We start from the raw sequence: 55,915 nt of genomic DNA on the forward strand, positions 1-55,915 counted from the left end.
CTGCCTGACCATGGAGCTTCCGGAGGCGCCTGCGGAAGCGTCGGCTAGGCGCGCTTCGCCCGACGCTTGAAGGCGCGGATCTGCTGCAGGTCGTGGCGCAGCAGCAGGCGCTGATCTTCGCCCAGGCGTGACAGGTCCACCCAGCCATCGGCGGCCCGCCCCGCCTTGAGGCCGTGGCACTGCTCCTCCAGCAGCAGGGCCTGCAGCCGCTCCAGCGCGGCGGTCAGGCCGCGGCAGGTCTCCGCCCCCAGCGCCCCCACGACCACCAGCGCCGCCAGCCGCTCCCGGGTACCGACCTCCCGCACGCCGTGGCGCAGGGAGAGCAGGCGAGTCGCCGCCACCAGCGGCAGCACCGCCTGATGCTTGAGGTTGACCGCCCGCTCGTGGGGCGCCCCCTCCACCGACCCCGACAGCCGCCCGAAGCGGTCCAGGGCCACCGGCTGCTCATCGAGCAGCGCCCCCATCTCATCGAGAAAGAGGCCGGCCCTGGGCATCAGCCGCGCCACCTGGTCGGCCAGCGCCTCGGCCAGATCCGCCTCGCCGTGGACCGTCTGGAAATCGAGCAGGATATTGGCCTGCTGCACGCGCTTCACGCGGCGGTCGGCGGTCCACAGCGCTAGCTGCTCTCCCCACTCAGAGAGGCGCTTGCGCCACATCGGCCAGCGCGCCATCACATGGCCGCTGCAGAGGGGAATCCCGGCCTGGTCGAGCCGCTCGGTAAAGCGCTCCCCCAGCGCCTGGAAATAGCCGTCGATCTCGCCGTGCCGGCTATCCGGATAGTCGGCAATGATCATGCCGTTGTCCTGGTCCGGCCCCAGCAGGCTCTCCTGGCGGGCGCCGGAGCCCATCACGATCACGCAGTAGGCCACCGGCGGCTCCCCCCACCCCTGCCCCTGCATCTCGTTCTGAGCCAGCTGGATGGCTCGCCGATAGAGCCAGGCGTTGTGGTCGCTGATCAGCTGACTGATGCGCCAGGCCGGCAGGTCCAGGCGCATCAGCGCCTCCACCAGCCGCGGTTGCCAGGCGTGAGCATCGGCAAGCCCGGGGGCAGGCCCCAGCTCCTTCAGGGCATCTCGCAGGGGCGCCAGCAGCGGCGGCAGCCGCGCCGGGTCGGGAAGCGGGTCGGCAGCGAAGAGAGTGCGCCAGGGGGAAGCACGGTGCAGCAGGCGCATGGTGACTCCGGTCAGGAAGGACCCGGCCAGTGTAGCGAGGCGCCGCCCGCGACACACTTGGGCGAAAGGGGAATGGCGCGCCAGTGCTGCACGGCGGGTCAGCGCGGCGGAAACATCTCCTCACCCACCTCGTCGATGAAGCGCCGGGCCTTGCTGACCATCAGCTGGTCGCAGGCCTCGCGGCCGGGGACCATGTCGGAGCGTTCGAAGCGATGCTCCTGGGGCTCGCCCTCGGGGCTCACCCGGCGGATCCAGCCGCTGACGCGGTACTGGCCGCCCTGCTCGTCCGGCTCGGAGATGATCTGGTACCCCTGGTACTCCACCGGGTCGGCGGCCCGAGCCCCGGAGGGGCGCTTCTCGCCGCCGCCCAGCAGGCCGGAAAACAGTTTCTTGAACATGGTCGCGTCTCCTCTTCGCTGCGCACGCCCGTGCAGACGACGACGCCGGCACGGGGCCGGCGTCGACGGAAGGCATCAGCGGGGCCGATCAGGCCTGCTGACGGCCCTTGCCGGCGGCGATGCGCAGGCGCAGGGCGTTGAGCTTGATGAAGCCCTCGGCATCCTTCTGGTCGTAGGCGCCGGCGTCATCTTCGAAGGTGGCGATGGACTCGTCGAAGAGGGACTGCTCGGACTTGCGCCCCGCCACGATCACATTGCCCTTGTAGAGCTTGATGCGCACCACGCCCGAGACGTTCTTCTGGGTCTCGTCGATGGCGGCCTGCAGCATGCGCCGCTCCGGGCTCCACCAGTAGCCGTTGTAGATCACCTCGGCGTACTTGGGCATCAGCTGGTCCTTGAGATGGGCCTCCTCGCGGTCCAGGGTCAGGGACTCGATGGCACGATGCGCCTTGAGCATCACGGTGCCGCCGGGGGTCTCGTAGCAGCCGCGGGACTTCATGCCCACGTAGCGGTTCTCGACGATATCCAGGCGGCCGATGCCGTTGGCGCCCGCCACCTTGTTGAGGGTCTCGAGCACCTCGTGGGGCTTCATCGGCTGGCCGTCGAGGGCCACGATGTCGCCCTGCTCATAGGTCAGCTCCACGTAGGTGGGCTCGTCCGGGGCCGCCTCGGGCGACACGCTCCAGCGCCACATCTCCTCCTCGGCCTCGGCCCAGGGGTCCTCCAGGATGCCGCCCTCGTAGGAGATATGCAGCAGGTTGGCGTCCATGGAGTAGGGGGACTTCTTCTTGCTCTTGGAGAAGTCCACCGGGATGCTGTGCTCGTCGCAGTAGGCCATCAGCTTCTCGCGGGAGGTCAGGTCCCACTCGCGCCAGGGGGCGATCACCTTGACGCCGGGCTTGAGCGCGTAGGCGCCCAGCTCGAAGCGCACCTGGTCGTTGCCCTTGCCGGTGGCGCCGTGGGAGATGGCGTCGGCGCCGGTCTCGTTGGCGATCTCGATCAGACGCTTGGCGATCAGCGGGCGCGCGATGGAAGTGCCGAGCAGGTACTCCCCTTCGTAGATGGTGTTGGCGCGGAACATCGGGTAGACGTAGTCGCGCACGAACTCCTCGCGCAGGTCCTCGATGTAGATCTCCTTGACGCCGAGTGCCTGGGCCTTGGCGCGCGCCGGCTCGACTTCCTCGCCCTGGCCGATGTCGGCGGTAAAGGTCACCACCTCGCAGTTGTAGGTCTCCTGCAACCACTTGACGATAACGGAGGTGTCCAGGCCACCGGAGTAGGCGAGCACGACCTTCTTGACATCGGACATTCGGGGCTCCTCGATAAACGGATAGGGATGTTGCGTCAGAACGCCCAGTATAGCGCGCCAGGGTCAAGACGAATACCAGCCCCGGGACGTCCCGGGGGCCGACCTGCTAGACTGCGCAAATTCACCCCGGGGCGGGGTGATCGAGACCGAAAGACGCAAGGAGAGGTGCATGAGCGAGGCGATCGCCCGCGGCCTGCTGGCACAGCGATTCCGCAGTTTTTTGCCGGTGGTGGTGGATATGGAGACCGGCGGCTTCAACGCCGAACGCGATGCGATCCTCGAGATCGCCGCCGTGACCCTGACCATGGACGCCGAGGGCAACCTCCTGCCCGAGTCCACCTATGCCTTTCATGTGACGCCCTTCGAGGGAGCCAACGTGGAGCAGTCGGCGCTGGACTTCACCGGCATCAGGCTCGATGACCCGCTGCGCCAGCGCGTCGCCCTCTCCGAGGCCGAGGCACTCGGCGAGATCTTTCGTCCGGTGCGCAAGGCGATCAAGGCCCACGGCTGCACCCGAGCGGTGCTGGTGGGCCACAACTCCGCCTTCGACCACGGCTTTCTCAACGCCGCGGTAGCCCGCTGCGGCATCAAGCGCAACCCCTTCCACCCCTTCTCGAGCTTCGACACCGCCTCCCTGGCCGGCCTGGTCTATGGCCAGACGGTGCTGGCCCGGGCCTGTCGCGCCGCGGGGATCGAGTTCGACAACAGCGAGGCCCACTCCGCCCGCTACGACACCGAACGCACCGCGGAGCTCTTCTGCGCCATGGTCAACCGCTACAGGGACCTCGGCGGCTGGGCCCAGGCCCAGCGCGAACAGGGGATCGAAGAACAGCCGTAAGCCGTAAGCTGGAAAGCAGCATCGTCTTGCTGTCCGTATAGCAAACACCCCCGCAGCACGGCTACGGGGGTGTTTTTTCTTAAAGCTTCAGGCTTACGGCTTCAAGCTCCAGACGAAGTCTGGTTGTGCTTGGCGGCGGTTTCCTTGATCAGCTTCTCGAGCTCGCCGCTCTGGTGCATCTCCATAACGATATCGCAGCCGCCGACCAGCTCGCCCTCGACCCACAGCTGCGGGAAGGTGGGCCAGTTGGCAAACTTGGGCAGCTCGGCGCGGATATCTGGGTTATCCAGGATATTAACGAAGGCGAAGCGTTCGCCGCAGGACATCAGGGCCTGGACAGTCTGGGCGGAGAAGCCGCACTGGGGCAGCTGCGGGGTGCCCTTCATGTAGATCAGGATCGGGTTCTCGCCGATCTGGCGCTGGATGTTCTCGAGGGTGGTGCTCATGGCATCTCCGTTTCTGGTATGGCTAGGCCGGGAAAATCATCGCTGCCGGCTGTCAGGCCTGGCAAGACAACAATACCCGAGTTCAGCGGTAGGTCTTGGTGCGGACCATTCTACTGGCAGAGGTCGCGTTGCGCATCCCCCGACAGCTGGCTAGGATGAGCGTTTTTTCCCGTGGAGCACGCCCTATGGCCACCCGCCATTTCCTGACCCTGCTGGACCTGAGCCAGGATGAGCTGCACTACCTCATCCAGCGCGCCATCACCATCAAGAACGAGCTGAAGGCCCAGGGCCCGGTCTATGCCCCCTTCCGCAACCGCACCCTGGCGATGATCTTCGAGAAGTCCTCGACCCGCACCCGGGTCTCCTTCGAGACCGCCATGGCGCACTTCGGCGGCCATGCGCTCTTCCTGTCGCCGCGGGATACCCAGCTCGGTCGCGGTGAGCCCATCGGCGATACCGCCCGGGTGCTCTCGGAGATGGTCGACGCGGTGATGATTCGCACCTTCTCCCACGCGGGCCTGGAGGAGTATGCCGCCGCCAGCAGCGTGCCGGTGATCAACGCCCTCACCGACGACTACCACCCCTGCCAGCTGCTCGCCGACGTGATGACCTGGACCGAGCTGCGCGGCAGCGTCAAGGGCAAGACCGCGGTGTGGATCGGCGACGGCAACAACATGTGCCACTCCTGGATCAACGCCGCCCGCCAGTTCGATTTCCAGCTGCGCATCTGCTGCCCGGAGGGCTACGAGCCGCGCCGGGACATCCTCGAGGCCGCCGGCGATCGCATCAGCATCCACCGCGACCCGGCCGAGGCGGTCCTCGATGCCGACCTGGTCACCACCGACGTCTGGGCCTCCATGGGCCAGGAGGAGGAGCAGGCCAAGCGGGAGGCGGACTTCGCCGGCTTCCAGGTCACCGAGGCACTGCTCGACCGCGCCAGGGACGATGCCCTCTTCCTGCACTGCCTGCCCGCCCACCGCGGCGAGGAGATCAGCGAGACCCTGCTCGAGGATCCACGGGCCGTGGTCTGGCAGGAGGCCGGCAACCGCCTGCACGCCCAGAAGGCACTGATCGAGTTTCTGCTGCTGGGCCGCGTCCAGAGCTGACCCCAGGGCAGAGCTCCCAACGAAGCCCCGGCGCGCTCCACCGCCGGGGCTTCGTCATTCCAGCCGGCTAGACCTTTGTATAATGTCGACCTTGGTAGTATAATGCGCCGCAGCACATTCAGCGTGTAAGGAATTGCGGCACATGATGATCGACACTTCCCCCATCGCCTCCATGCAGCGCAGCCTGCGCCAGTGCCTATCCCACATGGCGGCCATGCTCTACCACCACGGGCATGTCCTGGAAACCGTCTCCGTGCCCCACCGCGGCCTGGATCGACGCGAAGCGGAAAGCATCGCCAGCAGCACCAGCGAGTGGCAGACCTGCGAGAAGGTGCTGGTCAACAGCGAAGCAGCCTCCTGGAACGAGCATAACCGCCTGGTGCTGACGCCCCTGGGTCGCGAACTGCTGTTCGACATGTTCGGAGAAGGCGCCGCCGACTGCGCCTGAGCCCCAGACTGACAGCCAAAGCGCGCTCAAGCCCCGCCCGGCCATGCCGAGGCGGGGCTTGCTGCTTTGCGGCCCTCGCCCCCCCGCGCCACCGGGTGCGACCAAGGCCACCGGAAGCGACCAGACCAAACGCCCCGGGCAGCGAATACAAAGCATGTAAAACAGCGCATGCAAAAAAACCCCGGGTAGCGCGCTGCGCTACCCGGGGTTTCGGTATTCGGTTGGTGGAGCCTAGCGGGATCGAACCGCTGACCTCAACACTGCCAGTGTTGCGCTCTCCCAGCTGAGCTAAGGCCCCACGCTGTTCCCGCTCCGCGAGAACGAGGCAAATAGTACGCAAGAGAGCTACCGCCGTCAACCCCCGCGGCGAAAGTGAGAAAAAGCGAACAAGGTATACTTTCCCCCTTCGTCCGAGTTGTGCCACCCTTTCCTCCAGTGGAGTGCATCCCACTGCCGCGCTACCCCTTGACCGCCAACTAGCTCAGGAGCCGCTGCCTTGATCCGGGTACTGATAGCCGATGACCATCACCTGGTAAGGACCAGCATCGCCCACCTTCTCAATGCGGAAAAAGACATCCGCGTGATGGGAGAAGCCTGCAACGGCGAAGAGGCCATCGCCGAGACACGCCGCCTCGCGCCCGACGTGGTCCTGATGGATGTCCGCATGCCGGGCATCGGCGGGTTGGAAGCCACCCGCAAGATTCATCGCACCCAGCCCGACACGCGGGTGCTGATCCTGACCGCCTGGCTGGAGGAAGCCTTCGCCCAGCGGCTGCTGGATGCCGGCGCCTTCGGCATCCTGAGCAAGGACTGCCAGCACGAGGAGATGGTGTCGGCCATCCGCGGCGTGTTCGGCGGCCAGCGCTACGTCAGCCCCGACGTGGCGCAGCGCCTGGTGCTCTCGCGCATCGACGCCTCGGAGAACCCCTTCGATCAGCTCTCCCAGCGCGAAATGCAGGTCGCGATGATGATCGTCAACTGCCAGAAGGTCGCCGACATCTCCGACCGCCTCTTCCTCAGCCCCAAGACGGTGAACACCTACCGCTACCGGATCTTCGACAAGCTGGGGGTGCAGACCGACGTGGAGCTCACCCACCTCGGGCTTCGCCACGGCCTGGTCGAGGGGTTCGCCAGCGTGGAGTGAGCGTGCCGGGGCAAGCCCCCGGGACGATCTGCTAGGATAGCGCTCCCGTCACGTCGCCAGGCGCGCGCCCATGAGCTTCGATCACCGCCGCTTCCTCGCTACCGTCAGCGAGTCCCCGGGCATCTACAGGATGCTCGACGCCCAGGGAGACACCCTCTATGTCGGCAAGGCCCGGCGCCTCAAGGCGCGCCTGGCCAGCTACTTTCGGGGCGCCCTGAACGCCAAGACCCAGGCGCTGGTGAGCCGCATCGCCGACATCCAGGTCACGGTCACCAACAGCGAGACCGAAGCACTGCTCCTGGAGCAGACGCTGATCAAGGAGCTGCGGCCGCCCTATAACATCCTGCTGCGCGACGACAAGTCCTACCCCTTCATCTTCGTCACCGACCGCCACCCCTACCCGGCCCTGGAGTACAAGCGCGCCCGGAGCCGCCGCGACGATGGCCGCTACCTTGGCCCCTACCCCAGCAGCCATGCGGTGCGCGAGAGCCTGTCGCTGATGCAGAAGATCTTCCGCATCCGCAACTGCGAGGATAGCGTCTTCGCCCATCGCACTCGCCCCTGCCTGCAGTACCAGATCGAGCGCTGCAGCGCCCCCTGCGTCGGCCATATCAGCGAGGAGGACTACCGCCGCGACCTGGAGCACGCCGTCCAGTGCCTGGAGGGCAAGAGCGAGCAGGTGACCCGGGAGCTGACCGAGGCCATGGAAGCCGCCAGCCGCGAGCTCGCCTTCGAGGAGGCCGCACGCCTGCGCGACCAGATCCAGCAGCTGCGTCAGCTGCAGCAGCGCCAGTTCGTGGATACCGCCGACGGCGATGCCGACGTCTTCGCCCTGGCCAGCCGCCCCGGTGCGCTCTGCATCTCGGTGCTCAGCGTGCGCCACGGCCGCCTGCTGGGGGCCCGCCACCATGCGCCGACCAACGGCCTGGACCTCTCACCCGACGCCCTGCTGGCCGAGTTCGTGAGCCAGTACTACCTGGGCCAGGCCCGAGAGATTCCCCGCGAGGTGATCACCAGCCACCCCCTGGAAGAGCGGGCGCTGATCGCGGCGGCGCTCGGCGAGAGGGCCGGCCGGCAGGTCCGCATCGTCGACCAGGTGCGCGGCCACCGCGCCCAGTGGAAGTCACTGGCGATCACCAACGCCGAACAGCAGCTGGCCGGCCAGCTGGCCAGCCAGAGCCAGCTGGCCAGGCGCTTTGCCGCGCTCCGCGAGGCCCTGGGGCTGGAGACGACCCCGGCTCGGCTGGAGTGCTTCGATATCAGCCATAGCCACGGCGAGGCCACCGTCGCCTCCTGCGTGGTCTTCGATGAGAACGGCCCGCGCAAGTCCGACTACCGCCGCTTCAATATCGAGGGGGTCGCGGCCGGCGACGACTACGCCGCCATGCGCCAGGCCCTGACCCGACGCTTTCGGCGCCTCCAGGAGGGCGAGGGCCAGCGTCCCGACATCCTGATCGTCGACGGCGGAAAGGGCCAGCTCAACATGGCCCGGGAGGTGCTCGGCGAGCTGGGCGCCAGCGGCGTGATCCTGCTCGGCGTCGCCAAGGGCACCACCCGCAAGGCCGGCCTCGAGACTCTCTTCCTGGAAACCGTGGAGCGCACCCTGGACCTGGACGGCGCCTCCCCGGCCCTGCACCTGATCCAGCACATCCGCGACGAGGCCCACCGCTTCGCCATCACCGGCCACCGCACCCGGCGCGACAAGGTGCGGCGCACCTCCACCCTGGAGGGCATTCCCGGCGTGGGCCCCAAGCGCCGCCGGGAGCTGCTGCGCTTCTTCGGCGGCCTGCAGGGCGTGCGCCAGGCCAGCCGCGAGGAGCTGGCCCGGGTGCCCGGCATCAGCGCCGCCCTGGCCGAGACGATTCATCGCGCCCTGCATGGATGATCCTGCCCAAGGGGGATAGAATGAGCGGGCGCCTCGGCACCACTTCACCGGCAAGGACACGCAGCATCCGATGAACATCCCGAATATCCTCACCCTGGCCCGTATCGCCTTCATTCCGCTGCTGGTGGTGCTCTTCTATCTCCCCTTCGCCTGGAGCATGCCGCTGGCCGCCGCCCTCTTCGCCCTGGCCTCGGCCACCGACTGGCTGGACGGCTACCTGGCGCGGCGCTGGAACCAGTCGACGCCCTTCGGGGCCTTTCTCGACCCGGTGGCCGACAAGCTGATGGTGGCCGTGGCCCTGGCGCTGATGATCGAGCGCTACGAGGCGATCTGGCTCACTCTGCCGGCCCTGGTGATCATCGGCCGCGAGATCGTCATCTCGGCGCTGCGGGAGTGGATGGCCGAGATGGGCAAGCGGGGCCAGGTCGCCGTCTCCTGGGTCGGCAAGGTCAAGACCACCTTGCAGATGGTCGCCATCTTCCTGCTGCTCGCCTTCGCCCCCGGCACCCCGATGGCCCTGCTGGCGCTCGTGACTCTCTACGCGGCCGCGGTGCTGACGCTGTGGTCCATGGTGCTCTACCTGCGCGCCGCCTGGCCCCACCTCAGCCGCTCGATGTAGATAATCGGCCAGCGCAATATAAAAGCGTTTGACAGTCACCAACTTATCCGTATAATTCGCTCTCGAGTCAGGCGGGAATAGCTCAGTGGTAGAGCACAACCTTGCCAAGGTTGGGGTCGCGAGTTCGAATCTCGTTTCCCGCTCCATCTTTCCAACGAAAGATACCCATGACTCCATGAGGCTGGATGGCAGAGTGGTTATGCAGCGGACTGCAACTCCGTGTACGCCGGTTCGATTCCGACTCCAGCCTCCACTCCCCTTTTCAAAGCTCGACACCGTGCCGCCCGGATGGCGAAATTGGTAGACGCAAGGGACTTAAAATCCCTCGGTGGCGACACCGTGCCGGTTCGAGCCCGGCTCCGGGCACCAGTCTCCTAACTCCTCGCCTGGACCGACACCGTCGCGGCGCTTAGCCTGGCACTGCATCATGACACTGCCGCCCCTGCGCGACCCCTTCTTTACCTATCGTTTTCGTCGCCCCCTGCACGTGGTGCGCGTCCTCGTTGCACTGGCCGTCACCTATCTGATCATACGCCTGTTCGAGATTCCCCATTCCAGTTGGGCGCTGGTCAGCACCGTAATGGTGATGGGCAATCTTCCCCATATCGGCGGCGTGCTCGACAAGGGCCGTCAGCGCCTGCTGGGCACCCTGCTCGGCGCCGGCACCGGCCTGGCACTCATCCTGCTGCCGCTGACCGGCAGCACCCTGATCCCCCTCGGCAGCCTGCTGGCCATCGGCGTCGCCACCTGGCTCACCTTCGGCAACCGCCACGGCTACAGCGGCCTGATGTTCGCCATCAGCCTGCTGCTGGTCATCGGCGACGGCAGCCACGATCTCAGCATCGCCCTGTGGCGCGCCTTCGATGTGCTGCTGGGCACCCTGGTCGGCATCCTGGTGACCCTGCTGGTGCTCCCCCAGAAGGCCACCGACATGATGCGCTTCATGCTGGCCGAGAACCTGGAGCGAATGGCCCGCCTCTTCCACGCCCACACCACCGCCTCGACCTCCATGGACCTGGATACCCAGGCCCTGCTCAAGGCGACCAGCTCGGCGCTGGTCAAGCAGCGCGGCCTGGTGGACGCCATCCACCGCGAGGGCCGCCTGCGGCGCAACGAGCTCGACGACATCATCTCCCTGCAGCGCCGCATGCTCTCCACCATCGAGCTGCTGCTGGAGACCCGCTGGACCAACCGGGACGGCCACGACCGCATCCAAGCCATGACGGGCCTCAGCGGGGAGCAGCACCGACTTGCCCGGGAGCTGGACGCCCTCGCCTTTCAGGTCCGCACCGGCCAGGACATCGCCGTCACGGTCAGCCAGTTCGACCTGCAACAGCACGCCGAGCTTGCCACCACGGCCCGCAGCAGCGAAGGCCGCGTGCTGTTCAGCCCCAGCGGCTACCTGTGGCTCAATCGGGAGCTGGCCCGCCTGACCGGCAAGCTGGTGCTGCGCCTGGGCAGCCTGAGCCGCCTCCCCAGCCGGCGGCTGCACCGGGCCTCCGGCCGCAAGTGGGGACAGCGCGCCAGCGCCAGGAACACGACAGGAGCAGAAGATGCATCACGCAAACCCTGAGGTGCTGATCATCGGCGGCGGCGTCGCCGGCCTGGTGCTCGCCCTGGAGATCGCCGACCATCGCCCCGTGACCCTGCTGCGTCCAGCCAGCGACGACCGAGGCGCCAGCCGCTGGGCCCAGGGCGGCATCGCCGCCGTGCTCTCCCCCAGCGACGATTTCGACGCCCACGTGGCCGACACCCTGGTCGCCGGCGATGGCCTCTGCGACGAGGCCGCGGTGCGCTTCACCGTGGAGCAGGGCCCGGCGGCCATCGAATGGCTGCTCTCCCTGGGGGTCCCCTTCACGCGCGACACCAGTCCAGACGCCGGCTACCCCTATCACCTGACCCGTGAAGGGGGCCACGGCGCCCGGCGCATCATTCACGCCGCCGACGCCACCGGCCTGGCGGTGATGGAGACCCTCAAGCGCCACGTGGCTGATCATCCGGCCATCCGCGTGAGGGACGACCTGACCGCCATCGGCCTGATTGCCGACGCCGAGGGCCGCTGCCGGGGGGCGCGCTGTCTGGACGGCGACGGCCGCCTGCACGCGCTGCTGGCGGCCGATACGGTGCTGGCCACGGGCGGCGCCAGCGGCCTCTACCGGCATACCACCAGCCCCCAGCCGGCCCGCGGCGAGGGCATGATGATGGCGGCGGAGCTGGGCGCCGAGCTGAGCAACCTGGAGTTCCAGCAGTTCCACCCCACCTGCCTCTACGACCCGGATGGCGCCCCCTTCCTGATCAGCGAAGCGGTACGCGGCGAGGGCGGCCGGCTGCTCAACGTCCATGGCGAGCGCTTCATGCCGGCCCTGGACCCCCGGTCAGAGCTGGCGCCTCGGGACATCGTGGCCCGGGCCATCGATGCCGAGATGCAGCGCACCGGCAGCGACCACGTGCTGCTGGATATCCGCCATCTGGGCGAGGCGGCCATTCGCCACCACTTCCCCAGCATCCACGCCCACTGCGCCAGCCGCGGCCTGGACATTGCCCGCCACCCCATTCCCGTGGTGCCCGCCGCCCACTACAGCTGCGGCGGACTGACCACCGACCTGAACGGCGCCACCACCGTCGCCAACCTCTACGCCATCGGCGAGGTGGCCTGCACCGGGCTGCACGGCGCCAACCGCATGGCCAGTAACTCCCTGCTGGAGTGCCTGGTCTATGCGCGCAGCTGTGCCGCCGCCCTGAACCGGCAAACCGCACCTAGCGAGGGAACGGCCCCGCTGCTGGAGAACCAGGGAGGAGAGGACGAGGCCGATGAGGGCGTGCTGGCCGAGCTTCGCGAGCGGATGCGGCGCATCATGAGCGCCCGAGTCGCCATCGTGCGCCGCGATGCCGGCCTGGAGGAGGCCACCGCCGAACTGGCCGAGCTGCACGCCGCCCTGGCACCGCTGGTGGCGCGCTGCCGCCCCACCCTGGCGCTCGCCAGCCTCTGGCATGCGCTGCGCCTGGCGCGCCTGACCGTCGCCTGTGCGGCGCGACGCCGGGAGTCCCGGGGCCTGCACTTCAACCCCGACTGCCCGGGGCACGCCCCCGGCACCCCGCAGCCGTCGCGCCTCCACCTGGGCGACCTGGCCCACCCCTGAGCGACCCGGCGCCCGGTGCTCTCAGGGCGTCGACAGGAGGTTCACGCCGACCGCTGCTGCACCAGCAGGCGCCGCAGCTGCCAGAGCGAGGCGGCGCTGCTGCTGTCCGGCCAGAGCCAGAGCCGACGCGCGTCCAGGCGCAGCCCGATCAGCCAGGGTCCCAGGTAGTCGCAGCGCAGGGTGACGGATCGCCAGGCCGTGTCGCCGGGGTCGCACCACTCCCAGCGCAGGCCGTCATCGGCAAGCGGCAGCGCCCGCAGCGCGCCGCTTGGGCGCCCGCGCAGGACGCGCAGGGTCACGGCCAAGATGGCCACAAGAAGAGGTACGCCCAGCCAGAGGGGCGCCAGCAGAAGCGCCATGCCGGCCACCAGGGCAGCCAGCACGACATGCAGCAGAAGAGAGAGTCTAGACGGGACGATGCCCAAGGCTATCGGCGCTTTCGGCATGTTCGATGATCAGCTGCACGATGCGCCGGCGCCGCGGCTCCTCGGGCCACTCGCGGCGCATCAGCCATACGAACAGATCCTGATCCTCCTCGTCGATCAGCTCACGAAATGCCGCCTGATCCTCCTCGCCCAGACCGTCGTAGCACCGCTCGAGGAAGGGCACCAGCAGCAGGTCCAGCTCCCACATGCCGCGACGGGAGTGCCAGTAGAGCCGCTTGCGCAGTGCTGCATCCTGGGATGATTGCTCGTTCAAGATCGACCTCGCCTGTCCGATGAAGTATGACGTCAGTATACCCGACCCCTCCCGTCACGGCAGCCGTTGCTTACCTCCGCGGCCGATAGTCGTAGTGCGTTGTTTTATCGAGACTTGCCGAGTATGCTGTGGAAAATAACAGCGCAGGCATGCCGATTCCGGTTGCGCACCGCACACGGAGAATGTCGATGACCAAGTCCGAGTTGATCGAGCAGATTGCCATGCGACAGCCGGAGCTGTCGATCAAGGAGGTGGAGGCCGCCGTGCGGCTGATTCTTGATGACATTACCGACACCCTGGCCGAAGGGGGGCGCGTCGAGATTCGAGGCTTCGGCAGCTTCTCGCTGCACTATCGGGAGCCGCGCATCGGACGCAACCCGAAGACCGGCGAACCGGTCGCGCTCGACGGCAAGTTCGTGCCACACTTCAAACCCGGCAAGGAGCTTCGCGAGCAGGTGGATGCCAGCCGCGCTCTGGGCTACTGACGCCGCTCCGGCCACTACTCTCTTCCATTCACAGGGGACACAAGCGCATGCGTTGGCTCAAAGGCTTTATCCTGGCCATCATTCTGCTGGTCGTTCTGCTGGTCGGCATCCTCTTTGCCGTCAACAACCAGCAGGCCATTCCGCTCAACCTGATCTGGCTGGAGCTGCCGGCAATATCGCTGTCCGTCTGGCTGCTGGCCTCCCTGGCCGTGGGCGTCCTGCTCGGCATGCTGGCCATGAGCGGCGTCTACCTGCGCCTGCGCACCCTGCTGACCCGTGCCCAGCGCCACAACCAGCAGCAGCGCAAGGAGCTGGACCGCCTGCGCGTGCAGGAGCTGAAGGAACTCCCCTAGAATGCCCGATGCCCTGCTGCTGACCCTGCTGTTGGCAGCGGTCGCCATCGGCTGGTGGCTCGGCCGCCGCGAACGCAGCAAAGGGAGCGATCCCGTGCCATCCACCGAGCTGGCGCGGGATTATTTCGTGGGGCTGAATTACCTGCTCAACGACCAGCAGGACCGCGCCCTCGAGACCTTCGTGGCCGCCCTGGAGGTCAACAGCGAGACCATCGATACCCATATCACCCTGGGTAACCTGTTCCGGGCTCGCGGCGAAGGTGACCGGGCAGTGAAGATTCACCAGAACCTGCTGGCCCGCCCCACCCTGTCGAGCCTCCAGAGCGAGAAGGTCCAGCTTGAGCTGGCCCGGGACTTTCTCGCCCTAGGCCTGCTCGACCGCGCCGAGCGACTGCTCAAGGGGCTGATCCGCGATGCTCACGACGGCGAGAGCCGCCTGGCGGCCAAGCGACTGCTGGTAGACCTGCTGGAGCGCGAGGGAGAGTGGCAGGCGGCGCTGGAGGTCGCCCAGCCCCAGCTGACCCGCGACAGCGAGGAGATGCGTCGCGCCGCTGCCCACTGGCTCTGCCAGCTGGCCGAGCAGGAGCGCTTCGAGGCAAGCCCGGGCCTCGCCCGCAAGCACCTGCGCCGGGCGCTCTCCGTCGACCCGCGCTGCGTGCGCGCCAACCTCTTGCTGGCGGCACTGGAGCACGACACCGGCCACTACCGCCAGGAGATTCGCCTGCTGGAGCGCATTCCCAACCAGGACCCGGCCTTCACGCCTACCCTGCTGCCGCCCCTGGCCGCTGCCTACCGCCTGCTCGACGACGAGGAGGGCCTGGTGCGCCATCTCGAGCAGCTGGTGGAGCGCACCCCCTATACCAGCGTGATCATCCTCCTGGCCGAGACGGTGCGCCACCGGGAAGGCCTGCAGGCTGCCATCGACCTGGTCAGCGAGCAGCTCAACCGCGAATCGAGCCTGGGCGCGCTGGACTACCTGATCGACCTCTATCGGCAGCATAGCGTGGGGGAACCTCTCGAGCAGCTTCAGCTGCTGCAGCGTCACACCTCGACCCTGCTCAAGGCGCTGCCCCGCCACCGCTGCCGGCGCTGCGGCTTTGCCGGTGAAACGCTCCACTGGCAGTGCCCCCGCTGCCGCAGCTGGGGCACCACCAAGCCGATCACCGGCATCGAGGGCGAATAGCCACGCCTCAGCCCGCCGCCAGCTCTGCCTCGATGGAGGCGAGCGCCGCCATGGGGTCCTCGGCCTGGGTCACCGGGCGCCCCACCACCAGGTGGGTGCTGCCCGCGGCCATGGCCTGGGCCGGCGTCATCACACGACGCTGATCGCCGGCCGCCGCGAAGCTCGGGCGGATACCCGGCGTCACCTTGAGGAAGTCGTCACCGCACAGCTCTCGCAGCCGGGTCGACTCCTGGGCCGAGCAGACCACGCCGTCCAGGCCGCTCTCCCGAGCCAGCAGCGCCAGGCGCTCCACCTGCTCGCCCGGCGTCACGCTTACGCCCACCTCTGCCAGGTCGGCGGCCTCCATGCTGGTCAGCACCGTCACCGCGATCAGATGGGTCGAAAGGCCGTGTCGCTGCAGCCGCTCCCGCGCCGCCTCCATCATCCGCCGGCCACCGCCGGCATGCACGTTGACCATCCACACCCCCTGCTCCGCAGCGGCATGAACGGCGCCCGCCACGGTATTGGGAATATCGTGGAACTTGAGGTCCAGGAAGACCTCGAAGCCACGGCCGTGCAGGGCATCCATCACATCGGGCCCGCTGCGGGTAAAGAGCTCCTTGCCGACCTTGAGCCGGCAGCGCGACGGGTCGAGCTGGTCGGCCATGCAGAGGGCGGCGTCCAGGGAGGCATAGTCGAGGGCGATGATCAGGGGGGAATCGGTAGACAAGGGCCACACTCCAGGCAAGGGGAATCTGCGCCACATTATATCAGCCCAGGCCGACACGCCGCGTAAGAGATCAGCGGGGTATACCCGAGGAGAAAACCACGGCCAGCGATGACATCTGCTACACGAGGTGCCCGTCGAGGCTGACGAAATCTGAGGGCACGGACTGACACTGGTCGTCGCCGCTTGCCGCTAGCTTGAAGGAAGCCCCGGTGGGGCTGCATCCATCAGACCAAGAACAAGAGGATCGCCACCATGAAGGGAGTGACGCGCAGCACGCTGGCTGCTGCCCTGCTGGTCCTGGTGCTGGGCATGGCACCCATGGGCGCAGTGGCTCAAGACGTAGCCCCCATCAACGTCAACACCGCCGACGCGGAACTGCTGACCGAACTGCCGGGCATCGGCCCGGCGCGCGCTGAGGCTATCATAGAGGAGCGAGAAACCAACGGTCCCTTCGAAAGCGCAGAGGACCTGACCCGGGTCAGCGGCATCGGCGAGGCCACCGCTGCCAGCCTGGAGGATCAGATCACCTTCTGACCGCCCCGGGTTCCCAGGATCCGGTCGCAGGCCATCGCGGCACCCGTGCCGCGATGGCCATGGCACCCCGCCTAGAGACGCAGGCCACCGTCACACTCGATGACCCGCCCGGTGAAGTAGGCATTCTCGAAGATGAAGGCCACGCTCTGGGCGATATCCTCGGGCTGCCCCAGGCGGCGCAGCGGCACGCCGGCGGTCAGCTTGTCGAGCATGTCCTGACGCATGGAGGCGGTCATGTCGGTCTCGATGAAACCGGGCGCCACCGCGCCGACGCGGATACCGTAGCGGGCCAGCTCCTTGCCCCAGGTGGAGGTCAGGGCCACCACGCCGGCCTTGCAGGCCGCATAGTTGCTCTGCCCCATGTTGCCGGCCCGGGAGATGCTGGAGATATTGACGATCACCCCCTCGTTGCCGGCCTCGATCATCTGGCTGGCCGCCTCCCGCCCGCAGAGGAAGACGCCGGTCAGGTTGACGTCGATGACCGCCTGCCAGTTTTCCAGGGACATCACCTTCTCGACCCGGCCCTCCTTCGCCTTGACCAGCAGGGCATCGCGCAGGATACCGGCATTGTTGACCAGGCCGCTCACCGGCCCCAGGGTAGCGGCGATATCGCCGAAGGCCTGCTTGACCGAGACCTCATCGGCCACGTTGGCCACGAAGCCGCGGGCCTCGATACCGGCCTGATGGAGGGCAGAGACGGCTTCGTCCAGGGTAGCCCCATCGGTGTCGATCAGTGCCAGTCTGGCACCGCGGTTACCCAGCAGCTCGGCCATGGCCAGCCCCAGGCCGCGGGCGCCACCGGTTATGGCAATCACGCTATTATCGAGTTTCATCATCGCTCCTTATGGGAAGGCGGAGCCCCGAGCTGCCGCTAAGGCAAGGTTCTGGACGCCTGGTTTATTGCGTACAGGTATGGTAGCAGAATTTGTGCAACGCACCATACTGCTATGACTGCGCCACTCTACTGGCGGCGCCTGCCGCCTGACGAGATGTCAGCCTCAACGCTTGAGTTTCCCTCCGCCGCCCCCATAACACGGAGAATTGTCATCTGCGGAGTTCCCATGCCCTTTCTGCTTGCCTTTACCCTCTTCGCCCTGCTCGACTTCGTTATCCTCTTCTCGGTGGGCAGCCAGATCGGCCTGCTCACCACCCTGTTGCTGGTGCTGGCCACCGGCTTCATCGGCCTGCACCTGATCCGCCGCGAGGGCGCGGCCACCTTCGCCCGGGCCCGGGAGCGCCTGGAGCGCGGCGAGGTACCCTCCGGAGAGCTGCTCACCGGCGCGGCACTGATCTTCGGCGGCGCCCTGCTGATGGCCCCCGGCTTCGTCTCCGATGCCCTGGGCTTCCTCTGCCTGATTCCCGACGCCCGGCGCCTGCTCGGCAAGCTGCTGGCGGCGCTGGGGCTGCGCATGGGCAGCGTCCACGTTCACACCGGCGGCACCTCCTCGGGACCCCGCCAGAGCCCCGGCACCGACTGGCAACAGGCCTCCGGCGCTCAGCACGCCCAGGGGGCCCGTGACGAGCGCGCGCCTGGCGATGAGCACGAGGGCCCGCTGGAGGGAGACTTCATCTCCCGCAATGAGCGGGGGCGGTGAAAAAATTTTGCGGCGGGGCCTTGAAAGCCTTTCGGGCAGCCCCACTTATCGCTCAGCAACAGGTTTCGGCGCGAAGCTCGCGCCATTGACAAGGAAGGCGTTCAGCGCCTCCCCCTCGCAGGCGGAGCCTGCGAGGCGATGACCAGAACCGCCGGGAGAACCCGGCCATGTGAACCATCAGGAGAACGTGAGCAATGAACATCCGTCCCTTGCACGATCGCGTCATTATCCGTCGCGTTGAAGAAGAACAGAAAACCGCTGGCGGCATCGTGCTTCCGGGCAGTGCCCAGGAAAAGCCGACTCGCGGCGAAGTGCTTGCCGTCGGTAACGGCCGGATTCTCGAGAACGGCGATGTGCGCCCGCTGGACGTGAAGGTCGGCGACACCGTCATCTTCAAGGATGGCTTCGGCGTCGAGAAGCAGAAGATCGACGGCGAGGAAGTCCTGATCATGAGCGAGTCCGACATCCTGGCCGTCGTCGAGGGCTGAGCCCCGGCAACGCACGCATTCCCTCAGACGTTCACGCACTCATAGGAAGACATCGAAAATGGCAGCGAAACAAGTCAAGTTCTCCGACGACGCTCGCAAGCGCATGGCCCGCGGCGTAGACATCCTGGCCAACGCCGTCAAGACCACCCTGGGTCCCAAGGGCCGCAACGTGGTGCTCGAGAAGTCCTTTGGCGCCCCGACCGTCACCAAGGACGGCGTCTCCGTGGCCAAGGAGATCGAGCTGAAGGACAAGTTCGAGAACATGGGCGCCCAGATGGTCAAGGAAGTCGCTTCCAAGACCTCCGACGTCGCCGGTGACGGCACCACCACCGCCACCGTGCTGGCCCAGGCCATCGTCAACGAGGGCCTGAAGGGCGTCATCGCCGGCATGAACCCGATGGACCTCAAGCGCGGCATCGACCAGGCCGTCATCGCCGCGGTCAAGGAAGTCGAGGCCCTGGCCGTGCCCTGCACCGACTCCAAGTCCATCGCCCAGGTCGGCACCATCTCCGCCAACGGCGACGCGCGCATCGGCGAAATCATCGCCGAGGCCATGGAGAAGGTCGGCAAGGAAGGCGTCATCACCGTCGATGAAGGCCGTGGCTTCGAGGACGAACTGGAAGTCGTGGAAGGCATGCAGTTCGACCGCGGCTACCTGTCGCCCTACTTCGTGACCAACCAAGACACCATGCAGGTCGAGCTGGAAGACCCCTACCTCCTGCTGGTCGACAAGAAGATCTCCAACATCCGCGAGCTGCTGCCGGTGCTGGAAGCCGTCGCCAAGGCGGGCAAGCCGCTGGCGATCATCGCCGAGGACATCGAAGGCGAGGCCCTGGCCACCCTGGTGGTCAACACCATGCGCGGCATCGTCAAGGTCGCCGCCGCCAAGGCTCCGGGCTTCGGCGACCGTCGCAAGGCCATGCTGCAGGATATCGCCATCCTGACCAACGGCACCGTGATCTCCGAGGAAGTCGGCCTGACCCTCGAGCAGGCCACCCTGGACCACCTGGGCACCGCCAAGCGCGTGACCATGTCCAAGGAGAACACCACCATCATCGACGGCGCCGGTAACGAGGGCGACATCGAGGCCCGCGTCAACCAGATCCGCGCCCAGATCGAGGAGACCTCCTCCGACTACGACCGCGAGAAGCTCCAGGAGCGCGTGGCCAAGCTGGCCGGCGGCGTGGCCGTCATCCGCGTCGGTGCCGCCACCGAAGTCGAGATGAAGGAGAAGAAGGCCCGCGTCGAGGACGCCCTGCACTCCACCCGCGCCGCGGTCGAGGAAGGCGTGGTGCCTGGCGGCGGTACCGCCCTGGTACGCGTGCTGACCAAGATCAAGGACCTCAAGGGTGACAACGAGGACCAGACCCACGGCATCGCCATCGCCCTGCGCGCCATGGAAGCCCCGCTGCGTCAGATCGTCACCAACGCCGGCCAGGAAGCGTCCGTGATCCTGAACCAGGTGAAGGATGGCGAAGGCAACTACGGCTACAACGCCCAGACCGGCGAGTACGGCGACCTGTTCGAGATGGGCGTGCTGGACCCGGCCAAGGTGACCCGCACCGCGCTGCAGTCTGCCGGCTCCGTGGCTGGCCTGATGATCACCACCGAGTGCATGATCGCCGACGATCCGGACGAGAAGGACGCCGCTCCGGACATGGGCGGCATGGGTGGCATGGGTGGCATGGGCGGCATGATGTGATCACGCTCCCTGCCCCAGGCGCTGCTTGATGCAAGGCCTGAGACAGACCCCGCCGGCGAGAGCCGGCGGGGTTTTTGCTTTAAGATACCCCTCCGCTCATCACCTAGCGCCAGCCGTCTGCCCATGCTCCCCAATATCCGCATCGTCCTCGTCCAGACCTTCCACCCCGGCAATATCGGCGCCGCGGCCCGAGCCATGAAGACCATGGGGCTCACCGACCTGGTGCTGGTCAACCCCCGCCAGTTCCCCGACGCCGAGGCGAGCCGGCTGGCCGCCGGCGCCGAGGACCTACTGGAGAGCGCCCGGGTGGTGGGCTCGCTTGGCGAGGCGGTGACCGACTGCGTCCAGGTGGTGGGCGCCAGCGCCCGGCTGAGGAGCCTGCCGCTGCCCCACTATGATGAACCCGACGCCATGGCCCGCGACCTGGTCGAACACGCCGCCGCCGACCCGGTGGCGCTGGTGTTCGGCCGCGAGCGCTCCGGCCTCACCAACGACGAGATCCGACTCTGCAGCCACCAGGTGAGCATCCCCGCCAACCCCGAGTACGGCATCCTCAATCTCTCCCAGGCGGTGCAGGTGCTGGCCTACGAGGTGTTCAAGGCGTGGCGCCAGCGCCCCGGGAGCGGCTACCTACCCCAGCGCCCCGAGGAAGAGCGCGCCCCCAGCCGCGAGCAGCTCGGCCACTTCCACGACCACCTGACCCGGGTGATGCGAGAGAGCGGCTTTCTCACCCAGCCCCACGCCCGCACCGAGGTCCAGCTGCAGGCGCTTTTCGCCCGCGCCCAGCCCTCGCGAAAGGAGCTCTCGCTGCTGCGGGGGCTGCTGGCCTCTCTGGATCAGCATCTGCCGGGGCACGATGCATAGCAAAACGGCGGCCACAGTGGCCGCCGTTTTGTTGCCAAGACGCCGTCGAGGCTAGAACAGCATCGCCGCCGCCCAGCCGAAGGCGATCAGCGGGATGTTGTAGTGCAGGAAGGTGGGCACCACGCTGTCCCAGATATGGTCGTGCTGGCGATCCACGTTGAGGCCGGAGGTGGGGCCGAGCGTCGAATCCGAGGCCGGGGAGCCGGCGTCACCCAGGGCCGCGGCGGTGCCCACCAGCGCCACGGTGGCCAGGGGCGAGAAGCCGAACTGCACCGCCAGGGGCACGAAGATCGCCGCGATGATCGGGATGGTGGAGAAGGACGAGCCGATCCCCAGGGTGATGAAGAGCCCCACCAGCAGCATGATCAGCGCCGCCAGGCCCCGGTTGTCGCCGATGATGTCGAAGCTCGACTGCACCAGGGTATCGATATGCCCGGTGGCGTTCATCACCGCCGCAAAGCCCGAGGCGGAGATCATGATGAAGCCGATCAGCGCCATCATGCGCATGCCGCTGGTGAAGAGGTCGTCGGCCTCGCGCCACTTGAAGATCCCCCCCACCGAGAGCAGCGCAAAGCCCACCAGGCCGCCCAGCACCATGGAACCGGTCCAGAGCTGGATGCCCAGCGCCGCCACGATGGCCACCCCGGCCATCACCAGCCCCAGGGTATGCGGCTCGGCGTCGGACTCCGGGTGGTGGTGCGGCACATTGGTGGTGGCCAGGTCCAGGGCCTGGTACTCGCGTGGCTTGCGATAGCTGATGAAGAGCGCCACCGCGAGGCCCAGCGCCATGCCACCCACCGGCACCGCCATGGCCATGGGCACCATGCCCCGGGTGATCTCGAGGCCCAGCACATCACCGGCGCGGTTGATGTTGGCCAAGAGAATATCGTTGAGGAAGATCGCCCCGAAGCCCGCCGGCAGCAGCATGTAGGGGGCGGTCAGGCCGAAGGTCAGGGCGCAGGCCACCGCCCGCCGGTCCAGCCGCAGCTGGTTCATCACCTTGAGCAGCGGCGGGATCAGGATCGGGATGAAGGCGATATGCACCGGGATCAGGTTCTGGGAGGAGATCGACACCAGCAGCACGGCGGTCAGCAGCAGCGCCTTCACCGTGGCCTGGCGCGCCTCCGTGGCCTCCTGGCCCAGCATGCCGATCAGCCGCCTGGCCAGCAGGTCCGGCAGTCCGGAGCGCGAGATGGCCACCGCGAAGGCGCCCAGGGTGGCATAGGCCAGCGCCACCTGGGCGCCGCCGCCCACCCCCTCGTTGAAGGCCGAGAGGGTATCCTCGATGGAGAGCCCGCCCACCAGGCCGCCCACCAGGGCCCCCACCACCAGCGCGAAGACGACCGAGACCCGCGCCAGCGACAGCCCCACCATCACCAGCACCGCAATGATTACCGCGTTCATGGAATTTTCCCGAAGAAAGGAGTTGGAGTAAGACGAAACGGCGAAGGATTCTACCAGAGCCGCGGCGGACCTGCCCGCCACCGAACGCTGCTCAAGGTCAATAAAGCGTCACCTCAGCGTCATCGCGCCGTCACCTTCCGCAGCGATGATCAAAGGCGTCCAGCAGGACGGGGCAAGGGACACTGCCACTTCTCGTCACGGATGCGCCAGGGCTGGACGCCCTGCAGGGATCCAGGCAGCAGGATGCTGCCCAGGGAGGCCCTATCGCCACGGCAGCCGCCGTGGCGTTCTTGTTGAAAGCGGCGGCCAATCCTGTTCCCATGCGCGCTCTTCACCTTTCGGGTTCACCCATTGACAAGGAGCGCCGATGAGCACCCTGGCCATCGTCATATCCCTCTTCCTGCTGATGTTTCTTGCCTATCGCGGCATCTCGGTCCTGCTGCTGGCGCCGCTGATGGCGTCGCTCGCCGTGCTGCTCTCCGGCGAGGCGGCCTTCCTGCTGCCCTTCTATACCGACACCTTCATGAAGGCGCTGGGCAACTACGTGATCCAGTTCTTTCCCCTCTTCCTGCTGGGTGCTCTCTTCGGCCAGCTGATGGCGGACTCCGGCGCCGCTCAGGCCATCGCCCAGGGCATCGTCAAGCGGCTGGGCACCCGCCACGTGGTGCTTACCGTGGTGATCGCCTGCGCCGTGCTGACCTACGGCGGCGTCTCGCTATTCGTGGTGGCCTTCGCCATCTACCCCATCAGCCGCGAGCTGTTCCAGCAGGCCGAGGTGCCCAAGCGGCTGATTCCCGCCGCCATCGCCCTGGGCGCCTTCACCTTCACCATGACCGCGCTGCCCGGGACGCCCTCGATCCAGAACGCCATTCCCATCCCCTTCTTCGAGACCAACAGCTTCGCCGCCCCGGGGCTCGGCCTGATCGCCGGGGTGATCATGCTGACCCTGGGGATTCTCTACCTGCAGTCCCGGGTGGCCGCCGCCCGGGCCCGGGGAGAGGGCTACGGAGAGCACACCGAGCGTGAAGGGGAAGGCGAGGAGTCCGCGGCCCAGGCGAGCATGCCCCTGGCCCTGGCGCTGATTCCCCTGGTGATGGTGATCGGTCTCAACGCCCTCTTTACCTACGGCATCTTCCCGAGCATCGAGCTCGACTACATCAGCGAGCGTTTCGAGAACGTCTCCCCCAGCGGCCAGAGCGGCCTCTGGGCGATCCTGATCGCCCTGCTCAGCGCCTGCGCCTGGCTGATCGTCACCCGCTGGCACCGCTGGCGCGACCTGAAGGGCACCGTCAACAAGGGCTGCTTCGGCTCCCTGCTGCCGATCTTCAATACCGCCTCCGAGGTGGGCTATGGCGCAGTGATCGCCAGCCTCGCCGGCTTCGCCATCATCCGCGACGCCGTGCTCAACGTCTCCGACAACCCGCTCATCTCCGAGGCGGTGGCCATGAGCGTGCTCTCGGGGATCACCGGCTCCTCCTCCGGCGGGCTCTCCATCGCGCTGCAGACCCTGGGCAGCGAGTACCTGGCCATGGCCCAGGCCGCCGGCATCAGCCCCGAGCTGATGCACCGGGTGGCAACCCTGGCCTCCGGCGGCATGGACACCCTGCCCCACTCCGGCGCGGTGATCACCCTGCTCACCATCTGCGGCCTGACCCACCGCCAGTCCTACGGCAACCTCGCCATGGTCACCATCGTGCTGCCCCTCTCCGCCCTGGTCACGGTGATCACCCTGGGCACTCTGTTCGGCAGCTTCTAGGCGTTCCGCGACTCAGGGGGCATCGGCCCAGCCCGGCACCCCCTGGCGAATACGCCGTGAGAAATCCGGGTCGTCATGAGCGGCCCGGGCGCGGGCGCTGATGTCCCCCAGGCGCCGGAGTTCACCCAGGCCATAGCCCGGCACCAGGCCGCCGTGGTCGTGCACATAGCCGGGCAGCAGCCCGGTAAGCAGCAGGCGGTGATCCAGCGGCAAACCCTCGATAATGCGCTGCATCAGGGTGAACACCAGGGTCGTGCAGTTGGCGGTCACGGTGTGATAGAAGCGCGGCTCCCGAGCCAGGGCGTTGGCCTCTTCCACCAGGGCGAGCAGCAGCTCCCGGCGCTCCCGTTCGCCCAGCATCACCCGGTAGAGCGTCACCGACTCGCCGCGCACGTTGCTGCGCAGCCGCACCGCGTCGCGCTCGTCGGCGGCGATGATGGCCAGCTCATACTGCTTGAAGAAGCCGCCGATCTCGGAGAACTGCTCGTGGCGCTCCCGACGCACCTCCACCGAGAAGGCCAGGAAGTCGTCGATCGCGGCGGCGCCCGACGCTTCACTCTCACCCCGAAAGCCGAACGAGAGCAGCACGTGAGCGATCCCGGGACGCCCCCAGCGCGAGACGATCAGGTCCAGGGAGGCGAGGCGATCCAGCCGATAGCGTCGCGGCTCCCAGGCCACCCGAGCCGCGTCACGGGCCTGCCACTCGAAGCAGCGCACCCGGTCCACCTCCAGCCACTCCCCCGCCACCCGGCCGCTGGCCAGGTGGGCCACGTCGTCGGCCCAGTCCAGCTCCGCCGACGGCACCAGGCGGCGCCACCAGGCCAGCAGCGCCAGCATCTGCACGGCAAGCCCCGCCACCGGCGCCAGCCGAGCGCCTTGACCGTAGAGCCAGAGCCAGATTCCGCCCAGCAGCAACCAGCCGGCCACTCCCAGCAGTCGTCCGGACCAACCCAGCGGCAGGCGATGACCCAGCGCCAGGGCACCCCACAGGGTGCAGAGCGCCATGGCCAGTCGAACGGCAAGATCCACAAGCAGCATCGTGATGACTCCCTCAGCGATGCCGCGAGGCTAGCACGCCAGACGCCCCCTGGCCTCAACGCTGGGCAGCGGATGTGATTCCGTCAATACCCCAGCATGGAGGGGAGCCAGGTAGCCAGCGGTGGCACTGCCACCAGTACCAGGATAGTGGCTAGAATCGGCAGAAGAAACGGCAGCACGGCCCTCACAACCTGGCCATAGCGCAGCCGGGTAATGCCCACCATCAGGAACAGCACATTGCCGAAAGGGGGTGTGATGACTCCTACCGACAGAGTGATCACCATGACGATGCCGAAGTGGATCGGGTCCAGGCCCGCGGCGAGCGCGGCCGGCACCACGATGGGCGTAAAGATCAGGATGCTCTCCACCACCGACATGAAGCAGCCGATCAACAGGAAGAAGAGCGCAAAGGCCAGAAGCAGAAAGACGGTGGGCATGTCAATGCTGGCCACCTGGCCCGCCAGAGCCTGGGGAATACCGATGCGGACCAGGATCCAGCCGTAGAAGCTTGATACCGCGATGATCAGGAGGATCGCCACGCTGAACATCAGGGTGCGCCGGAAGGCTAGGTAGAGGGCCTTCAGGGTCAAGTCGCGGTAGACCACCGCCCCCAGGATCACCGCATAGAAGGAGGCCACGGCGCCCGCCTCGGTGGGCGTGAAGAAGCCCCCCCAGATGCCCCCCACGATGATCGCCGGCATCATCAGCGGCAGGATCGCCCGGCGCCCGGTACGCAGCACCTCGCGACCGTCAAAGGGGGTCGGCGCCGGCATCACCACCCGCTGGGTCGCGCCCAGGGCCACGGTCATGCCCATCAGCAGCAGCGCCATGAGAATCCCCGGCAGCAGCCCCGCCATAAACAGGGCGCCAATGCTGACGTTGGCCAGCCAGCCGTAGACCACCAGAGCGATGCTGGGAGGCAGAATCGGGCCGATCACGCTTGACGCCGCGGTCACCCCGGTAGAGTAGCCGAGATCATAGCCGCGCTCCTTCATGGCCTTGATCTCGAGACTGCCGAGGCCCGCCGCATCGGCCACCGCGGTGCCGGACATGGTGGCGAAGATGGAGCTTGCCACCACGTTGGCGTGGCCAAGCCCCCCCTTGGTGAAGCCGACCAGGGCCGTCGCAAAATCGAAGATCCGCGTTGTGGTGGAGCCGGTGTTCATGATGTTGGCGGCCAGAATGAACAACGGAATCGCCAATAGAGTGAAGTTGTTGAGGGTCTGCACCATGCGCAGCGACATCAGCTCCACCGGCAAGCCACCGCTGCCGGTGACCGCCAGGGCGATGAATGAGGTGATGCCGATCGCCACCACCACCGGCAGGCCGATGATCATCAGCGCCAGCAGACCGCCCACGAAGATTGCCAGTTCCAACATCAGCGTGGCTCCTCATCGTCGCGACCGCCACCCGGCACCCAGGCCACGCGGCCGCGCAGCGCCTGCCAGGCGGATATCAACGTCATCCCGGCAAAGCCGATGAAGATGCCGTAATAGAGGTAGCTGAAGCTGATCCCCAGCGAGACGGTGCGGTTGTTAGCGCTCATCTCGGACATGATCCAGGCGCCCCAGGCAGCCAGCGCGAAGAAGCCACAGGAGAGCAGCGCATTGAAGCGGTACTGCATGTCCAGCGCCAGCCGCGACATGCGATGGCTGAACAGGTCCACCAGCAGGTGCTCGCCGCGCACCAGGGCAGAGAGCGACCCGATGCCAACGGCGTAGATGGCCAGCAGCGAGGCCACCTCCTCGGTCCAGGGCATGCCCAGCCCGATGAAGTCCCGCGCCACCACGGCGGCAACGATGAGCAGCAGGATGCCCGCCAGCAGCAGCACGCCCAGCACATCGCAGACCAGGGTCAGGCCGCGCAGCAGCCAATAGGCCAGGCGGTCCACGGGGCCCTGGGGTATCCCGGTTTCTTGCACCACGAAAGACTCCTCGATGATTCCCAGTGACAGCACGGCGGCGCCCCAGGGGGCGCCGCCGGCATCGTCATATCAACGGTTAACGCGCGCTCAGTCGTCGCTGCCCAGCGCATCGTCCATCACGCCGTCGGCCATCTCGGCCAGAATGCGCTCGATGGCCGGCCGGGCTGCCTCGCGAAACGCCTCCACGTCGGGCTCGATGATGGTCATGCCGTTGGCCTCGAGCTGCTCCAGGTAGTACTCGTCGAGCTCGAGTTCCACCTCGTTACCATGCTGGCGAGCAACATCGATGGCTTCGGCGATCAAGGCCTGGTCCTCACCATCCAGTCCATCCCACCAGCGCTTGCTGGCTACCCAGTTCCACGGGAACTGCACGTGACTGGTCAGAATGATGTGGTCCTGCACCTCCCACAAGCGACGCGTGTAAGGCGATGAGAGGGAGTTCTCATGACCGTCCACCTGCCGGGTCTGCATGGCCAGGTAGATTTCCGGCGCCGGCACATTGACCACCGTGGCACCGATCTCTTCCCATACTTGCAGCCAGACCGGAAGTGACGGCAGACGCATGCGGAAGCCCTGCAGGTCTTCCGGCGAGTGGATGGCCTTATTGGCCGTCATGTGTCGGGGGCCGCGATGCTGCGTGCCGAAGTACTTGATGCCCCCTTTCTCCTCGGCTATTTCGACCAGCGTCTGACCGGAAGGGCTCTCCATGAAGGCATCCACTTCGTCCCAGGTGGCAAACACGAAGGGTACAGTGATGGCGTCATACTCCGGGGCATATTGCTGGCGCCAGTTGCCGCCGGTGATGGAAAGCTGGGTCTGGCCCGAATGGCACTTACTTAAGCTTTTTCGGATGACCATGCTGGCGGATTTGCTCTCGGGCTATTGGCCGCGGCGTCTTCAACAGCGGGTGGGGTGATGGTCGTCGTTTTAGCGCTCTAGGCTCCACCCGCCCCGGCCGCTGCCCCACACGAAGCGTCGTGATCTGTTTCATGAGGCAAGCGCGCTCATGATCGTGAAGCGGCGAACGTGCCGCGATCTGCCGCACCATCTGCACCGTATGCTTGAAGCTGAGGTGCTGAGGCAAGCAGTCTGCCCAGTCACTGGCTTCCACCATCACACGGCGGATCAGGTTGTAGGCCAACAGATACACCCACACCTCCTTTTCCACCATGGCGGGCGTCTTGCAGCGTAGCCGGTCCATGCCCAGGGTCGTCTTGATGTCCCGCAGGCGCAGCTCCACCTGCCAACGCATCTGATAGAGTTCCTGGATTTGCTGACGGGGCACCGCTCTGTCGGTGCATGTCGTGATCAGAACCATACCGCCAACCGCCAGCTCCCTCATCGACAGCGTCGTCGGCAAGGCGTTGAACGCCGCTTGGCTCATCCAGTCACGGCGATTCTTGGGTTTCTCCCACGTCGCAATGTGATCCTTGTGCCCCAGCGGGTCGCCGGCCTGAAAATCCGTCTCGCGTCGGAAGTGCTGGCGCATCACCACATCGACACCGCGGGCAGCCAGTTCTGCGACCAGGGCATAGGACGGGTAATAGCGATCCGCAATGACGATGTCTCCAGCCTCAAAGGTGTCGAGCATCTCCCGCAGCAGAGCATGCTCGCCCGTCCCCTTGCCCTTCAAGGGACCCATGGCGGCATTGAGTACCGCACCGCTGTTCATGTCCATGATGACCACCAGGCGCGCCATCGGAAAGCCCAGGCCGGGCTTCTGACTACCTGGCTGGGGGAAGCGTTGCTGGTTCTCGGGCGTATCCGGCATCGACACGGTGGTGCCGTCAATCAGCTTGATGGGCCGGCCTTGCCAGGTTCTGGCTGCGGGCATACTTGCTGCCAGGGTATGGCCAAGATGACGTGTCAGGTCGGCGATGACATCGCCTGGCAGTCGCTGCCGGGCCCGGCAGTAGGCGCCCGTACGAGGGCTTGCCGTGGCCTGCTGGTGATGTGTCCAGGTCAGGAGATGGCGGTTGACGGCTTGCTGGCAAGAGCCGTCGGCTCCCAGGACTTGCGCGATGAATGTCTCCAGCGTGACCATGGGCGGAAAGAGCCGATGGCGACAAGCCGGCAGCGCTTGATCCAGGCCGGAAGCTGCGAAAGTCGCGTGGAGTTGAGCGTATAGCTCGGTGTGACCCGGGCGGTTGGCATGATGCGCGACGCGCCGCTGTTGGCATTGGTGAAGCAGATCAGTAGGATAGGTCATGAGAGCAGGCGTTGGATTGGCGGGTTGTGTGTGGTTTCGCGACTTACACAATACCTCATCCGACGCCTGTTTTCATTTATATCAAGGGGTTACGCCTCTTTTAGCCCTTAAGTAAGTGCCATTCGGGTCTGGCCCAGATTGAGTAGCTCGAGCACTGCGTTCTCGCCGCCAAGGGAGCCGGCCAGGAAGGGGCGCACATTGAAGCGGCCCGGCGCCTGCTCCTCGAGGTACTCGGCGAAGCGTTCGACGGCGGCACTTTCCGAGCCCCCTTCGCTCATGGTGTTGTTGACCTGGATCTCGATGGTGCTGGCCATCGCGAAGGGGGCGGCCGCGGCCAGGCCCAGACTGGCGAGGGTAGCAAGTAGCGTCTTGCGCATATGACGTTCTCCCGGCGGTATTGTTGCCATGCGGTATTGTTTCTATGCAGTGCCGCCGCGCGACCGGCGGCTCCGGTATTCTGATCTTGGGACAAGCCATGGCCTGGCTCAAATCGAGGTTGGAGAAGGCAGGCTTCGCGAATGACGATGACAGAAGATAGCGTGATGTCACCTGGCCTGTCGGCCTTCAGCAGGACTGTTACGACCAAAGAAGGATAGGAAGGCTTGCCGACACGCGTTCCCAATGCGCGGTGTCCATCGCCCAATATCAACAGATTGCCTGGAGGGTTCATCATGCACGAAGTCAGTCTCGTCGCCTTCATCACCGGTGCCACCTCGGGCATCGGAGAGGCCTGCGCTCGGCGCTTTGCCGAGGCTGGCTGGTCACTGGTACTGATCAGCCGCCGCCGTGAACGGCTCGAAGCCCTGCAGCAGGAGCTCGGCGAGCAGGTGCCGGTGCATGTCGCTCCTCTCGATGTCACCGACCATGACGCCGTGGCTCGTACCATCGAAGCCCTGCCCGCACCCTTCTCTGCCGTGAGGGTGTTGATCAACAGTGCCGGCCTGGCTCTAGGCAAGGGACCGGCCCAGGAGGCCGAGCTCGCCGACTGGCACCGCATGATAGATACCAACATCACCGGCCTGGCCAACGTTACCCGCCTGCTACTGCCCCGGCTGATCGCCACCGGATCGGGAGCCACCGTGATCAACATCGGCTCCATCGCCGGGCATACTCCCTACCCCGGAGGCCATATCTACGGCGCAACCAAGGCCTTCGTAGAGCAGTTCAGCTACAATCTGCGCTGCGACGTCAGCGCCGAGGGGGTACGAGTCACCGATCTGGCCCCGGGCATGACCGAGAGTGAATTCACCCTTGTCCGAATGAAGGGAGACGCCTCGGTGGTCGACGACTACTATCGTGGCACTCAGGCATTGCAGCCTCATGATGTGGCAGAGCAGGCCCTGCACATCGCGGAATTGCCGCCTCACATCAGCATCACCAGACTCGAGGTTGCCCCCCTCTGTCAGCAATGGTCGCCCTTTACGGTGCTTCGCAACGACGCGTGAGGTGGTCGACCAGGTGGCGAGCCGTCACCGGCAGCGTCTCGTAGCGGCGCATGCCAATCACCAGCTCGCGCTGCGCCCACGCATCGGCCAGCGGGATGCTGTGCAGCGCCAGGTCGCGCAGGTCGCGATAGATGGTGCGCTGGGGGAGCACGCCGACCCCCATGCCGTGGTGGATCATCCGACAGATGGCGTCGAAGCTCCGCACCTGGATACGCATGCGCAGCGTCCTGCCGGCGCGGCTGGCCTGTTCGTGAAGCAGCGATTGGAGCGAGGTATCCTGCTGCAGGCCCACGAAATCATACTCGGTAGCCTCGTGAAGGCAGAGCGATTCATGTCCTGCCAGCGGATGGTCGCGGGGCGTCACCAGGACTAGGCGGTCGCTGCGGTAAGGCATGACTTGGAGGTCCTGCACGGGCACATGGCCGGCAAAGATACCTAGGTCGGCCAGGCCATCGCGCACCGCCGCAATCACCTCGCTACTGACCCGCTCCTGCAGGTCTAGCTTGATCTGCGGGTAGTCCCGAGAAAAGTTGCTAAGATCCCGAGGCAGAAAGGCGATGATCGCCGAGGTATTGGAGTGTACGCGCACGTGCCCTCGGATGCCCTCGCCATACTCGCTGAGCTCGGCATTGAGGCGCTCGATATTTTCCAGAATGCGACGCGCATGGTGCAAAAAGGCCTGGCCCGCAGGCGTGAGCTGAACCCCCCGGGAGCGCCGGTAGAGCAGAGGCGTCCCAACCAGCGCTTCGAGGTCGCTGATACGCTTGCTCACCGCTGCTAGGGCCAGATGTTCACGTTCGGCCGCCGCGGTCAGGCGTCCCTCGTCGGCCACGGTCACAAACAGCTTCAGAGTCAAAAAATCAAAACGGCGCATGGGGCCCCCGCACGCATGGGTCGGATATCAGATATCGTGGCACTATACCCGCTGGTTCGTGATCCACGAAACCACGCTTGTCGATTGCCTAATGGCCAGCTACCGGCCCATGTCACATGATGGGGCGAAGACCGCATAAGGAGCCTCTCTCATGACGACCCCGAAAACACGCCAGCTGCCACTCGCCGGACTCAAAGTGATGGAGCTGGGCCAACTGATCGCAGGCCCCTTTGCCACAAAAATGTTGGGCGAATTCGGCGCCGACGTGATCAAGATCGAGCCGCCGGGCACCGGCGACCCACTTCGCAAATGGCGAATGATCGAGGATGGCACTTCCCTTTGGTGGCATGTCCAGTCTCGCAATAAGCGCTCCGTCTCGCTGGACTTGCGAACCGTGGAGGGCCAGGATCTGGTCCGGCACCTAGCCGCTGATGCCGACGTGCTGGTGGAGAACTTTCGCCCCGGCACCCTAGAGCAGTGGGGGCTGGGCTACGATTCCCTGTCGACTGCCAACCCGGGGCTGATCATGGTGCGCGTCTCCGGCTACGGCCAGACCGGGCCCTATCGGGACAAGCCAGGCTTCGGGGTAATCGGCGAGGCCATGGGCGGACTCCGCTACCTGACAGGCCAGCCAGGCGAGCCTTCCGTTCGCGTCGGCGTCAGCATCGGCGACTCTCTCTCCGCGCTCTACGCGGTGATCGGCACCCTGCTCGCGCTTCAGGAGCGCAGCCGCAGCGGAAAGGGTCAAGAGATCGACGTTGCCCTCTACGAGTCAGTGTTCGCCATGATGGAAAGCCTGCTGCCAGAGTATGACGCCAGCGGACAGGTCCGAGAACCCAGCGGCAGCGCCCTGCCAGGCATCACGCCGTCCAATGCCTACCGCATTCGAGATGGAGACTACGTACTGATCGCCGGTAATGGCGACAGTATCTTCAAGCGGCTGATGACAGTCATCGGCCGCCCAGACCTGGCCGAGGCCCCGGATCTGGCCCACAACGACGGCCGCAGCCGACGTGCCGAGGAGATCGACGCCGCCATCGAGACCTGGAGCCAACAGCACGGCCGCGACGAGATACTCTCTGCTCTCGACGAGGCCCGGGTGCCAGCAGGTTATCCCTACACCGCCGCCGACATCGCCCACGACCCTCACTATCTGGCCCGGGAGATGATTCAGTCGTTCACCCGACCGGATGGCAGGCCACTAAAGGTGCCCGGGGTGCTACCCAAGCTTAGTGCCACACCCGGGCGGCTCGGCCACGGAGGCCCAGCCCTCGGCGCTCACACCGAGGAGGTACTCGACGAGCTGGGAATTGATGAGGCAACCCGCACCAAACTCCGCAATGCCGGCATCATCTGATGCCATCCAGAGCTTCAGGATAACCGCTATGACCCAGCTACAGATCAACGAGGTAGCACCCCGCGACGGCTTCCAGAGCGAGGCGAGCTTCATTCCGACCGCAGACAAGATCCGTCTAATCGATGCCCTCTCCGTCACCGGCCTGGCTCGCATCGAAACCACCTCTTTTGTGTCGCCCAAGGCGATCCCCCATTTGCGCGACGCCGCCGAGGTAGTCACCGGCATTCAGCGCCGTACCGACGTGGGCATTACTGTGCTGGTGCCAAACGTCAAGGGCGCCGAACGCGCGCTCGCGGGCGGCATCGACGAGGTGAACCTGGTGATGTCGGCCAGTGACTCCCACGGCCTGGCCAACCTTCGCATGACCCCGACGCAGTCCCTCGAGCAGTTCGCCGCCATCATCGAGGCGGTGCGCGACCACCCACAAGGTCGGGCAGTCTTCATCAACGCCTCGCTATCCACCAGCTTCGGCTGCCCCTTCGAGGGCGAGGTGCCACAGGCCCGGGTATTTGAGCTGATCGAGCACCAGTTGGCGCTAGGCGTACAGGGGGTGACCCTCTGCGACACTACCGGCATGGCCAACCCAGCCCAGGTGGCCCGCCTCTGCGAGGCAGCGCAATCGCGCTTTCCCGACACCCCCTTCACCCTGCACTTCCACAACACGCGCGGCATGGGGCTAGCCAATGCGCTAGCCGCCTGGCAGACGGGCATCACCCGCTTCGATGCCTCGCTGGGGGGACTAGGCGGCTGCCCCTTCGCCCCCGGCGCCACCGGCAATGTCTGCACCGAAGATCTGGTACACATGTTCGAGCAGATGGGAGTAGCGACCGGCGTCGACCTCGACGCACTGCTGGCCGCCTCGGCCATCCTGCCCGATCTGGTGGGGCACGAGACCCCGGGGCAGGTGGTGAAAGCGGGCAAGGCCGACCGGCAATATCCCATACCGAGCCGCTGACGCCGGGAACGCAAGGCTTCAAAGGAGCCCCTTCGAGCCTGCTTCCGTGTTCTACACCGCCGTCAGCCAGTCGTCGAAGCCGGCCAGCTCGCCGCGTACCGCCCGGCCATAGAGCCGCTGCAGTCTGGCGGTAACGCAGTCGTCGGCAATGGGGGCCGCGACGGCTGGCGCGCCGCTCAGGGCGCCAATATGGCGACCGTCCAGCTCGCGCAGAGGCAGAATCTCGGCGGCGGTACCGGTCAGGAAGGCCTCCTCGGCGGTATAGAGCTCGTCGCGGGTGATGCGTCGCTCCACCACCTCAATACCCAGCGCCTCCCTGGCCAACCGAATCACGCTGTCCCGGGTGATGCCGCGCAGGCAGGAGGTCACCTCGGGCGTGTGCAGCACGCCGTCGCGCAGCAGGAAGACGTTGGCCGCCGAGGCCTCGGCCACATAGCCCTCCGTGTCGAGCATGATGGTCTCGTCGAAGCCCGCCTTCACCGCGGTGTTGAGCGCCAGCATGGAGTTGACGTAGTGGCCGCTGGTCTTGGCGCGACACAGGCTGATGTTGACATGGTGGCGCGCCCAGGAGGAGGTCAGGGCGCGCAGGCCCACCCGCGCCGCCTCGGGCGTCAGATAGGCGCCCAGGTCCCAGGCGGCGATCATCACGTGGGTAGAGAGCCCGCTGGCTCTCAGGCCGAGCCCCTCGGCGCCGAGAAACACCGTGGGCTTGAGGTAGGCGTCGGTCAGGCCGTTGCGGGACAGACAGTCGCGCTGGGCCTGGATCAGCGTTTCAGCGTTGAAAGATAACGGTATATCTAGGGCGTGAGCGCTCTCCCGCAGCCGCCGAGTATGCTCCGCCACCCGAAACAGGTGGGTCCCCTTCGGCCCGGCATAGGCCCGCACTCCCTCGAAGCAGCCCATGCCGTAGTGCAGGGTGTGGCTGAAGACGTGCACCTTCGCCTCCCGCCAGGGCAGCCACTCGCCGTCCATCCAGATCCAGCCGTCTCGGTCGTACAGCGGCGTCATTGTCTTCCCTCCTTACTCGCTAGCCTCGCGACCCGCCGATGGCCGGCCGCGTCGCGCCGACAGCCGCCCGGCCTCGCCCCAGGCCTCTCGCCAGGCGTCGATCAGCTCGCGCTGGTGGGGCTGAAGGGACTGATAGCCCCAGGCGGCGATCTCGTCATTCTGGGGGTCCGGCACCGCGGTCGCACTGCCCGCCAGGGCCTGGATCACCGCGTGGCCGCAGAGCGGCACATACCCCTCGGAGTAGCCGCCTTCGTGGACCATCACCAGGCGCCCCTGACAGCAGCGCTCGGCCAGGGCCTTCACCTGCGCGGTCATCCGGGCAAAGGCGTCACCGTTGAGCAGCATCTTGCCCAGCGGGTCCTTGGCACAGGCATCATAGCCGCAGGCCACCACGATCAGCTCGGGAGCGAAGGCCTCGATAGCCGGCAGCACCAGCGTCTCCATGGCGTAGTCATAGGCGCCAATGCCACACCCCGGCGGCAGGGGCAGATTGAGGTTCGCCCCCAGGCCTTCTCCCTCGCCCTGCTCCTCGAACCCACCGCTCTCAAGCGGGTAGTTGGCGGCCTGATGCAGCGACACCGTGAAGACCTCCGGGTCTTGCCAGAAGGCCGCCTGCTGGCCGTTGCCGTGGTGCACGTCCCAGTCGAGGATCGCCACCCGGCCCACCAGCCCGAGCGCCCGCGCGCGCATCACCGCCACCGGGATATTGCCCAGCAGACAGAAACCGCGGCCGCGGTCAGCCTCGGCGTGATGCCCCGGCGGGCGGCAGAGCGCATAGGCGCGGGAGAGCTCACCGCCGGCGACCGCCTCCACGGCGGCCAGGGCCAGCCCCGCCGACTGACGCGCCGCCGCCAGGCTGCCCGGCATGAAGGGCGCACAGTCGCCACCGTCACCTCCCCGCCCGGCGTCACCCGCTGCGAGGGCATCCAAGTAGCGGGCCGTATGGAAGCGCTCGAGATCCTCCCGGCTTGCCGGCGGCGGCTTGCGCACCGCCAGCTCATCGATCAGACCCGAAACCTCCAGGAGATTCTTGAGCCGGCGCTTGCTCTCGGGGCTCTCCGAGGCGGGCTGCGGCTGCAGGTAGGCCCCGGGCGCCGAGAAGACGCCAATGGCCCCCGGGTCGTGCCAGAAGCAGCGCTCGTGCCAGAAAAACCCGGTGGCGGCGCTCGTCATGCGGGCGGCTCCAGCCGCTCCCAGGCCTCGATGGCGGCAGCGAGATCCTCCAGCGAGGCCCCCACCGACTTGAACAGGGTGATGGCCTCCGGCGAGGAGCGGCCGGATTTCTCTGCGCGCAGCAGCTCGGCGAGTTCGGCGCGAATCGCATCGAAGGAGAAGGCGCCCTCCTCCATGGCCTGGAGGATATCTCCCGCCTCGCCCCGGGCACCGGCATAGGTGTCCACGAAGACCTCGCTGCGTGCCAGGCAGTCGGCATCGGTCTCGCGCATGCTGGGCCGGAAAGCGCCGATCAGGTCGAGATGGGTCCCCGGGGTGAGCCAGGCGCCGCGAATCAGCGGTGCGGTGGAGAGGGTCACGCAGCTGACGATATCCGCCTCCCGGGTCGCCGCCTCCAGGTCACCGACCGCGGACGTCTCGAAGCGCTCGGCATACTCGGCGGCCAGCGCCTCGGCCTTCTCGGCACTGCGCCCCCAGATGCGCACCCGGCGGATGGGGCGCACCGCAGCGTGCGCTTCGATCACCATGGGGGCCAGCTTTCCGGTCCCCACCACCAGCAGGGTCTCGGCATCCTCGCGGGCCAGCTCGCGGGCCGCTAGGGCCGAGGCCGCGGCGGTGCGGCGCCGGGTCAGTTCGCTGCCGTCCAGGCAGGCCAGAGGGCGCCCGTGGGCCCCCTCGCTGAGCAGATAGACGCCGGCGATGGCCGGCAGGCCGTGATCAGCATTCTGGGGAAAGACGTTGACCATCTTCACCCCGATGTAGCCGGCCTTTTCCCAGGCGGGCATCAGCAGCAGGGTGGCCTCGCCGTCGGGGCGGTGCATGGCGTGATGGTGGCGAGGCGGTGACTCCACGCCCTCGCGGAAGGTGTGGGCCAGGCGCTGCACCAGGGGCTCCCAGGGCAGCGCCTCGGCCACCTCCGCGGCCGAGACGACTCGCATATCAGGCCTCCGGAATCGCGGCGGTCACCATGATCTCCACCTTGAACTCGGGCAGCGCCAGCTTGGCCTCGGTGGCAGCCCGCGCCGGCGGGCGGCCGGGCACCACCCAGGCGTCCCAGACGGCGTTCATGTCGGCGAACTCGCCCATGTCGGTGACCCACACCAGGGCGCTGAGAATATGCTCCTTGGAGGTACCGGCAGCGGCCAGCTGGCGGTCAATCTTGGCCAGCACCTGCTCGGTCTGGCCGCGCATGTCGGCGCTGGTGTCGTCGGGCACCTGGCCGGCCAGGTAGACGGTGCCGTTATGCACGGTGGCCTGGCTCATGCGGGTGTTGCTGTCGTGATAGGTAACGGTCATTGCACGTCTCTCATGTGTAGGTGCCGGTCGGCACCGATCAAGGGGCTGCATCAAGCAGCGTTATAACCAGGCATCGGGCTTGCAGGCGAAAAGCGCGGAATGCGCAACCAGCGATGCACGACTCTCCTGATCAGATTGGGCGAAATGCTTCATGACGACATCTCCTAGCGCAGCAGCGAGGGAATCCAAGTGGAAAGCGCCGGGAAGGCCGCCAGCAGCAGAATCACGATGATGAAAGCCACATAGAACGGCAGCGAGGCGATGATCGCACGCTCGTAGGGCACATTGGCGATACGTGCCGCCGTCATCAGCGTCATGCCCACTGGTGGCGTCACGTTGGAGATGTTGAGCACCACGATCATCAGGATCGCGAAATGCAGCGGGTCGAAGCCCAGCTGGATCATCGCCGGTACCAGCACCGGGGCCACCACTACCAGCGCCGGCAGCACGTCCATCACCGTCCCGACGATGATCAGCAGCACGCAAACCGCCATCAGCTGCAGGAAGGCGGAGTCGCTGAAGGTGGTGATCAGGCCCGCGGCATCGCGAGCGATGCCGGAGCGGGTCACGAACCAGCCCAGCACCGCCGAGGTGGCCAGTAGGAAGAACACCACTCCAGAGAAGCGCACCGTGATCACCAGGGCGTTCCAGATCTTCCGCCAGGTCAGGTTGCGGTAGAAGACCACGCCGATGAAGATCGTGTAGATGGCGGCGAAGCCCGACGCCTCGGTAATGGTGGTCAGCCCCGAGAGGATGCCGCCGAGGATGATCAGCGGCACGATCATTGCCGGCAGCGCCATCAGGAAGGAGAGCGCCGCCACCTTCAACGGAGTGGGCGCCTGCTTGGGATAGCCGCGCTTGATGGCCAGGAAGAAGCTCACCCCGAGCAGCGCCAGGGCCATCAGCAGGCCGGGGATGATACCACCGGCGAACAGGTCGATCACCGAGATGTCGCGCAGCAGGGTCGCATAGACCACCATCACCACGCTCGGCGGGATGATCGGGCCGATGATCGACGAGCAGGCGGTGATCGCCGCAGCGTATTCGGCATCGTACCCCTGGCGCTTCATCTCCGGAATCATGATCTTGCCGATGGCCACCGTATCGGTGATCGCCGCCCCGGTAAGCCCGGCGAAGAACACCGACACCGAAACGTTGACGTGGGAGAGCGCGCCGCGCACCCGCCCGAACAGAGCATTGTTGAAGGTGATCAACTTCTGGGTCAGCCCGCCCTGGTTCATCAGTTCGGCGGTGAAGATGAAGTAGGGCACGGCGATCAGCAGGAAGCCGGAGACGCCGGAGAACATGCGGTCGGCGATGATGCCGAGCATGCGCTCGCCCCCCATGGCATAGCCGCCGGCAAGCCCGGAGAGGGCCATCACCACAGCGACGGGGGCGCCGATCAGCAGCAGCAGGATGAAAGCGATGATCGCTGGTGTCATGGGCCTTTCTCCCCGTCGGCGGTCTCGATGAGCTCGTCGATCATTTCGCGCTCGTCGATGAAGTGTTCCAGCAGATCAAAGCCCTGCACCAGGTGTAGCAGGATGATGGCGCCACTGATCGGCACCACGATGGCGGTGAACTTGCCGTGCACACGAATCTGGTCGGAAACCATGTAGACCTGGCGAGTCCCCTGGAAATAGTCCCAGCCATACCAGAGCAACAGCGCGCCGAACAGGCCGATAGCCATCAGGCACAGCACTGCGGCCACCACGGTCAGCACGCGAGGCAGACTTCTGACCAGCAGGGTCATGGCCACGTGCTCGCCATAGCGCAGCGAGATGGTCATGGAAAGGAAACCGATCCAGGGCAGGAAGAGCCGCGCCAGGGAGTAGGTCCAGCTCAGGGTACTGCCGGTGGCCAGCTTGTAGACGAAGGCCGTGAAGGAGATGCCCAGCATGGCCAGCACGCAAGCAATGCAGGTCACAATCGCCACCTGATTGACGATGTCGCTCAGGCGTCGCAGGGGCTGCAGGAGGGTCATGGCGTCACCTCAGTCAAGCGCCCGGCCGATAGGCAGCCGGGCGCAGAGCGATGAAAGCCTCGGGGTCAGCGCCCGTAGGTAGCGACGTCGGACTCGGCCACCTCGATGCGAACGCGCTCCACTTCCTCCAGGAAGGCATCCACACGGTCACCGTCGAGGCCGAAGTCGTTGACGATCCACTCGCGCCAGGCGGGCGTGGCGATCTCGGACATCCGCGCCCGCTCCTCCGGGGGCATGATGTAGCACTCCTGGAAGGTCTCGCAGGACTCCTCCCAGCTGGCGGTGGCCAGGGCCCCGGACATGCCGTGGCCGATGGCGATGGCCTCGCGGGCCGAGGTGACGATGGCCTCCTGCTGGGACTCGGTAAAGCTCTGGAACCACTCCTCGCTGACCAGCCAGGCGGCGCTGTTGTACACGTGACCGGTCAGGGTGGTGTAGTCGGTCACCTCGTGAAAATTGAAGGTGGTGTTGAGCACCGGCGCGTTGAACTGCCCGTCGGCAAGGCCGGTTTCCAGGGCGGTGATCACCTCGCCCCAGGGCAGCGGGGTCGCCGAGGCGCCCAGCGCGCGCATGATGGCCACGTGGCCCGGGTTCTCCTCGGTGCGAATGTTGAGCCCCTCGAGATCTTCGACGGTCTCGATCAGTCGCTTGTTGTTGGTGAAGGCGACAAAGCCGCCACCGTCATCGAAGGTACCCAGATAGCGCATGTCGGTCTGTTCGACGGTGCCGGACATAAAGTCAGCGAACCATTCGCCGTCGAAGAAGGCCCAGGCCTGGCGCCAGTTATCGAAGATGAAGGGGGCCGTCATCATCTGGTAGTCCGGATAGTAGGAGGACATGGCGCCGGTGGTGATGATGGTGGACTGCAGGGTGCGGCCGCCCTGCACCTCCCGTGCCGTCTCTACTTCGGAACCCAGCTGGCTGTTGCCGAAGATCGAGACCGTCACTTCGCCGTCGGTGCGGGTCTCCACCAGGTTCTTGAAGTGCACCAGCGCCGGATACACCTCATTGTTGCTCATGTTCTCGGGAAGGATGGTGGCGATGGCCATCTCCTCGGCCTGGGCCTGGGCGGCCGCCATGGCCAGCGGGAGGGATGCGAGGGCAAACAGCCCGGTAAGCGATCTCATGCGCATGATGCCTGCCTCTTGTACGTTATTCGTTGCATGGCTCGGGAATCGGCAGCACCGCAGGCACTGCCCTGACTCAGAGCCTAGGCCGAACGGCAGAAGGCTGCTTGCCCCCGGCTACGGAGCCTTTGCCCAAGGCTCAGGCAATCGCCTCAACGGTCGGCCGAGGGAGGGATACCGAAATGGCGTCGGTAGCAGCGTGAGAAGCTGCCCTGGTCGCGAAAACCCACCAGCGCGGCCACTTGGCCAAGGCTCAGATCACTGTGGCAGACCAATGTTCGGGCATGGCGCAGCCGGCGCTGCTGCACATAGGCCAGGGGCGTGACCCCGGTCATCTCGCGGAAGCGGGTATGGAAGTGACCCACGCTCAGCGCACAGAGGGCCGCCAGCTGCTCGACGCGAATTTCATCGGCCAGGCGGCGATCCACCCAGGCTTCCAGGCGAGGCAGGTCGAGGCGATCGCAGGCGCGTCCTGCAAGGCCGACTCCGTCAACATCGACCAGCGGTTCGTTCTGCAGATGCAGGTGGATGGCTCGCAGCATCAGCGCGGCGATTTCATTATGCAGCCCGGGGCACTGCTCGAGCTGCAGCATCAGAGTATCGGCCAGCTGGCGCAGCCGAGGTGGCACCCCGAAGAAGCGCGGCCGCTCAAACAGGCGCGAGACGGCGTCGGCGTCGCGAAGCCCCACAAGGCCAGTCACGGGGATGTCCAGCACCAGAGTTCGGTTGCGACCATCGCCGCGGTAGTCGTGATCGCGGGTAGAGGGAATCAGGCAGCCCCGCCCACCGGTGATGCGGTCGCCACGGCCCTCCACGGCCAGCTCTGTCAGGCCACAGGTTGCCAGAATCAGCTGGTGATGGTCATGGGCGTGAGCGACATGCTCACCGCCCAGGGTCGTCGCTCGCAGGGCAAGTTCATTCATGACAAGGCACGCATTGTTATCGTGAGGTTGTGAGGAGAATCAGGCGCCGATCTTTACCACCTTGCGATTGACGAACTCTTCCATGCCGTCGCGGCCCAGCTCACGCCCGAAGCCCGAACGCTTGATGCCGCCAAACGGCAGCTCGGCGGCCGACCCGGGCGCCTCGTTGATACTGACCATGCCGGTCTCAAGGCATCCCGCGACCCGACGGGCGCGCGCCAGGTCGGTGGACTGGATGACGGCGCCCAGGCCATAGGCGGTGTCATTGGCCAGCCTGATGGCCTCCTCCTCGCCGCCGACCCGATACACCACCGCCACGGGGCCGAACAGCTCCTCGCGGAAGATGCGCATCTCCGGGGTCACCCCGCTCAGCAGCGTCGGCGCATACCAGGCGCCGGGACGTTCGAGACGCTGACCGCCCACCAGCACGGCGGCACCCTGCGCCATGGCGTCTTGCACCTGGGCGTCCAGCGTCTGCAGCGCCCTTTCGGAGGACAGGGGGCCCATGAAGGTATCAGCGGCCATGGGATCGCCCACCCTGATGCCCTCGATGGCCGTCTTGAAGGCGGCCAGGAAATCGTCGTGCAGAGCGTCATCGACGATGATCCGCTTGGCCGCGTTGCAGGCCTGGCCGGCATTGCCGAAGCGGCCTACCAGCGCGTGTTGAACCGCCTGGTCCAGGTCCGCATCGTCCAGCACGATAAACGGATCGGAGCCGCCCAGTTCCAGCACCACCTTCTTCAGATGACGGCCGGCGATCTCCGCAACCGCGGCCCCTGCCCTCTCGGAACCCGTCAGGGAGACGCCCAGTACCCGGGAGTCGGCAATGATGTCGGCGGCCTGCTCGTTGGTGGCGTAGAGGTTGAGGTAGACCCCTTCAGGAGCACCGGCATCGCGGAAGATCTGCGCCATTGCCTCTGCCGACTCGGGACACTGGGGCGCATGCTTGAGCAGGATGGTGTTGCCGTTCATCAGGTTGGGGGCGGCCAGCCGCGCCACCTGATAGTAGGGAAAGTTCCACGGCATGATGCCCAGCAGGACCCCCAGGCCCTCCTTGCGGACCACCGCATTGCCGACCGCCGTCTCGATCGGCTCATCCTCCAGGTAACGCGGACCGTTGTCTGCGTAATAGCGGTAGATCGACACCACGATGTCGATCTCGCCCCTAGCCTGGGCCAGGGGCTTGCCCATCTCGCGGCTGATGATGGCCGCCAGGGCCTCGCGACGCTCCGCATAGAGGTCGGCAACGCGGTTCAGCAGCGCCACCCGGGTCGCCACCTCGCTCTTGCGCCAGTCGCCGAATGCCCGGTGGGCGCACTCGATGGCGGCGCGAACCTCTGCGTCGCTGGCAGTCGGGTAGGTCTTCTCCACTTCACCGGTGGCCGGGTTGGTCACGGCATAATGCGTCATCGGATGCTCTCCTTGGAGTGGATGGTGAACCGGCGCCTCAGGGCAGGTCGTGCCGAGGGTCGGTCACGATGTGAATCAGCGCGGGGCGGCGCAGCTCGATCACGGCATGCAGCGCCCTATCGATGGCGCCAGCCGCCTCGTCGTTGGCAGCCACGGTTTCGCCGTGCCCGCCATAGGCTCGACAGAGGGCGGCAAAATCGGGGTTGGCCAGCCGGGTGCCACTTGCCCGCCCCGGGAACTGCGCCTCCTGATGGAGACAGATGGTCCCGTAGCGCCCGTTGTCCACGACCAGTATCAGCATAGCGGCACCGTACTGAACGGCGGTGGCGATCTCCTGGCCGTTCATCATGAATTCGCCATCGCCAGCGACCACCACGCACAGGCGCTCTGGGCTTGCCAGCGAGGCGCTGACGGCCGCCGGGACGCTATAGCCCATGGAGCCGTTGCGCATGCTGAGCTGGCTGGGGAAGGTTCGCGTCGGCAGGTACCTCTGCGCCCAGATGCAGTGGTTGCCAGCCCCGAAGGTGAACACCGCATCGTCGGGGAGGCGCTTCACCAGCTCACCCAGGACCGCCCCCATGTGCGCGGTGCCGGTACGCGTGGCAGACAAGGCCTCCGGCACCGGCAGCGCAGTGAACGACTGCTGAGCCGCCCGACCACCGCTCCGCCAGGCGTCCCACTCCTTCTCGCGCCCCAGCCGCAGACCCGCCACCGCTTCGGCAAAGGCCACCGGACTTGCGATCAGGTGGCGGGTCACGGCACCGCTGCGGCCGCGCAGGCCGGTATCGATATTGACCAGGATGTTGAGGCGGTCGTGCCCCTGCCGAGCCGTGAACCCCTCGCTGGGCACGTCGGTGGGCAGCGCGCCCACGGCGATCAGCACGTCCGCCTCCTCGAACAGCGCAAGCGTGGCATCGCTGCGACCATAGCCCAGCCAGCCGCAGTTGACCGGGGAGTCGAAAGGCACCCGATCGGCCGCGCGCCAATCCTGCACTACCGGGATACCGTTCTGTTCGGCGAAACGCGTCAGGCTGGTCGCGGCCTCCGGCGTCCACCGCTGGCCACCGACGAACAGCAGCGGTCGGCGAGCCTCGCTGAGCGCGGCACACACCGCCTCCAGGTCCTCGGGGGAGAGCGCTCCCTCACCGACGGGAAGGGGCGGATGCAGTACGCCGGATACCGGCCGAGTGATCACGTCCTCAGGCAGGCCCACCACCACCGGTCCCGGCCGACCGGAGCTCGCGGCGAAAAAGGCCTCCGCCACCACCTCGGAGGCGCGCTCCGCCTCGTCGAGCACCATGACCCGCTTGCACTGAGTACCGAACCACGCATGCGGATCGAACTCCTGGAAGGATTCGCGCAGGCGATCCGCTATGGGCACCAGCCCCACGAACAGCACCATGGGCACCGCATCCTGCCAGGCGGCATGCAGCGCCACCAGGGCATTGGCGGCGCCGGGGCCGCGGGTCACCATGGCCACGCCAGGTCTGCCGGTAAACTTGCCGTGTGCCTCGGCCATGTAGGCCGCCCCACCCTCATGACGACACACCACCGTTTCGACAGAGGAGTCGTACAAGCCATCAAGCACCGCCAGGAAGCTCTCGCCTGGCACCACGAAGACACGCTCGACGCCGTGCAGCACTAGAGTGTCGATGATCGCCTGGCCGGCATGCTGGTCATTCATGTGATCGCTCCAGAATAGCTGGCGCAGGTGAGCCCTGCGCCTTGTTTGGCTGTCGGGGTCAGCTGTCGCTATTGGCGGCCTGACAGCCGATATAGCCACGGATGAAAGCGGCCAGGTTGTTACCCAGATGCTCGGTGGGATAGCCCCCTTCCTGCACGATCACCGTGGGCAGCTCGATGGCAGCGAGACGCTGCCCCAGAGCCTGGAAGTCCTCGGTCTCCAGGGCCAGGCCGGCCAGTGGATCATCGCGATGGGCATCCAGACCCAGCGGCACTACCAGGGCCTCGGGCCGAAACGCCGTCATGGCCTCGATGAGTTCCTCGAGCGCCGCCATGAAGGTGAGCCCGTCGCTGCCCAGCGGCAAGGGACGGTTGACGTTGGCGCCCGTACCTTCACCCTCGCCGATCTCGTCGCGCCCGCCCCAGAAGAAAGGGTAGAAGTCGGCCGGGTCCGCGTGAATGGACCCCGTCCAGACATCGCCGCGTTCGTAGTAGATGTCCTGGGTGCCATTACCGTGATGCAGGTCCACATCGAGGATAGCCACGCGTGCGAAGCGCTCGCGTAGGACTTCGGCAGCCAGGGCTGAGTTGTTGAGGAAGCAGAAGCCACCGGCGCGATCGGGCCCCGCATGGTGGCCCGGCGGGCGGCATAGCGCGTAGGCGCTGGCATCGCCAGCCAGCACCGCGTCCGCCGCCGCCTCGGCGCTGGCAGCATTCGCCATGACCCCGCTGAACGTCTCGGCCGTCAGGGGGCAGGCCATATCGTGCATGTGCCAGCCAGCCTGGCCCACCGGGTGGCGGGGATAGAGGTGGCCGCCGCCGCAGGGATGCACGTTGGGTGATACCACCGCGGTCGCCTCGGGAAGCGCCGACCAGCGCGAGTGGATGGTTTCCAGGAAGTCGAGGTAGCGCCTAGTGTGGATCCGCGATAGCCGTTCGCGCAGGCGGGGGGAGTCCAGCGTTTTAGGCGATGTGACCTCGATGCCCAGGCTAGCCAAGCCTTCCAGCAACATCTGAGCCCGCAGGGGCCCCTCTGGCGATGCCACCTGCCGGCCTCTCAACAGGAAGCTCGGCGGTGCATGCCGCTCCTGATCCGGGTGATAGAAAAATTTCACAGCACCAGCTCCTCACTTCCGAAATATTGGTTTACCGAGCCACAAGCTCCCGATAGCTCTCTCGACCCCACCTGCACAGAAACAGTGCATAGGCTTTCAACACATGCCGGATAGATTCGATATCGACCCGCTCATCGACGCCATGAATGTTCTCGGCAACGGGTCCGTAGCAGGTCCCGCTGATGCCACCATGAACATGGAAGGCCCGGAGGTCTGTCGTGCACGTAAGCGCCTGGGAGGTGATCGCATGACCTGTCAGGTCGTGGTGACATTTCCCAAGCAGACGTATGCCTGAACTTTCCATGTCGATCACCACCCCCTCGGAGCGAAATCCGTGAAACTCCACCCTGAGATTGGAGATGCCCTCCCCCAGGCCTTCCCTAGCCTTTTCGACACACTTTTCCACCAGCTTCATGGCGTCATCGACGGCCATATCAGAGGGGAAACCCAGGCGCCCCTCCAGACAGGCATGAGCGGGAACGCTGGAGGCCCAGTCACCCCCTTCGATGCGTCCGATGTTCAGGTTGAACGGCTTTTCCATGTCTTGATAGAGGGAGTGACGAGGCAGCGTATTGATCTCCGCCTCGAGGGCCTTCAAGGCAACAAAGAGTGACGTGATGGCCTCAATGGCGTTGCTTCCGGCACTGGTATCGAGCACATGCGTCGGCACGCCATCCAGGCCGATGCGAAACCACAGCACGCCCACCTGACCGGACACCAGCTTGGCGCCGAAAGGCTCGGGAATCAGCACGAAATCGCCGGCATGGCCAGCCTTGACGCAGGACAGGGCGCCGTGGCCTGAGCACTCCTCCTCGATGACGGTCTGCAGCGTCAGGGGGTGATCGATCGCGATGCCGGCCTGCCGAACTGCCTTGACGGCCATCGCCATGGCGGCGATACCGGCCTTCATGTCACCCGCCCCCCGGCCATAGAGCCAGCCGCCATCTCGCCAGGGCTCCCAGGGCGGGCGTGTCCAGAGGCTCTGGGGCTCGGCCGGCACCACATCGAGGTGGCCATTGTAGACCAGATGTGGGCCTTTCGATTCCGGATTGAGCAGCCCCATCACATTGTATCTAGCCTGACAGTGTGATGAACCAACCTGATCAACTTGAAGGACAGAAGCCTCCATTGGCACTCGTTTTACCGTGAATCCTTCCTGGCGATACCATGCCTCCATCACATCAAGGGCTTCCTGCTCATTGCCCAGTATGCTGTAGGCTCTGACCAGAGATTCTGTCAGGCAAAGCGTCTCCTCGAAGAGCTCATCACAGGTCGACATGACCCGCTTTTCCGACTCGGTAAGCATGAGTTGGCTCCGTTATCGTTGTGGGAACTCGATCACCCTGTTGATTCAGTATCCGGGCGTTGACCCGACATCAACCCCCCGATTGGCTTATTCATGCTTTGCACCTTTACCGCCGGTTTGCAAGCAAAAAAACGCCCCGCTGGTGCATAAGCGAGGCTAATACAAAGAATAAAAAATGAAAAATTGCCTTATGGGACCCGGGCCGGTACCCCTAGAACAAACAACAAGACGGGACCTCCCCGGATGCACCTACCCCAGGCCACCTCATGGCAGTCGCAGCTCCAGACTGACCGACGCCATGGCGCCATGCAGATAGTCGAAGAACAGTCGCTCTGCCTGCGAGAAGCGCGAATCTTCATGCCACACCAGGTGGAGGTCGATATTCGGCACCCCCTCGTAGGGCGGCAGAGGCCAGAGCAGGCCCTTGTCGACATCCGCCTGGACCGTGTGCTCGGGCAAACAGCCGATGCCCCAGCCGGCTCGCACGAAGCGCTGGACCTCCTCCAGGCTGCTGGACGTGACCACCACCTCGCCGGTCATGGCCGCATGCGCCCGGTAGACCGCGATTTCCGCAAGCGCCCCGGACAGCTGGGCGCTGGTGAAGGAGACGAAAGGCTCTCGCGCCAGCGCCTGGAGCGAGAGGTTCTGTTGGCCGAACAGGCGATGGGATCGGCCGCAGTAGAACCGGTAGCGCTGATGGACAAGCAGCTGGCCGTTGAGCCCCTCGACCGGATGAGGCAGCAGGCACACCCCGACGGTGCCCATCTTCTGCAGCATGGCCTGTACGACATCCTGACTCGACAAGACGCTCACCTCACAGGTGATACGCGGATGCTGTTCGTGGAAATCGCGCAGGACGTTGTCGAGAAACGAGCACTGGATGCCACTGACCAGCAGCAGGGTGACCTGACCGGCTACTTCTGGGGAGGTCTCCCGCACCGTGATACCGAGCCTCGCCACGTTGGCGTAGATCTCGAGTGCATCCCGGTACACCAGCTCGCCCGCCTCGGTGACGCGAAATCGGTGGCTGCCCCGCTCGATGAGACTCTGCCCGAGGTGCGACTCCAGCCGCTTCAAGGCCAGGCTGACCGCCGGCTGGGACAGATTGAGGCGCTGGGCCGCGCGACTGATGCTCTTCTCCTGCACGATGCTTACGAAGGTTCGCAGCAGGTTCCAGTCAAGGGTGTCGTGCACGGACCTCATCGGGTACATCTCCTGTGGCAGTCCACTGAAACGGTTCGAGAATACGCCAGCCGCCCGGGGCTGCACATTCAACGCAATCTCATCTCTTCTCCCCCGTCATTCTCTTCTCACCCGTCATGGAGACAAGCGGCATGAGCATCACCCCTGCCCCACACATCGACGGCCAGCGGCTCTGGTCTTCTCTCATGGACATGGCACGGATCGGCCCCTCGCCCAATGGCGGCAGCCGGCGCCTGGCCCTCAGCGATGAGGACATCGCCGGGAGACGGCAGCTTCTCACCTGGACCGATGCGCTGAAGTGCGCATGGCGCACCGACCAGGCCGGCAACCTCTTCATCCGCCGCGCGGGCCGTGATGACTCCCTGCCCCCCATCGGCATCGGCAGCCACCTGGATACCCAGCCGCTGGGCGGGCGATTCGACGGCATCCTGGGGGTGCTGGCGGGGCTCGAGATCTTTCGCACCCTGGATGAGTCGGGCATTACCACGCAGCGCCCCCTGGAGCTCATCGTCTGGACCAACGAGGAAGGCAGCCGGTTCGCACCGGCCATGGGCGGCAGCGGCGTCTACAGTGGCCGTCTCTCTCTGGATGCCTTCCGCGCAGCCCGGGATCGCTGCGGCACGACACTTGGCGAGGCGCTGGACCGCTCGGGATTCAGGGGGACCCTGACGCGCGACGACCTGCCCCTGGGCGCCTACCTAGAGCTACATATCGAACAGGGTCCTGTCCTGGAGCGCAAGGCGCTGCCCATCGGCGTGGTCAGCGGCGTCCAGGGCCTGCGCTGGTATGACATCGAGTTCGCGGGCGATTCCGCCCACGCGGGCCCCACGCCCATGAGCTACCGACACGACCCGCTGCTGGCCGCCACCGCCTTCATCGAGGCCATGCGCGAGACGATCCTCGCAGATGCCGAGGGAATGTCCCGCCTGACGGTGGGGGACTTCCAGGTTGCCGAGCCCTCGCGCAACGTCATCCCCGGCAAGGTGACCCTGCAGGTCGACGTGCGTCACACCGACGAGACCCGCCTGGCGGAGCTCGATCGCCTGCTGCACGGTCATGTGGCTGCCGCAGCCGAGCGTGAGGGGGTCACGGCCAGCGTCGAGGAGCTCTGGCACATGCCGGTGACACGCTTCGACACCACCCTGGTAGATGATCTTTCGGCAGCCGCGCGTGCCCACGGCCTGGCCCCCTTCACCATGATGAGCGGCGCCGGCCATGACGCCGTTCACCTGAGCTATGTGACGCCGACCGCCATGCTGTTCATTCCCTGCCGTGAAGGCATCAGCCACAACGAGCGGGAGTATGCAGAACCCGAACACTGCGCCATCGCCACCCAGGTATTGTGCGATGCAGTGCTGCGGGCGGCGAGCCGGCCATGAGGCGGCGCTGATCGCTCGTTTCCAACCAGGCTCGCAAGAGTCGACCTGTCCCACCAACAAGCCATAACTCAACGGGGAAGACCATGAAGAAGCCTTTGACCATTGCCATCGCGGCCGCCACCCTGGCCTCTACTGCGGCACTGGCCGAGCCACGCTCGGGCGGCGTCATCAACACGGTGCTGCAGCCGGAACCCCCGGGCATCATCGCCGGCGTCCACCAGAATGCGCCGACCCAGACCGTCTCCGGCAACATCTACGAGAGCCTGCTGCGCTACAGCACCGACCTCGAGCCGATGCCTCAGCTCGCCCACAGCTGGGAAGTGAGCGATGACGGTCTCGTCTACACCTTCCACCTGAACGAGGGCGTGACCTGGCACGATGGCGAGCCCTTCACCTCGGCCGATGTGGTCTTCTCCACGGATGTCTATCTGCGCGAGATGAACCCGCGGACCCGCACGATCCTCTCCCACGTGGAAAGCATCGAGGCGCCGGATGACCACACCGTGGTCTTCAGCCTCAAGAACCCCTTCGGGCCTTTCCTGCTCTCCTTCGAGGCGGGCACCATGCCGATGATGCCCAAGCACATCTACGAAGGGACCGACTTCCGCAACAACGACGCCAATAGCCACCCGATCGGTACCGGCCCCTTCAAGTTCGAGCGCTGGGATCGCGGCCGCGTCATCCAGCTGGTGCGCAATGACGACTACTACGAGGAGGGCCTGCCCTACCTCGACGGCATCAACTGGCACATCATCCCCGACGCCTCCTCCCGAGCGGTGGCCTATGAAAACGGTCGCGTCGACGTGCTGCCGGCCAACTCCGTGGAGAACTTCGACATTCCGCGGCTGAGCGCTCTGGACAACACCTGCCGGACCGAAGCCGGGCACGAGTACTTCAGCCCCTTCGCCATGCTGTGGATGAACAACCGCGAGGGCCCCACCGCCGACAAACGCTTCCGCCAGGCGGTGATGTACGCCATGGATCGCGAGTTCGCCCGAGACGTGCTGTGGAACGGCCTCGGCAATGTGCCGCTCTCCGCCTTCGGCTCCAACGCACGCTTCCAGGACGACAGCCTGCCCCCCTACGACCACAATCCCGAGCGCGCCCGGGAGCTGCTCGACGAGATGGGCTATGACGGCGAGGAGGTCCGCCTGCTGCCGATCCCCTACGGCGAGACCTGGGTACGGTGGGCCGAAGCCGTGCAGCAGAATCTGCGCGAGGTGGGCATCAACGTCCGCACCCAGTCCACCGATGTGGGCGGCTGGAACCAGCGCCTGGGCGACTGGGACTATGATCTCGCTTTCACCTACCTCTTCCAGTACGGCGACCCGGCGCTGGGCATCTCGCGCACCTATATCTCCAGCAATATCGCCAAGGGCTCTCCCTGGAACAATGTCCAGGGCTACGAGAATGAGCGCATCGATGAGCTGTTCGACCTGGCCGCCACCGCCTACCCGGATTCGCAGCGCGAGATCTACTACCAGGAGGTCCAGGAGCTGCTCCACGAGGACGTCCCGGTGGGCTGGCTGCTGGAGCTCGGCTTCCCGACCATCTATCGCTGCGATGTCCAGGGCCTGGTGACCACCGGCATCGGCCTCAACGACGGCTTCAAGAACGCCTGGCTTGATCGCTGAGTTCGGCTGACTTGACCGCTGAGCTCGGCTGGGGCGGCCATCGGCCGCCCCACACCTGCACCATGTCGCCACGGGGGTAATGGCATGCTCTATGCCAGATTGATTGTCATGCGGCTTCTGAAAGCCGTCGTCGTCCTGTTTCTCATCGTCATCTTCAACTTCTTCCTAATCCACATGGCACCCGGGGATCCCGCCGCCGTGCTGGCCGGGGAAGCGGGAGCCACCGATGAGCAGTTCCTTCGCCAGCTGCGCGAGCAGTTCGGTCTCGACCAGCCGATGTATGTCCAGCTGTGGCGCTATGTTTCCGGCATCGCCATGCTCGATTTCGGCTACTCCTACCGCCAGCAGATGCCGGTCTTCGACCTAATCATGGCGCGCATGCCCGCCACTCTGCTGCTGACCGGCACCGCCTTCGTGCTGTCGCTGGCTCTGGGCATCCTGGCCGGTTCCCTGGCCGCCGCGCGGGCCAAGAAGCCATCCGGCTCACTGATCATGGCACTCGCTCTGCTGTTCTATGCCACGCCGCTGTTCTGGGTCGCCCTGATGGCAGTGGTGCTGTTCTCGGTCTATCTCGACTGGCTGCCCGCCTACGGGATGGTCACCGTTGGCGCCGGATACACCGGCCTGGCCCTGGCGTTGGATGTCGGCAAGCACCTGATCCTGCCCGCCACTACCCTCGCCCTATTCTTCATGGCCATCTACACCCGCATGACCCGCACCTCGATGCTCGAAGCGAGCCAGCAGGACTACGTCAAGACGGCTCGTGCCAAGGGGCTCTCGCCACGGATCATTCAGCGGCGACATATCCTGCGCAATGCCCTGCTGCCGATCATCACCCTGGCGGGCCTGCAGGCCGGCCAGATGGTGGGGGGCGCGATCCTCACCGAGACGGTGTTTGCCTGGCCCGGCATCGGACGCCTGATGTATGAAGCGCTGATGCAGCGTGACTACAACCTGCTGCTCGGCATCTTCTTCTTTTCGGCCGCCCTGGTGATCGTGTTCAACATCCTCACCGACCTCGTCTATCGCCTGGCCGATCCGCGCATCAAGGAGGCCTCATGAGCTTCTTCGCCCGCTTTGCCCAGAACCGTGGGGCCCTGATCGGGCTGATCATCCTGGTCACGATCATCCTGATGGCCATTACGGCCCCCCTGTTCTTCCCCGAGTCTCCCTGGCGCATGGTCCAGCGGCCCTTCCTGCCGCCCCTCGAGGTCGAAGGTTTTCCTCTGGGCACCGACACCATGGGCCGCAACGTGGCCGCCGGGCTTATGCATGGCGCCTGGGTATCACTGCTGATCGGGCTGGTATCGACCCTGGTCGCACTCGCGATCGGCGTGCCCCTAGGCGCCGTGGCCGGCTACTACGGCGGCCTGATCGATGACGCCCTGATGCGCTTCACCGAGTTCTTCCAGACCATTCCCAACTTCGCCCTGGCCATCGTGCTGGTAGCGATAATGCAACCCAGCGTCACCTCCATCGTGGTGGCCATCGCCCTGGTGAGCTGGCCGCCGGTGGCCCGCCTAGTGCGCGCCGAGTTCATGTCGCTGCGCAACCGGGAGTATGTGGAGGCCGCCCGTCTCGTCGGCCAGTCCAACCGCACCATCATCCTGCGCCAGATCCTGCCCAACACTCTGTCGCCGATCATCGTGCTGGCCTCGCTGATGGTCGCCACGGCCATCCTGCTGGAATCGTCTCTCTCCTTTTTAGGCCTGGGCGACCCCAACGTGATGTCCTGGGGCTACATGATCGGAGCGGCGCGCACGGTGATTCGCCAGGCCTGGTGGCTGAGCTTCTTCCCGGGCCTAGCGATCCTGCTGACCGTGCTGGCCCTGAACCTGGTGGGCGAGGGGCTGGATGACGCCCTGAACCCGAAACTGAGCCGCGAGCGCTCCTGAGCGAGGGGAATCCCATGAACGAGACATCATCCAGTCCCCTGCTGAGCCTGCGCCACCTGACCATTGCCCTGCCCAAAGGCGCCGACCGCGCCTATGCCGTGGAAGACGTCAGCTACGACGTGAAGCGTGGCGAGATCCTCTGCGTGGTCGGTGAGTCAGGTTCCGGCAAGTCGATGGCCGCCAACGCCATCATGGGCCTGCTGCCCAAGGGCGTCCGACCGGTAGGCGGCGAGGCGCTCTTCGATGGCCAGGATCTTCTGACCCTCACCGAGAAGCAGCATCGTCAGCTGCGTGGCCTGCGTATCGGCATGATCTTCCAGGAGCCGATGACCGCGCTGAACCCGCTGATGCGGGTCGGGGCCCAGATCGGCGAGGTCTTCGAGGCCCATGGTCAGCTCAGCAGCCGGGAGCGCCAGGAGAAGGCACTGGCCCTGCTGATCGAGGTCGGCATCCCGCAGCCCGAGAAAGCCATCCGCGCCTATCCCTTCCAGCTCTCCGGTGGACAGCGACAGCGCGTGATGATCGCCATGGCCCTGGCGCTCGAGCCGGAGCTGCTGATCGCCGATGAGCCGACCACAGCCTTGGATGTAACTACCCAGGCCCAGATTCTGGAGCTGATCCTAGACCTCCAGCGCCGCCGCGGCATGGCGGTGATGTTCATCACCCACGACTTCGGGGTGGTGGCCGAGATCGCCAACCGGGTCTGCGTGATGCGCCACGGCAAGATCGTCGAGCTCGGCGATGCCAGGCCGGTGCTCGACAACCCCCAGCACGACTACACCAGGGCGCTGATCGAAGCGATCCCAAGTGACGTGATTCCCGAGGCGCGCGGGGCGGAAACCGACACGCCGCTGCTGGAGGTGGAGAGCCTCAACAAGGTCTTCCGCTCACGCGGTGGGCTCTTCAAGCCAGCCCGGGAGGTGCATGCACTGCGCGATGTCTCCTTCTCGCTGGTGAAGGGCGAGACCATCGGCATCGTCGGTGAATCGGGCTCCGGCAAGTCGACGCTGGGGCGCTGCGTGGTCCGTCTCGAACATCCGGACAGCGGCACCATGAAGCTCTCCGGCACCGACTTCATGAATCTCAAGGGGGAGGCCCTGCGCCGCGAGCGCCACCGGGTGCAGATGATCTTCCAGGATCCCTACGCCTCGCTGAACCCGCGCCATCGGGTAGGCTACGCCATCGCCCAGGGGCCGCTCGCCAATGGCGTGCCCAGGGCCAAGGCGATGGCCCAGGCCGACGCTCTGCTCGAACTAGTCGGGCTGAGCGGCACCGCCGACCGCTTCCCCCACGAGTTCTCTGGCGGCCAGCGCCAGCGCATCGGCATCGCCAGAGCGCTAGCGCTCGAGCCGGAGCTGATCGTGGCCGACGAGGCGGTCTCGGCGCTCGACGTGTCGATCCAGGCTCAGATTCTCGAGCTGCTCGAGGAGCTCAAGCAGAAGCTATCGCTGTCCCTGCTGTTCATCACTCACGACCTGCGCGTGGCCGCACAGATCTGCGATCGCATCATCGTGATGCAGCATGGGCGGATCGTCGAGCAGGGCCCGGCCCGCGACGTCTTCCTGGCGCCGCAGGAGGCCTACACCCGCCAGCTGCTCGAGGCCATTCCCGGCCGCCCGGAAGCTCTCGAGACCGTATGAATTCGGCAAGGCAATCCAACCAACCAGCTAGCAGTCTGTCGGACTTTCCGTCGCACCGTGAGATACTGACCACCGTCATCGCCGAGCTGAGAAGATCGCCATGAGCCGCTTCATCCCTGTGGACCGCCAGACCGATTACCTGCTGCCGCCTTCGGTAGACGAGTGGTTGCCCGATGGTCACCTGGCGCGGTTCGTTGTCGATGTTGTCGAACAACTGGACCTCTCGACGTTGACCCGGCGTTACATGGGGCGGGGTTCCAAGGCACATCACCCGGCGGTGCTGCTGAGCCTGCTGATCTACGGCTACGCCACCGGGGTGGTCTCCAGCCGCAAGATCGAGCGTGCCACCTATGACTCGGTGGCGTTCCGCTACCTGGCCGCCAATACCCATCCCGACCATGACACGCTGGCCACCTTTCGCCGCCGCTTTCTGCCGGAACTGGAACAGTTGTTCGTACAGGTGCTGCTGCTGGCCCGCGAGATGAAGCTGCTCAAGCTTGGCACCATCGCCCTGGACGGCACCAAGCTCAAGGCCAACGCCAGCAAGCACAAGGCGTTGTCGTATGGCCATGCCAAGAAGCTGGAGGCACAGTTCAGGGCAGAGGTGAAAGCGCTGACCGAGCGGGCCGAGTCGGCGGACAAGGAGGACGCGGCCGACGGCATGGACATCCCCGCCGAGATTGCCCGCCGTGAAGCCCGCCTGGCGGCCATCGCCGAGGCGAAGGCCAAGATCGAGGCGCGCGCCGAGGAGCGGGACGCCACCGAGCAAGCCGCCTATCAGGAAAAGGTGGCGCGGCGGGAGGCGCAGCGCAAGGCCGGCAAGAAGCCCCGTGGGCGTGACCCCGAACCGCCCACTGGTGGCCCGCGTGACAAGGATCAGATCAATTTCACCGACCCGCAGTCGCGCATCATGCCGGTCACCGGCAAGGGGTTTGATCAGTGCTACAACGCCCAAGCCGCGGTTGATACCGACAGCCTGTTGGTGACCCATGTCCACGTCACCCAGGCGACCAATGACAAGCAGCAAGTCATGCCGCTACTGACGGCCTGGCAAGGTTAC

The 55,915-nt window shown here is 66.0% G+C and carries 56 protein-coding genes and 4 tRNA genes (2 of these 60 running past the window's edge); 30 read left to right on the top strand and 30 right to left on the bottom strand.

Annotation, left to right across the window (positions count from 1 at the left end; all coding sequences use genetic code 11):
• A protein-coding gene (locus NHL60_RS10690) for a sensor histidine kinase (protein WP_253443127.1) crosses the window boundary here: on the top strand, positions 1-70 show its end. Its footprint begins 2,693 nt before the window's first position; 70 of the gene's 2,763 nt are visible here — the last part of the coding sequence; its start codon lies off the left edge, out of view; it ends in the stop codon at positions 68-70.
• On the opposite strand, the gene NHL60_RS10695 is transcribed toward NHL60_RS10690, so the two are convergent.
• From NHL60_RS10695 to NHL60_RS10705, 3 genes are all read right to left on the bottom strand, one after another.
• Positions 45-1,172 carry a DUF294 nucleotidyltransferase-like domain-containing protein gene (locus NHL60_RS10695; RefSeq protein ID WP_253443129.1) on the bottom strand — a complete coding sequence of 376 codons (1,128 nt, stop codon included), beginning with the start codon at positions 1,170-1,172 and terminating at the stop codon, positions 45-47. The two genes, NHL60_RS10690 and NHL60_RS10695, sit on opposite strands and share 26 nt — an antisense overlap.
• A 98-nt stretch (positions 1,173-1,270) precedes the next feature.
• Complete coding sequence (locus NHL60_RS10700; RefSeq protein ID WP_253443131.1) at positions 1,271-1,570, bottom strand: HlyU family transcriptional regulator; 300 nt, start codon at positions 1,568-1,570, stop codon at positions 1,271-1,273.
• 88 nt (positions 1,571-1,658) lie between these two features.
• Positions 1,659-2,879 (bottom strand): argininosuccinate synthase, encoded by a 1,221-nt coding sequence (locus tag NHL60_RS10705; protein WP_253443133.1) that lies wholly within the window; start codon positions 2,877-2,879, stop codon positions 1,659-1,661.
• A 169-nt stretch (positions 2,880-3,048) separates the two neighbouring features.
• Here NHL60_RS10705 and rnt point away from each other — a divergent pair, with 169 nt between their 5' ends.
• Positions 3,049-3,717, top strand: a complete 669-nt coding sequence (gene rnt, locus NHL60_RS10710) for a ribonuclease T (protein WP_253443135.1) — start codon at positions 3,049-3,051, stop codon at positions 3,715-3,717.
• A gap of 101 nt (positions 3,718-3,818) precedes the next feature.
• Here rnt and NHL60_RS10715 read toward each other — a convergent pair whose 3' ends face one another.
• Positions 3,819-4,163 carry a Grx4 family monothiol glutaredoxin gene (locus tag NHL60_RS10715; RefSeq protein ID WP_253443137.1) on the bottom strand — a complete coding sequence of 115 codons (345 nt, stop codon included), beginning with the start codon at positions 4,161-4,163 and terminating at the stop codon, positions 3,819-3,821.
• Between the two features lie 185 nt (positions 4,164-4,348).
• On the opposite strand from NHL60_RS10715, the gene argF reads away from it, so the two are divergent.
• Both argF and NHL60_RS10725 read left to right on the top strand, forming a co-directional pair.
• Positions 4,349-5,269: an ornithine carbamoyltransferase gene (gene argF / locus NHL60_RS10720; protein WP_253443139.1), complete on the top strand. Its 921-nt coding sequence runs from the start codon at positions 4,349-4,351 to the stop codon at positions 5,267-5,269.
• Positions 5,270-5,411: 142 nt separating this feature from the next.
• A complete protein-coding gene (locus tag NHL60_RS10725; RefSeq protein WP_253443141.1) occupies positions 5,412-5,717 on the top strand; it encodes a hypothetical protein in 306 nt (101 codons plus the stop codon).
• Between the two features lie 222 nt (positions 5,718-5,939).
• On the opposite strand, the gene NHL60_RS10730 is transcribed toward NHL60_RS10725, so the two are convergent.
• Positions 5,940-6,015 (bottom strand) — tRNA-Ala (locus tag NHL60_RS10730).
• 198 nt (positions 6,016-6,213) lie between these two features.
• Between NHL60_RS10730 and NHL60_RS10735 the strand changes: the two genes are divergently transcribed.
• From NHL60_RS10735 to nadB, 8 genes are all read left to right on the top strand, one after another.
• Positions 6,214-6,861, top strand: a complete 648-nt coding sequence (locus NHL60_RS10735; protein ID WP_253443143.1) for a response regulator — start codon at positions 6,214-6,216, stop codon at positions 6,859-6,861.
• Between the two features lie 70 nt (positions 6,862-6,931).
• Positions 6,932-8,746 (top strand): excinuclease ABC subunit UvrC, encoded by a 1,815-nt coding sequence (gene uvrC / locus NHL60_RS10740; protein WP_253443145.1) that lies wholly within the window; start codon positions 6,932-6,934, stop codon positions 8,744-8,746.
• Between the two features lie 70 nt (positions 8,747-8,816).
• The gene (gene pgsA / locus NHL60_RS10745) at positions 8,817-9,365 is read left to right on the top strand and encodes a CDP-diacylglycerol--glycerol-3-phosphate 3-phosphatidyltransferase (RefSeq protein WP_253443147.1); all 549 of its coding nucleotides are present in this window, start codon (positions 8,817-8,819) and stop codon (positions 9,363-9,365) included.
• 71 nt (positions 9,366-9,436) lie between these two features.
• Positions 9,437-9,511 (top strand) — tRNA-Gly (locus NHL60_RS10750).
• A gap of 33 nt (positions 9,512-9,544) precedes the next feature.
• A tRNA-Cys gene (locus NHL60_RS10755) sits at positions 9,545-9,618 on the top strand.
• A 29-nt stretch (positions 9,619-9,647) separates the two neighbouring features.
• Positions 9,648-9,734: transfer RNA gene (locus NHL60_RS10760), tRNA-Leu, on the top strand.
• 58 nt (positions 9,735-9,792) lie between these two features.
• Positions 9,793-10,938, top strand: a complete 1,146-nt coding sequence (locus NHL60_RS10765) for an FUSC family protein (RefSeq protein WP_253443149.1) — start codon at positions 9,793-9,795, stop codon at positions 10,936-10,938.
• Positions 10,919-12,505, top strand: coding sequence for an L-aspartate oxidase (nadB, locus tag NHL60_RS10770; RefSeq protein ID WP_253443151.1), 1,587 nt, complete (start codon positions 10,919-10,921; stop codon positions 12,503-12,505). Before NHL60_RS10765 ends, nadB begins: the two co-directional genes overlap by 20 nt.
• Positions 12,506-12,546: 41 nt before the next feature.
• Here nadB and NHL60_RS10775 read toward each other — a convergent pair whose 3' ends face one another.
• Both NHL60_RS10775 and NHL60_RS10780 read right to left on the bottom strand, forming a co-directional pair.
• Positions 12,547-12,864 (bottom strand): hypothetical protein, encoded by a 318-nt coding sequence (locus NHL60_RS10775; protein WP_253443153.1) that lies wholly within the window; start codon positions 12,862-12,864, stop codon positions 12,547-12,549.
• 46 nt (positions 12,865-12,910) lie between these two features.
• A complete protein-coding gene (locus NHL60_RS10780; protein ID WP_253443155.1) occupies positions 12,911-13,204 on the bottom strand; it encodes a succinate dehydrogenase assembly factor 2 in 294 nt (97 codons plus the stop codon).
• 149 nt (positions 13,205-13,353) lie between these two features.
• On the opposite strand from NHL60_RS10780, the gene NHL60_RS10785 reads away from it, so the two are divergent.
• The 3 genes from NHL60_RS10785 to lapB are packed head-to-tail and all read left to right on the top strand — an operon-like array spanning position 13,354 to position 15,225.
• A complete protein-coding gene (locus NHL60_RS10785) occupies positions 13,354-13,689 on the top strand; it encodes an integration host factor subunit beta (protein ID WP_299316303.1) in 336 nt (111 codons plus the stop codon).
• A 47-nt stretch (positions 13,690-13,736) separates the two neighbouring features.
• A complete protein-coding gene (locus NHL60_RS10790) occupies positions 13,737-14,042 on the top strand; it encodes a lipopolysaccharide assembly protein LapA domain-containing protein (protein WP_253443160.1) in 306 nt (101 codons plus the stop codon).
• A gap of 1 nt (position 14,043) precedes the next feature.
• The gene (gene lapB, locus NHL60_RS10795; RefSeq protein ID WP_253443162.1) at positions 14,044-15,225 is read left to right on the top strand and encodes a lipopolysaccharide assembly protein LapB; all 1,182 of its coding nucleotides are present in this window, start codon (positions 14,044-14,046) and stop codon (positions 15,223-15,225) included.
• A 7-nt stretch (positions 15,226-15,232) separates the two neighbouring features.
• Here the strand turns inward: lapB and pyrF are convergent, their stop codons facing one another.
• A complete protein-coding gene (gene pyrF / locus NHL60_RS10800) occupies positions 15,233-15,934 on the bottom strand; it encodes an orotidine-5'-phosphate decarboxylase (RefSeq protein ID WP_253443164.1) in 702 nt (233 codons plus the stop codon).
• A 252-nt stretch (positions 15,935-16,186) separates the two neighbouring features.
• On the opposite strand from pyrF, the gene NHL60_RS10805 reads away from it, so the two are divergent.
• Entirely contained in the window at positions 16,187-16,468 is a 282-nt protein-coding gene (locus NHL60_RS10805; RefSeq protein ID WP_253443166.1) for a ComEA family DNA-binding protein, read from the top strand.
• A gap of 71 nt (positions 16,469-16,539) precedes the next feature.
• Here NHL60_RS10805 and NHL60_RS10810 read toward each other — a convergent pair whose 3' ends face one another.
• On the bottom strand, positions 16,540-17,301 hold the full coding sequence (locus NHL60_RS10810; RefSeq protein WP_253443168.1) for an SDR family oxidoreductase: 762 nt from the start codon (positions 17,299-17,301) through the stop codon (positions 16,540-16,542).
• Positions 17,302-17,529: 228 nt separating this feature from the next.
• Here NHL60_RS10810 and NHL60_RS10815 point away from each other — a divergent pair, with 228 nt between their 5' ends.
• From NHL60_RS10815 to NHL60_RS10830, 4 genes are all read left to right on the top strand, one after another.
• On the top strand, positions 17,530-18,063 hold the full coding sequence (locus NHL60_RS10815; RefSeq protein ID WP_253443170.1) for an FxsA family protein: 534 nt from the start codon (positions 17,530-17,532) through the stop codon (positions 18,061-18,063).
• 194 nt (positions 18,064-18,257) lie between these two features.
• Entirely contained in the window at positions 18,258-18,551 is a 294-nt protein-coding gene (locus tag NHL60_RS10820; RefSeq protein ID WP_119022479.1) for a co-chaperone GroES, read from the top strand.
• Between the two features lie 58 nt (positions 18,552-18,609).
• Complete coding sequence (groL, locus tag NHL60_RS10825) at positions 18,610-20,253, top strand: chaperonin GroEL (protein WP_253443172.1); 1,644 nt, start codon at positions 18,610-18,612, stop codon at positions 20,251-20,253.
• A gap of 123 nt (positions 20,254-20,376) precedes the next feature.
• Positions 20,377-21,117: an RNA methyltransferase gene (locus tag NHL60_RS10830; RefSeq protein ID WP_253443174.1), complete on the top strand. Its 741-nt coding sequence runs from the start codon at positions 20,377-20,379 to the stop codon at positions 21,115-21,117.
• Positions 21,118-21,168: 51 nt separating this feature from the next.
• Here NHL60_RS10830 and NHL60_RS10835 read toward each other — a convergent pair whose 3' ends face one another.
• Positions 21,169-22,521, bottom strand: a complete 1,353-nt coding sequence (locus NHL60_RS10835; RefSeq protein WP_253443176.1) for a Na+/H+ antiporter family protein — start codon at positions 22,519-22,521, stop codon at positions 21,169-21,171.
• A 367-nt stretch (positions 22,522-22,888) separates the two neighbouring features.
• Between NHL60_RS10835 and NHL60_RS10840 the strand changes: the two genes are divergently transcribed.
• On the top strand, positions 22,889-24,277 hold the full coding sequence (locus tag NHL60_RS10840; RefSeq protein ID WP_253443177.1) for a GntP family permease: 1,389 nt from the start codon (positions 22,889-22,891) through the stop codon (positions 24,275-24,277).
• Positions 24,278-24,289: 12 nt separating this feature from the next.
• On the opposite strand, the gene NHL60_RS10845 is transcribed toward NHL60_RS10840, so the two are convergent.
• From NHL60_RS10845 to NHL60_RS10870, 6 genes are all read right to left on the bottom strand, one after another.
• Positions 24,290-25,315, bottom strand: a complete 1,026-nt coding sequence (locus NHL60_RS10845; protein ID WP_253443179.1) for a DUF4105 domain-containing protein — start codon at positions 25,313-25,315, stop codon at positions 24,290-24,292.
• 83 nt (positions 25,316-25,398) lie between these two features.
• A complete protein-coding gene (locus NHL60_RS10850; protein ID WP_253443181.1) occupies positions 25,399-26,694 on the bottom strand; it encodes a TRAP transporter large permease in 1,296 nt (431 codons plus the stop codon).
• Positions 26,694-27,239 carry a TRAP transporter small permease gene (locus NHL60_RS10855; protein WP_367399327.1) on the bottom strand — a complete coding sequence of 182 codons (546 nt, stop codon included), beginning with the start codon at positions 27,237-27,239 and terminating at the stop codon, positions 26,694-26,696. Before NHL60_RS10855 ends, NHL60_RS10850 begins: the two co-directional genes overlap by 1 nt.
• A gap of 87 nt (positions 27,240-27,326) precedes the next feature.
• Positions 27,327-28,097 carry a TRAP transporter substrate-binding protein gene (locus NHL60_RS10860; RefSeq protein WP_253443183.1) on the bottom strand — a complete coding sequence of 257 codons (771 nt, stop codon included), beginning with the start codon at positions 28,095-28,097 and terminating at the stop codon, positions 27,327-27,329.
• A complete protein-coding gene (locus NHL60_RS10865; protein WP_253443185.1) occupies positions 28,072-29,448 on the bottom strand; it encodes an IS4 family transposase in 1,377 nt (458 codons plus the stop codon). The genes NHL60_RS10860 and NHL60_RS10865 overlap by 26 nt, the downstream gene beginning before the upstream one ends.
• 107 nt (positions 29,449-29,555) lie before the next feature.
• Positions 29,556-29,825, bottom strand: coding sequence for a hypothetical protein (locus tag NHL60_RS10870; protein WP_253443187.1), 270 nt, complete (start codon positions 29,823-29,825; stop codon positions 29,556-29,558).
• A gap of 294 nt (positions 29,826-30,119) precedes the next feature.
• Here NHL60_RS10870 and NHL60_RS10875 point away from each other — a divergent pair, with 294 nt between their 5' ends.
• A complete protein-coding gene (locus NHL60_RS10875; protein WP_253443189.1) occupies positions 30,120-30,893 on the top strand; it encodes an SDR family NAD(P)-dependent oxidoreductase in 774 nt (257 codons plus the stop codon).
• Here NHL60_RS10875 and NHL60_RS10880 read toward each other — a convergent pair.
• Positions 30,868-31,767 (bottom strand): LysR family transcriptional regulator, encoded by a 900-nt coding sequence (locus NHL60_RS10880; protein WP_253443191.1) that lies wholly within the window; start codon positions 31,765-31,767, stop codon positions 30,868-30,870. The genes NHL60_RS10875 and NHL60_RS10880 overlap by 26 nt on opposite strands.
• A gap of 151 nt (positions 31,768-31,918) precedes the next feature.
• On the opposite strand from NHL60_RS10880, the gene NHL60_RS10885 reads away from it, so the two are divergent.
• Entirely contained in the window at positions 31,919-33,124 is a 1,206-nt protein-coding gene (locus NHL60_RS10885; RefSeq protein ID WP_253443193.1) for a CaiB/BaiF CoA-transferase family protein, read from the top strand.
• A gap of 28 nt (positions 33,125-33,152) precedes the next feature.
• On the top strand, positions 33,153-34,079 hold the full coding sequence (locus NHL60_RS10890) for a hydroxymethylglutaryl-CoA lyase (protein WP_253443195.1): 927 nt from the start codon (positions 33,153-33,155) through the stop codon (positions 34,077-34,079).
• A gap of 51 nt (positions 34,080-34,130) precedes the next feature.
• Here NHL60_RS10890 and NHL60_RS10895 read toward each other — a convergent pair whose 3' ends face one another.
• The 13 genes from NHL60_RS10895 to NHL60_RS10955 all read right to left on the bottom strand — a co-directional run bounded on the left by NHL60_RS10895 (position 34,131) and on the right by NHL60_RS10955 (position 48,307).
• Complete coding sequence (locus NHL60_RS10895; RefSeq protein WP_253443197.1) at positions 34,131-35,087, bottom strand: branched-chain amino acid transaminase; 957 nt, start codon at positions 35,085-35,087, stop codon at positions 34,131-34,133.
• 12 nt (positions 35,088-35,099) lie between these two features.
• Positions 35,100-36,260, bottom strand: coding sequence for a class II histone deacetylase (locus NHL60_RS10900; protein WP_253443199.1), 1,161 nt, complete (start codon positions 36,258-36,260; stop codon positions 35,100-35,102).
• Complete coding sequence (locus NHL60_RS10905; protein ID WP_253443201.1) at positions 36,257-37,198, bottom strand: ornithine cyclodeaminase family protein; 942 nt, start codon at positions 37,196-37,198, stop codon at positions 36,257-36,259. The genes NHL60_RS10900 and NHL60_RS10905 overlap by 4 nt, the downstream gene beginning before the upstream one ends.
• A 1-nt stretch (position 37,199) precedes the next feature.
• The gene (locus tag NHL60_RS10910; RefSeq protein WP_253443203.1) at positions 37,200-37,556 is read right to left on the bottom strand and encodes a RidA family protein; all 357 of its coding nucleotides are present in this window, start codon (positions 37,554-37,556) and stop codon (positions 37,200-37,202) included.
• A gap of 164 nt (positions 37,557-37,720) precedes the next feature.
• Positions 37,721-38,998, bottom strand: a complete 1,278-nt coding sequence (locus tag NHL60_RS10915; protein ID WP_253443205.1) for a TRAP transporter large permease — start codon at positions 38,996-38,998, stop codon at positions 37,721-37,723.
• On the bottom strand, positions 38,995-39,540 hold the full coding sequence (locus tag NHL60_RS10920; protein WP_253443207.1) for a TRAP transporter small permease: 546 nt from the start codon (positions 39,538-39,540) through the stop codon (positions 38,995-38,997). The genes NHL60_RS10915 and NHL60_RS10920 overlap by 4 nt, the downstream gene beginning before the upstream one ends.
• Positions 39,541-39,605: 65 nt before the next feature.
• Positions 39,606-40,673, bottom strand: a complete 1,068-nt coding sequence (dctP, locus tag NHL60_RS10925) for a TRAP transporter substrate-binding protein DctP (RefSeq protein ID WP_253443216.1) — start codon at positions 40,671-40,673, stop codon at positions 39,606-39,608.
• A 146-nt stretch (positions 40,674-40,819) separates the two neighbouring features.
• On the bottom strand, positions 40,820-41,590 hold the full coding sequence (locus tag NHL60_RS10930; protein WP_253443218.1) for an AraC family transcriptional regulator: 771 nt from the start codon (positions 41,588-41,590) through the stop codon (positions 40,820-40,822).
• Positions 41,591-41,629: 39 nt separating this feature from the next.
• Positions 41,630-43,000: an NAD-dependent succinate-semialdehyde dehydrogenase gene (locus NHL60_RS10935; RefSeq protein WP_253443220.1), complete on the bottom strand. Its 1,371-nt coding sequence runs from the start codon at positions 42,998-43,000 to the stop codon at positions 41,630-41,632.
• A 37-nt stretch (positions 43,001-43,037) separates the two neighbouring features.
• Complete coding sequence (locus NHL60_RS10940) at positions 43,038-44,684, bottom strand: thiamine pyrophosphate-dependent enzyme (protein ID WP_253443222.1); 1,647 nt, start codon at positions 44,682-44,684, stop codon at positions 43,038-43,040.
• Between the two features lie 58 nt (positions 44,685-44,742).
• Entirely contained in the window at positions 44,743-45,798 is a 1,056-nt protein-coding gene (locus NHL60_RS10945) for a histone deacetylase family protein (protein WP_253443224.1), read from the bottom strand.
• Positions 45,799-45,829: 31 nt separating this feature from the next.
• The gene (locus NHL60_RS10950) at positions 45,830-47,104 is read right to left on the bottom strand and encodes an ArgE/DapE family deacylase (RefSeq protein ID WP_253443226.1); all 1,275 of its coding nucleotides are present in this window, start codon (positions 47,102-47,104) and stop codon (positions 45,830-45,832) included.
• A 264-nt stretch (positions 47,105-47,368) separates the two neighbouring features.
• A complete protein-coding gene (locus NHL60_RS10955; RefSeq protein ID WP_253443228.1) occupies positions 47,369-48,307 on the bottom strand; it encodes a LysR family transcriptional regulator in 939 nt (312 codons plus the stop codon).
• Positions 48,308-48,438: 131 nt separating this feature from the next.
• On the opposite strand from NHL60_RS10955, the gene NHL60_RS10960 reads away from it, so the two are divergent.
• The 6 genes from NHL60_RS10960 to NHL60_RS10985 all read left to right on the top strand — a co-directional run.
• Positions 48,439-49,686 (top strand): Zn-dependent hydrolase, encoded by a 1,248-nt coding sequence (locus NHL60_RS10960; RefSeq protein ID WP_253443230.1) that lies wholly within the window; start codon positions 48,439-48,441, stop codon positions 49,684-49,686.
• 83 nt (positions 49,687-49,769) lie between these two features.
• Entirely contained in the window at positions 49,770-51,320 is a 1,551-nt protein-coding gene (locus NHL60_RS10965; RefSeq protein ID WP_253443232.1) for an ABC transporter substrate-binding protein, read from the top strand.
• A gap of 84 nt (positions 51,321-51,404) precedes the next feature.
• Complete coding sequence (locus NHL60_RS10970; protein WP_253443234.1) at positions 51,405-52,382, top strand: ABC transporter permease; 978 nt, start codon at positions 51,405-51,407, stop codon at positions 52,380-52,382.
• Positions 52,379-53,215, top strand: coding sequence for an ABC transporter permease (locus NHL60_RS10975; RefSeq protein WP_253443236.1), 837 nt, complete (start codon positions 52,379-52,381; stop codon positions 53,213-53,215). The genes NHL60_RS10970 and NHL60_RS10975 overlap by 4 nt, the downstream gene beginning before the upstream one ends.
• Positions 53,216-53,229: 14 nt before the next feature.
• Complete coding sequence (locus tag NHL60_RS10980; protein WP_253443238.1) at positions 53,230-54,855, top strand: ABC transporter ATP-binding protein; 1,626 nt, start codon at positions 53,230-53,232, stop codon at positions 54,853-54,855.
• A 100-nt stretch (positions 54,856-54,955) separates the two neighbouring features.
• A protein-coding gene (locus NHL60_RS10985) for an IS1182 family transposase (RefSeq protein ID WP_253443240.1) crosses the window boundary here: on the top strand, positions 54,956-55,915 show its 5' portion. It continues 396 nt past the right edge of the window; only the first 960 of its 1,356 coding nucleotides appear in the window; the start codon lies at positions 54,956-54,958; the stop codon falls past the right edge of the window.

It is taken from the genome of Halomonas sp. Y3 (genome assembly GCF_024137965.1).
Lineage (GTDB): Bacteria > Pseudomonadota > Gammaproteobacteria > Pseudomonadales > Halomonadaceae > Halomonas > Halomonas mongoliensis.

Coding starts and splice junctions, on each gene's coding strand:
- NHL60_RS10920 (WP_253443207.1), bottom strand. CDS start 39,540: ATGACCCTCCTGCAGCCCCTGCGACGCCTGAGCGACATCGTCAATCAG.
- NHL60_RS10820 (WP_119022479.1), top strand. CDS start 18,258: ATGAACATCCGTCCCTTGCACGATCGCGTCATTATCCGTCGCGTTGAA.
- NHL60_RS10905 (WP_253443201.1), bottom strand. CDS start 37,198: ATGCGAGTCGTCTCGGCCGCGGAGGTGGCCGAGGCGCTGCCCTGGGAG.
- NHL60_RS10970 (WP_253443234.1), top strand. CDS start 51,405: ATGCTCTATGCCAGATTGATTGTCATGCGGCTTCTGAAAGCCGTCGTC.
- NHL60_RS10850 (WP_253443181.1), bottom strand. CDS start 26,694: ATGTTGGAACTGGCAATCTTCGTGGGCGGTCTGCTGGCGCTGATGATC.
- NHL60_RS10955 (WP_253443228.1), bottom strand. CDS start 48,307: ATGAGGTCCGTGCACGACACCCTTGACTGGAACCTGCTGCGAACCTTC.
- NHL60_RS10980 (WP_253443238.1), top strand. CDS start 53,230: ATGAACGAGACATCATCCAGTCCCCTGCTGAGCCTGCGCCACCTGACC.
- NHL60_RS10715 (WP_253443137.1), bottom strand. CDS start 4,163: ATGAGCACCACCCTCGAGAACATCCAGCGCCAGATCGGCGAGAACCCG.
- NHL60_RS10960 (WP_253443230.1), top strand. CDS start 48,439: ATGAGCATCACCCCTGCCCCACACATCGACGGCCAGCGGCTCTGGTCT.
- NHL60_RS10885 (WP_253443193.1), top strand. CDS start 31,919: ATGACGACCCCGAAAACACGCCAGCTGCCACTCGCCGGACTCAAAGTG.
- NHL60_RS10875 (WP_253443189.1), top strand. CDS start 30,120: ATGCACGAAGTCAGTCTCGTCGCCTTCATCACCGGTGCCACCTCGGGC.
- uvrC (WP_253443145.1), top strand. CDS start 6,932: ATGAGCTTCGATCACCGCCGCTTCCTCGCTACCGTCAGCGAGTCCCCG.
- NHL60_RS10785 (WP_299316303.1), top strand. CDS start 13,354: ATGCCGATTCCGGTTGCGCACCGCACACGGAGAATGTCGATGACCAAG.
- groL (WP_253443172.1), top strand. CDS start 18,610: ATGGCAGCGAAACAAGTCAAGTTCTCCGACGACGCTCGCAAGCGCATG.
- NHL60_RS10775 (WP_253443153.1), bottom strand. CDS start 12,864: ATGGCGCTTCTGCTGGCGCCCCTCTGGCTGGGCGTACCTCTTCTTGTG.
- NHL60_RS10870 (WP_253443187.1), bottom strand. CDS start 29,825: ATGCGCAAGACGCTACTTGCTACCCTCGCCAGTCTGGGCCTGGCCGCG.
- NHL60_RS10725 (WP_253443141.1), top strand. CDS start 5,412: ATGATGATCGACACTTCCCCCATCGCCTCCATGCAGCGCAGCCTGCGC.
- NHL60_RS10880 (WP_253443191.1), bottom strand. CDS start 31,767: ATGCGCCGTTTTGATTTTTTGACTCTGAAGCTGTTTGTGACCGTGGCC.
- NHL60_RS10940 (WP_253443222.1), bottom strand. CDS start 44,684: ATGAATGACCAGCATGCCGGCCAGGCGATCATCGACACTCTAGTGCTG.
- NHL60_RS10805 (WP_253443166.1), top strand. CDS start 16,187: ATGAAGGGAGTGACGCGCAGCACGCTGGCTGCTGCCCTGCTGGTCCTG.
- argF (WP_253443139.1), top strand. CDS start 4,349: ATGGCCACCCGCCATTTCCTGACCCTGCTGGACCTGAGCCAGGATGAG.
- NHL60_RS10845 (WP_253443179.1), bottom strand. CDS start 25,315: ATGCTGCTTGTGGATCTTGCCGTTCGACTGGCCATGGCGCTCTGCACC.
- NHL60_RS10810 (WP_253443168.1), bottom strand. CDS start 17,301: ATGAAACTCGATAATAGCGTGATTGCCATAACCGGTGGCGCCCGCGGC.
- NHL60_RS10835 (WP_253443176.1), bottom strand. CDS start 22,521: ATGAACGCGGTAATCATTGCGGTGCTGGTGATGGTGGGGCTGTCGCTG.
- NHL60_RS10790 (WP_253443160.1), top strand. CDS start 13,737: ATGCGTTGGCTCAAAGGCTTTATCCTGGCCATCATTCTGCTGGTCGTT.
- NHL60_RS10705 (WP_253443133.1), bottom strand. CDS start 2,879: ATGTCCGATGTCAAGAAGGTCGTGCTCGCCTACTCCGGTGGCCTGGAC.
- dctP (WP_253443216.1), bottom strand. CDS start 40,673: ATGCGCATGAGATCGCTTACCGGGCTGTTTGCCCTCGCATCCCTCCCG.
- NHL60_RS10975 (WP_253443236.1), top strand. CDS start 52,379: ATGAGCTTCTTCGCCCGCTTTGCCCAGAACCGTGGGGCCCTGATCGGG.
- NHL60_RS10930 (WP_253443218.1), bottom strand. CDS start 41,590: ATGAATGAACTTGCCCTGCGAGCGACGACCCTGGGCGGTGAGCATGTC.
- nadB (WP_253443151.1), top strand. CDS start 10,919: ATGCATCACGCAAACCCTGAGGTGCTGATCATCGGCGGCGGCGTCGCC.
- lapB (WP_253443162.1), top strand. CDS start 14,044: ATGCCCGATGCCCTGCTGCTGACCCTGCTGTTGGCAGCGGTCGCCATC.
- NHL60_RS10765 (WP_253443149.1), top strand. CDS start 9,793: ATGACACTGCCGCCCCTGCGCGACCCCTTCTTTACCTATCGTTTTCGT.
- pgsA (WP_253443147.1), top strand. CDS start 8,817: ATGAACATCCCGAATATCCTCACCCTGGCCCGTATCGCCTTCATTCCG.
- NHL60_RS10890 (WP_253443195.1), top strand. CDS start 33,153: ATGACCCAGCTACAGATCAACGAGGTAGCACCCCGCGACGGCTTCCAG.
- NHL60_RS10815 (WP_253443170.1), top strand. CDS start 17,530: ATGCCCTTTCTGCTTGCCTTTACCCTCTTCGCCCTGCTCGACTTCGTT.
- NHL60_RS10895 (WP_253443197.1), bottom strand. CDS start 35,087: ATGACGCCGCTGTACGACCGAGACGGCTGGATCTGGATGGACGGCGAG.
- NHL60_RS10860 (WP_253443183.1), bottom strand. CDS start 28,097: ATGGTCATCCGAAAAAGCTTAAGTAAGTGCCATTCGGGCCAGACCCAG.
- NHL60_RS10935 (WP_253443220.1), bottom strand. CDS start 43,000: ATGACGCATTATGCCGTGACCAACCCGGCCACCGGTGAAGTGGAGAAG.
- NHL60_RS10695 (WP_253443129.1), bottom strand. CDS start 1,172: ATGCGCCTGCTGCACCGTGCTTCCCCCTGGCGCACTCTCTTCGCTGCC.
- NHL60_RS10965 (WP_253443232.1), top strand. CDS start 49,770: ATGAAGAAGCCTTTGACCATTGCCATCGCGGCCGCCACCCTGGCCTCT.
- NHL60_RS10910 (WP_253443203.1), bottom strand. CDS start 37,556: ATGACCGTTACCTATCACGACAGCAACACCCGCATGAGCCAGGCCACC.
- NHL60_RS10865 (WP_253443185.1), bottom strand. CDS start 29,448: ATGACCTATCCTACTGATCTGCTTCACCAATGCCAACAGCGGCGCGTC.
- NHL60_RS10915 (WP_253443205.1), bottom strand. CDS start 38,998: ATGACACCAGCGATCATCGCTTTCATCCTGCTGCTGCTGATCGGCGCC.
- NHL60_RS10840 (WP_253443177.1), top strand. CDS start 22,889: ATGAGCACCCTGGCCATCGTCATATCCCTCTTCCTGCTGATGTTTCTT.
- rnt (WP_253443135.1), top strand. CDS start 3,049: ATGAGCGAGGCGATCGCCCGCGGCCTGCTGGCACAGCGATTCCGCAGT.
- NHL60_RS10830 (WP_253443174.1), top strand. CDS start 20,377: ATGCTCCCCAATATCCGCATCGTCCTCGTCCAGACCTTCCACCCCGGC.
- NHL60_RS10700 (WP_253443131.1), bottom strand. CDS start 1,570: ATGTTCAAGAAACTGTTTTCCGGCCTGCTGGGCGGCGGCGAGAAGCGC.
- NHL60_RS10950 (WP_253443226.1), bottom strand. CDS start 47,104: ATGCTTACCGAGTCGGAAAAGCGGGTCATGTCGACCTGTGATGAGCTC.
- NHL60_RS10900 (WP_253443199.1), bottom strand. CDS start 36,260: ATGACGAGCGCCGCCACCGGGTTTTTCTGGCACGAGCGCTGCTTCTGG.